Origin of the sequence: Oribacterium sp. FC2011 (assembly GCF_000701645.1) — a bacterium.
In the GTDB taxonomy this organism is placed as follows: domain Bacteria; phylum Bacillota; class Clostridia; order Lachnospirales; family Lachnospiraceae; genus Oribacterium.
In genome coordinates, this window is the sequence record NZ_JNJM01000015.1 from 1 (window position 1) to 57,671 (window position 57,671).

59 protein-coding genes and 1 pseudogene (1 of these 60 running past the window's edge) are annotated in these 57,671 nt (G+C 39.0%); 2 read left to right on the forward strand and 58 right to left on the reverse strand.

Annotated elements, in window-relative coordinates; translation table 11 throughout:
* Window positions 1-131: 131 nt before the first annotated feature.
* The 22 genes from T357_RS20895 to T357_RS21790 form a co-directional block, all read right to left on the reverse strand.
* Entirely contained in the window at window positions 132-1,727 is a 1,596-nt protein-coding gene (locus tag T357_RS20895; RefSeq protein WP_044916073.1) for a transposase, read from the reverse strand.
* An 85-nt stretch (window positions 1,728-1,812) separates the two neighbouring features.
* Window positions 1,813-2,283, reverse strand: coding sequence for a hypothetical protein (locus T357_RS0112560; RefSeq protein ID WP_031553182.1), 471 nt, complete (start codon window positions 2,281-2,283; stop codon window positions 1,813-1,815).
* Between the two features lie 154 nt (window positions 2,284-2,437).
* Window positions 2,438-2,617: a hypothetical protein gene (locus T357_RS21465; protein WP_031553184.1), complete on the reverse strand. Its 180-nt coding sequence runs from the start codon at window positions 2,615-2,617 to the stop codon at window positions 2,438-2,440.
* A gap of 54 nt (window positions 2,618-2,671) precedes the next feature.
* Window positions 2,672-3,043, reverse strand: a complete 372-nt coding sequence (locus tag T357_RS0112570; RefSeq protein WP_044916923.1) for a helix-turn-helix domain-containing protein — start codon at window positions 3,041-3,043, stop codon at window positions 2,672-2,674.
* A gap of 105 nt (window positions 3,044-3,148) precedes the next feature.
* Window positions 3,149-3,337 (reverse strand): hypothetical protein, encoded by a 189-nt coding sequence (locus tag T357_RS0112575; RefSeq protein ID WP_031553188.1) that lies wholly within the window; start codon window positions 3,335-3,337, stop codon window positions 3,149-3,151.
* Window positions 3,338-3,348: 11 nt separating this feature from the next.
* Window positions 3,349-3,969 carry a hypothetical protein gene (locus tag T357_RS0112580; RefSeq protein WP_031553190.1) on the reverse strand — a complete coding sequence of 207 codons (621 nt, stop codon included), beginning with the start codon at window positions 3,967-3,969 and terminating at the stop codon, window positions 3,349-3,351.
* Between the two features lie 641 nt (window positions 3,970-4,610).
* The gene (locus T357_RS0112585) at window positions 4,611-4,913 is read right to left on the reverse strand and encodes a HigA family addiction module antitoxin (protein WP_031553193.1); all 303 of its coding nucleotides are present in this window, start codon (window positions 4,911-4,913) and stop codon (window positions 4,611-4,613) included.
* 13 nt (window positions 4,914-4,926) lie between these two features.
* Window positions 4,927-5,208: a type II toxin-antitoxin system RelE/ParE family toxin gene (locus T357_RS0112590; RefSeq protein WP_029201218.1), complete on the reverse strand. Its 282-nt coding sequence runs from the start codon at window positions 5,206-5,208 to the stop codon at window positions 4,927-4,929.
* Between the two features lie 89 nt (window positions 5,209-5,297).
* Window positions 5,298-5,540 carry a hypothetical protein gene (locus T357_RS0112595; protein WP_031553196.1) on the reverse strand — a complete coding sequence of 81 codons (243 nt, stop codon included), beginning with the start codon at window positions 5,538-5,540 and terminating at the stop codon, window positions 5,298-5,300.
* A 5-nt stretch (window positions 5,541-5,545) separates the two neighbouring features.
* Complete coding sequence (locus T357_RS0112600) at window positions 5,546-7,252, reverse strand: IS1634 family transposase (protein WP_031553199.1); 1,707 nt, start codon at window positions 7,250-7,252, stop codon at window positions 5,546-5,548.
* 144 nt (window positions 7,253-7,396) lie between these two features.
* A complete protein-coding gene (locus T357_RS0112605; protein ID WP_031553202.1) occupies window positions 7,397-7,612 on the reverse strand; it encodes a hypothetical protein in 216 nt (71 codons plus the stop codon).
* Window positions 7,613-7,617: 5 nt separating this feature from the next.
* Window positions 7,618-8,160, reverse strand: coding sequence for a hypothetical protein (locus tag T357_RS0112610; protein ID WP_031553205.1), 543 nt, complete (start codon window positions 8,158-8,160; stop codon window positions 7,618-7,620).
* The gene (locus tag T357_RS0112615; protein WP_031553208.1) at window positions 8,150-8,605 is read right to left on the reverse strand and encodes a hypothetical protein; all 456 of its coding nucleotides are present in this window, start codon (window positions 8,603-8,605) and stop codon (window positions 8,150-8,152) included. The genes T357_RS0112610 and T357_RS0112615 overlap by 11 nt, the downstream gene beginning before the upstream one ends.
* A gap of 334 nt (window positions 8,606-8,939) precedes the next feature.
* On the reverse strand, window positions 8,940-9,677 hold the full coding sequence (locus tag T357_RS0112620; protein WP_155991426.1) for a hypothetical protein: 738 nt from the start codon (window positions 9,675-9,677) through the stop codon (window positions 8,940-8,942).
* 158 nt (window positions 9,678-9,835) lie between these two features.
* Window positions 9,836-10,684: a sugar transferase gene (locus T357_RS0112625; RefSeq protein ID WP_081828164.1), complete on the reverse strand. Its 849-nt coding sequence runs from the start codon at window positions 10,682-10,684 to the stop codon at window positions 9,836-9,838.
* Window positions 10,685-10,742: 58 nt separating this feature from the next.
* Entirely contained in the window at window positions 10,743-11,090 is a 348-nt protein-coding gene (locus tag T357_RS0112630; RefSeq protein ID WP_044916925.1) for a VOC family protein, read from the reverse strand.
* Window positions 11,091-11,438: 348 nt separating this feature from the next.
* Window positions 11,439-12,293, reverse strand: a complete 855-nt coding sequence (locus T357_RS0112635; RefSeq protein WP_031553220.1) for a macro domain-containing protein — start codon at window positions 12,291-12,293, stop codon at window positions 11,439-11,441.
* Complete coding sequence (locus T357_RS0112640) at window positions 12,286-12,897, reverse strand: hypothetical protein (RefSeq protein ID WP_031553223.1); 612 nt, start codon at window positions 12,895-12,897, stop codon at window positions 12,286-12,288. The genes T357_RS0112635 and T357_RS0112640 overlap by 8 nt, the downstream gene beginning before the upstream one ends.
* A gap of 187 nt (window positions 12,898-13,084) precedes the next feature.
* A complete protein-coding gene (locus tag T357_RS0112645) occupies window positions 13,085-14,038 on the reverse strand; it encodes a hypothetical protein (RefSeq protein ID WP_031553226.1) in 954 nt (317 codons plus the stop codon).
* A gap of 1 nt (window position 14,039) precedes the next feature.
* Window positions 14,040-14,591, reverse strand: a complete 552-nt coding sequence (locus T357_RS0112650; RefSeq protein WP_031553228.1) for a hypothetical protein — start codon at window positions 14,589-14,591, stop codon at window positions 14,040-14,042.
* Window positions 14,592-14,998: 407 nt separating this feature from the next.
* Window positions 14,999-15,241, reverse strand: a complete 243-nt coding sequence (locus T357_RS21785) for a reverse transcriptase domain-containing protein (protein WP_242840107.1) — start codon at window positions 15,239-15,241, stop codon at window positions 14,999-15,001.
* Between the two features lie 72 nt (window positions 15,242-15,313).
* On the reverse strand, window positions 15,314-15,487 hold the full coding sequence (locus T357_RS21790) for a hypothetical protein (protein WP_242840108.1): 174 nt from the start codon (window positions 15,485-15,487) through the stop codon (window positions 15,314-15,316).
* Between the two features lie 609 nt (window positions 15,488-16,096).
* Here T357_RS21790 and T357_RS0112660 point away from each other — a divergent pair.
* Entirely contained in the window at window positions 16,097-16,669 is a 573-nt protein-coding gene (locus tag T357_RS0112660) for a transposase family protein (protein WP_031553232.1), read from the forward strand.
* Here T357_RS0112660 and T357_RS0112665 read toward each other — a convergent pair.
* From T357_RS0112665 to T357_RS0112750, 18 genes are all read right to left on the reverse strand, one after another.
* A complete protein-coding gene (locus tag T357_RS0112665; protein WP_049962411.1) occupies window positions 16,644-17,333 on the reverse strand; it encodes a hypothetical protein in 690 nt (229 codons plus the stop codon). The genes T357_RS0112660 and T357_RS0112665 overlap by 26 nt on opposite strands.
* A gap of 35 nt (window positions 17,334-17,368) precedes the next feature.
* Window positions 17,369-18,790 carry a dGTP triphosphohydrolase gene (gene dgt, locus T357_RS0112670; RefSeq protein WP_031553237.1) on the reverse strand — a complete coding sequence of 474 codons (1,422 nt, stop codon included), beginning with the start codon at window positions 18,788-18,790 and terminating at the stop codon, window positions 17,369-17,371.
* A gap of 237 nt (window positions 18,791-19,027) precedes the next feature.
* Entirely contained in the window at window positions 19,028-19,219 is a 192-nt protein-coding gene (locus tag T357_RS21470) for a hypothetical protein (RefSeq protein ID WP_197027348.1), read from the reverse strand.
* A gap of 446 nt (window positions 19,220-19,665) precedes the next feature.
* The gene (locus T357_RS0112680) at window positions 19,666-20,862 is read right to left on the reverse strand and encodes an IS630 family transposase (protein ID WP_031553243.1); all 1,197 of its coding nucleotides are present in this window, start codon (window positions 20,860-20,862) and stop codon (window positions 19,666-19,668) included.
* 247 nt (window positions 20,863-21,109) lie between these two features.
* Complete coding sequence (locus tag T357_RS0112685; RefSeq protein WP_031553245.1) at window positions 21,110-21,847, reverse strand: hypothetical protein; 738 nt, start codon at window positions 21,845-21,847, stop codon at window positions 21,110-21,112.
* Window positions 21,848-21,997: 150 nt separating this feature from the next.
* Window positions 21,998-22,240 (reverse strand): hypothetical protein, encoded by a 243-nt coding sequence (locus tag T357_RS0112690; RefSeq protein ID WP_031553247.1) that lies wholly within the window; start codon window positions 22,238-22,240, stop codon window positions 21,998-22,000.
* Window positions 22,241-22,245: 5 nt separating this feature from the next.
* Window positions 22,246-23,952, reverse strand: coding sequence for an IS1634 family transposase (locus tag T357_RS0112695; protein WP_031553248.1), 1,707 nt, complete (start codon window positions 23,950-23,952; stop codon window positions 22,246-22,248).
* A 367-nt stretch (window positions 23,953-24,319) separates the two neighbouring features.
* Window positions 24,320-25,810 carry a nucleotide sugar dehydrogenase gene (locus T357_RS0112700; RefSeq protein ID WP_031553251.1) on the reverse strand — a complete coding sequence of 497 codons (1,491 nt, stop codon included), beginning with the start codon at window positions 25,808-25,810 and terminating at the stop codon, window positions 24,320-24,322.
* 313 nt (window positions 25,811-26,123) lie between these two features.
* Window positions 26,124-27,308, reverse strand: coding sequence for a type I phosphomannose isomerase catalytic subunit (locus T357_RS0112705; protein ID WP_242840109.1), 1,185 nt, complete (start codon window positions 27,306-27,308; stop codon window positions 26,124-26,126).
* Window positions 27,277-28,599 carry a sugar phosphate nucleotidyltransferase gene (locus tag T357_RS0112710; protein WP_031553257.1) on the reverse strand — a complete coding sequence of 441 codons (1,323 nt, stop codon included), beginning with the start codon at window positions 28,597-28,599 and terminating at the stop codon, window positions 27,277-27,279. The genes T357_RS0112705 and T357_RS0112710 overlap by 32 nt, the downstream gene beginning before the upstream one ends.
* A 689-nt stretch (window positions 28,600-29,288) precedes the next feature.
* Window positions 29,289-30,407, reverse strand: a complete 1,119-nt coding sequence (locus T357_RS0112715) for an IS110 family RNA-guided transposase (protein ID WP_081828166.1) — start codon at window positions 30,405-30,407, stop codon at window positions 29,289-29,291.
* 131 nt (window positions 30,408-30,538) lie between these two features.
* Window positions 30,539-31,480 (reverse strand): GDP-L-fucose synthase family protein, encoded by a 942-nt coding sequence (locus tag T357_RS0112720; RefSeq protein WP_031553262.1) that lies wholly within the window; start codon window positions 31,478-31,480, stop codon window positions 30,539-30,541.
* 63 nt (window positions 31,481-31,543) lie between these two features.
* Window positions 31,544-32,632 carry a GDP-mannose 4,6-dehydratase gene (gene gmd / locus T357_RS0112725; RefSeq protein ID WP_044916929.1) on the reverse strand — a complete coding sequence of 363 codons (1,089 nt, stop codon included), beginning with the start codon at window positions 32,630-32,632 and terminating at the stop codon, window positions 31,544-31,546.
* 215 nt (window positions 32,633-32,847) lie between these two features.
* On the reverse strand, window positions 32,848-33,726 hold the full coding sequence (locus T357_RS0112730) for an AraC family transcriptional regulator (RefSeq protein WP_031553268.1): 879 nt from the start codon (window positions 33,724-33,726) through the stop codon (window positions 32,848-32,850).
* Window positions 33,727-33,731: 5 nt separating this feature from the next.
* Entirely contained in the window at window positions 33,732-34,190 is a 459-nt protein-coding gene (locus T357_RS0112735) for a hypothetical protein (protein WP_049962412.1), read from the reverse strand.
* A gap of 597 nt (window positions 34,191-34,787) precedes the next feature.
* Window positions 34,788-36,806: a glycosyltransferase family 39 protein gene (locus tag T357_RS0112740; protein ID WP_031553273.1), complete on the reverse strand. Its 2,019-nt coding sequence runs from the start codon at window positions 36,804-36,806 to the stop codon at window positions 34,788-34,790.
* A gap of 77 nt (window positions 36,807-36,883) precedes the next feature.
* The gene (locus T357_RS0112745) at window positions 36,884-37,162 is read right to left on the reverse strand and encodes a hypothetical protein (RefSeq protein ID WP_031553276.1); all 279 of its coding nucleotides are present in this window, start codon (window positions 37,160-37,162) and stop codon (window positions 36,884-36,886) included.
* Between the two features lie 17 nt (window positions 37,163-37,179).
* Window positions 37,180-38,742, reverse strand: a complete 1,563-nt coding sequence (locus T357_RS0112750) for an IS3 family transposase (RefSeq protein ID WP_031553279.1) — start codon at window positions 38,740-38,742, stop codon at window positions 37,180-37,182.
* A 40-nt stretch (window positions 38,743-38,782) separates the two neighbouring features.
* Between T357_RS0112750 and T357_RS0112755 the strand changes: the two genes are divergently transcribed.
* Window positions 38,783-39,043: a hypothetical protein gene (locus tag T357_RS0112755; RefSeq protein WP_031553282.1), complete on the forward strand. Its 261-nt coding sequence runs from the start codon at window positions 38,783-38,785 to the stop codon at window positions 39,041-39,043.
* 421 nt (window positions 39,044-39,464) lie between these two features.
* On the opposite strand, the gene T357_RS20390 is transcribed toward T357_RS0112755, so the two are convergent.
* The 18 genes and pseudogenes from T357_RS20390 to T357_RS0112845 form a co-directional block, all read right to left on the reverse strand.
* Window positions 39,465-39,764 (reverse strand): hypothetical protein, encoded by a 300-nt coding sequence (locus T357_RS20390; protein ID WP_049962413.1) that lies wholly within the window; start codon window positions 39,762-39,764, stop codon window positions 39,465-39,467.
* A gap of 160 nt (window positions 39,765-39,924) precedes the next feature.
* Complete coding sequence (locus T357_RS0112765) at window positions 39,925-40,965, reverse strand: tyrosine-type recombinase/integrase (RefSeq protein ID WP_031553287.1); 1,041 nt, start codon at window positions 40,963-40,965, stop codon at window positions 39,925-39,927.
* Window positions 40,962-41,945, reverse strand: a complete 984-nt coding sequence (locus T357_RS0112770) for a tyrosine-type recombinase/integrase (RefSeq protein ID WP_031553290.1) — start codon at window positions 41,943-41,945, stop codon at window positions 40,962-40,964. The genes T357_RS0112765 and T357_RS0112770 overlap by 4 nt, the downstream gene beginning before the upstream one ends.
* Window positions 41,932-43,908, reverse strand: a complete 1,977-nt coding sequence (locus T357_RS0112775; RefSeq protein WP_031553293.1) for a tyrosine-type recombinase/integrase — start codon at window positions 43,906-43,908, stop codon at window positions 41,932-41,934. The genes T357_RS0112770 and T357_RS0112775 overlap by 14 nt, the downstream gene beginning before the upstream one ends.
* Before the next feature lie 70 nt (window positions 43,909-43,978).
* Complete coding sequence (locus T357_RS0112780) at window positions 43,979-45,610, reverse strand: IS66 family transposase (RefSeq protein ID WP_081828168.1); 1,632 nt, start codon at window positions 45,608-45,610, stop codon at window positions 43,979-43,981.
* Window positions 45,585-45,950 (reverse strand): hypothetical protein, encoded by a 366-nt coding sequence (locus tag T357_RS0112785; RefSeq protein ID WP_031553297.1) that lies wholly within the window; start codon window positions 45,948-45,950, stop codon window positions 45,585-45,587. The genes T357_RS0112780 and T357_RS0112785 overlap by 26 nt, the downstream gene beginning before the upstream one ends.
* Before the next feature lie 128 nt (window positions 45,951-46,078).
* Window positions 46,079-46,435, reverse strand: a complete 357-nt coding sequence (gene tnpB, locus T357_RS0112790; protein WP_031553299.1) for an IS66 family insertion sequence element accessory protein TnpB — start codon at window positions 46,433-46,435, stop codon at window positions 46,079-46,081.
* On the reverse strand, window positions 46,428-46,874 hold the full coding sequence (gene tnpA, locus T357_RS19340) for an IS66 family insertion sequence element accessory protein TnpA (RefSeq protein WP_044916931.1): 447 nt from the start codon (window positions 46,872-46,874) through the stop codon (window positions 46,428-46,430). Before tnpA ends, tnpB begins: the two co-directional genes overlap by 8 nt.
* Before the next feature lie 256 nt (window positions 46,875-47,130).
* Complete coding sequence (locus T357_RS21795) at window positions 47,131-48,420, reverse strand: DJ-1 family glyoxalase III (protein ID WP_242840110.1); 1,290 nt, start codon at window positions 48,418-48,420, stop codon at window positions 47,131-47,133.
* Between the two features lie 43 nt (window positions 48,421-48,463).
* Window positions 48,464-50,074 (reverse strand): NTP transferase domain-containing protein, encoded by a 1,611-nt coding sequence (locus T357_RS0112805; protein ID WP_031553313.1) that lies wholly within the window; start codon window positions 50,072-50,074, stop codon window positions 48,464-48,466.
* 7 nt (window positions 50,075-50,081) lie between these two features.
* The gene (locus T357_RS0112810) at window positions 50,082-50,798 is read right to left on the reverse strand and encodes a phosphocholine cytidylyltransferase family protein (protein WP_242840111.1); all 717 of its coding nucleotides are present in this window, start codon (window positions 50,796-50,798) and stop codon (window positions 50,082-50,084) included.
* 1 nt (window position 50,799) lies between these two features.
* A complete protein-coding gene (locus T357_RS0112815) occupies window positions 50,800-51,825 on the reverse strand; it encodes a phosphotransferase (RefSeq protein ID WP_031553320.1) in 1,026 nt (341 codons plus the stop codon).
* Between the two features lie 15 nt (window positions 51,826-51,840).
* On the reverse strand, window positions 51,841-52,755 hold the full coding sequence (locus tag T357_RS0112820) for a LicD family protein (RefSeq protein ID WP_031553321.1): 915 nt from the start codon (window positions 52,753-52,755) through the stop codon (window positions 51,841-51,843).
* Between the two features lie 106 nt (window positions 52,756-52,861).
* Window positions 52,862-53,099 (reverse strand): annotated as a pseudogene (locus tag T357_RS22345) (CatB-related O-acetyltransferase); the annotation flags it as partial.
* A gap of 350 nt (window positions 53,100-53,449) precedes the next feature.
* Window positions 53,450-54,976, reverse strand: coding sequence for an oligosaccharide flippase family protein (locus T357_RS0112830; RefSeq protein ID WP_031553329.1), 1,527 nt, complete (start codon window positions 54,974-54,976; stop codon window positions 53,450-53,452).
* 8 nt (window positions 54,977-54,984) lie between these two features.
* Window positions 54,985-56,028, reverse strand: a complete 1,044-nt coding sequence (locus T357_RS0112835; protein WP_031553333.1) for a hypothetical protein — start codon at window positions 56,026-56,028, stop codon at window positions 54,985-54,987.
* A 12-nt stretch (window positions 56,029-56,040) separates the two neighbouring features.
* Window positions 56,041-56,577, reverse strand: coding sequence for a GNAT family N-acetyltransferase (locus T357_RS0112840; protein ID WP_031553336.1), 537 nt, complete (start codon window positions 56,575-56,577; stop codon window positions 56,041-56,043).
* Window positions 56,578-56,592: 15 nt separating this feature from the next.
* Window positions 56,593-57,671, reverse strand: the 3' portion of a protein-coding gene (locus T357_RS0112845; RefSeq protein WP_031553339.1) for a DegT/DnrJ/EryC1/StrS aminotransferase family protein. Its footprint extends 52 nt past the window's final position; 1,079 of the gene's 1,131 nt are visible here — the last part of the coding sequence; the start codon falls outside the window, past its right edge — the gene reads right to left on this strand; its stop codon occupies window positions 56,593-56,595.

Sequence of the window (57,671 nt, forward strand, 5' to 3'; positions counted from 1 at the left end):
TATGATGTGAGGGTCAAAAGTCCATTTTTGTGAGCAATTGACACTCAGTTATATACATTTGAACCTTGTCAACTGAATAAAACTATGAAAATCCGAGTTATGGGCTTAGGAGTAAGAGAGATTAGCCCCTATCACAGGGCAAATCCTCTGCATAATTCCTTGCCATCCATAAATCTTCTGAGTTTTTGGAAGTTTAAGGCCGCAACTTTAAAGCCGAAGAACAGTTTTGTTCTCAGCTTCCCACGTACTGGCATTGTATCCACAAGATATTTATTTCGAATGACCGATGGAACTGTTTCAACTCCGTTTCTTATCCGGCCTATCATTTTTCGAGTTTCTGGATCAAGTTCGGAGTTACGCTTTTCTGCTCTGATTGTTTTCATGGGCAGAAGCAGACTGGCAACTCTTTTACCGAGACTTGGATTACACTCTTTCTGATGAGGACATCCGTTGCAATGACAACTTGGAAGTGAAATCCTGAGTTGATCCCGGGATTCATAATAAGTGCTGTTTACTTCATGTCCTTCCGGGCATGTGAAGACAGTTTTATAATCCTCACTCATTTCGAACTTGCCAATAATCTTTTTCGGTTTTTGACCCATAAGTCCTGTTGAAAGTACTGATATGTTCTTTGTTTCAGCTAATGTACGGATCTCTTCACTGTTATATGCTCCGTCAACGATTATTGCTTCGTGTTCATTTGTAACAGGTTGTTTCTCAAGGTGCTCCTTGATGAAATCCTGATCACTGTGAATGTTTACGTCATAATCATAATCAGTGACAACAGAGCCATTGGCATTTACAGTTTCAACAATGTTTGCTACGTATCCGCGATGCTCTTTGCCGGCTTTGGAGCGATATGTTGCATCCGGATCTGACGGGTTCTGAAGAACCGAAGATCCCATACCATCGCCCTTGCTTTTAGGAATGGTATTTCCATTTTCATCTTTTTTGCACTGTTCCGAAATAGCACGAACCAGTAGCTGATAATCGGTAGTTTCTCCATAGTCCTCCTCACAAAGAGGAAGGAGTTTTGCTGCATCATCGATAACCTTTTGAAGTCTTTCGCTTTGTGGTATATCCTGTTTATAGTAGACAACCTGATTACGATTGTTAGGGTCGAGGTACTCTTCAAAACCTTTCACAAGATCATGTGCACCGTCTCTGTCGATAGTGCAAACGAGATTTGAAACGCAGGTATATATCAGTTCCAAACGGCTCATATGCTTGATGTTGGATTCAATCATCATGCTGTCCATGCGTTTGATCATCGGACTTATATCCATGAACTTACGGATCTGCTCAGCCAGGTCAGTTATGCAGGTATGGATAAGATCTTCACCGGTTACAAGTTCGTACTCATAGACTCTTTGACGGAATCTGCTGAAGCTTCGATCACTGATTGGCTGGTTTTCAAAACTTGTTGTATGGAGTGCATACTGATATCTGAAATCGCACTCACATTCTTCGAGTATCTCGTCATCTGTAAGACCATTAAGTTCTTTCAGAATCAGGCATCCAACTATTACGTTGATCGGTGCATTTGGACGGGAATTGGAGTTCTGACTGTATAACGGTGCAAAAATCATCTCATCAATTTTTGTGAAGATGTAATCCGAAAAGGGTTTAGCCCATGACTTGTTAAGTATCTGCAGCTTGCGCTGAGAAAGAAATCCAAGGGAATCAAAAAGTGATAACTGCTGACAATCATTTCTAACAAAAGACATAGGAATAACCTCAAATAGATAAAATTTATTTGCTTCTATTTTACAGCATAACCACTGATATACATAGTTTTATTCGTAGCAAAGTTCATTGTGGGAATACTTTTGACACCCACATCTTACTATGATATTCCAAAAGGTATTTTGAATATTCTTCACTGGAATAGTTATTCTTTCTAGCTACATTATCAACTGCTCTTTTCCAAATCCTGTATCTCATTTCGTTCAATTCATTGTTCCTATCTTGTTCGCTGTCTATTCTCTTTATGTCAGCATATATCATAGCAAACAAAATGAAGGTTAGTACTAAATACATAGCCAAAAAATATGTATTATATCGTGGAAAAAATATGCCTAGCTGTGAAACAATTATTATCAACGCTACCAACACTGACAAAATCCATACATAATATCTGTATATGAAATTTTTATTAATTCTATTCAATCGTATTATTTCACTTCTTTTCTTCTTAAAGTTCTCTAATTCGACTGAATAATCCTTTTTATACTGTTTTACAATGTCACAGAACATCTTATTAATTTGTCTTTTTTTACACATCTAAACTACCTGGCCTCCATAATGACATAGAGTTTATTTTCAACACACTGAATAATATATATACAATAGAGTCAGCCTCTCATATATTCACAATATATCATACTGCACCGTTTTCTGCGCGCAAGGGGTATCTACTATATCCCTGTTCTATATGTCACACAGTCACCAGCTCTATCTCTCTCCCATACCTCTCTCCGCTTTCAATCGTGGAACTTGTGCCGCTGTTTCTGCCAACATCTATTATATAGAGCTTAAACAAAACTGTTCTCCTGTTTCCTCTGCTCATCACATGGTAGGATGCCCCCGGATACCATAATCTCTTCTTTCTGCTCATATTTCTCCTACTTTACGGATTATGATTGCAAAAAACTTTGGTTTTATCATCAAATCACTGTTTTCCCTCTTTTTTCTCTTTCATCATCCTTGACATAGCCTGAGCATAACCCAGTATTCTGGCCTGCATTTCGGCATCACACGAATTATAAGTGGAAATTAATTCTCCCGCTTCTGTACGTCTATCGACTGCAATGATCGAAGCCGGATTACTCCTTGTCCCATTCACTTCAATACCACTCAAAAGCCATTCCGGGGTCACATTAAGGACCTTACATATTACAAGGATCTTATCTGATGTCGGGTTTGTCTTTTTCTTCTTCCAGTCACTAACTGTTGTCTCTGGAATACCGGTCTTATTGGCAAAATCCTTCTGGGTCATATTCATCTCAGTAATTTTTTGAAAAATTCTGTCTCTTATATTCATTTTCGTTTTCCAATCTTTACATCATAGCCACTTGACCATTCCTATATATGTCAGACTCCTGCGTTATGTTTTATATTGTCTCATATGACCTCCGTGGAACGTAGCTTATGTTGTCCCGTTAAGTCTTTCAGCTTTCTTTTTAGCAGCTTCATCCAACAATGGCTTAAGTCTCCTTTTGGCATCGTCTCTTACTTTCCTTTGGCGACTTATTCTTTTTCGTTTCTCTGCCACCCATTCAACTGCTACTTCTAAATCCTTAGGGTCATCACTGAGCTTGAATTCCTTTTCACTCATATTTCCGCCTCCTATCGGTCTTCAAAAATGAGTCCGCACTCATGACAGTGAGCCAGAAAATCATCTGTAATCTTTTGTCTATGTTTAAGATCATCTTTTTTCAAGAACTCCCTGCCAGCTTTTTCAAACATTTCTGCTGCCTTGTCCCAATCAAATTTACCAGTTTTTACAACATAGTTTATGCTACCCATATTAGTAACAACAACTATCATTTTAATAGTTTCATATTTTAAAAGATAGGAAATATCCTGCAATGATATCTTTGATAGGTTTGGATGATTATGTATCAAGACCAACACGCAATCTTTCGCCGTTCTCAGCAGATGAAAAATATCTGTATCTGACTCAGGTGAAACGGAATGCTCATCGCCAAAAGCAACTGCCAAGTACTCTCCATCCTTATCCCTTAATTCTATTCCGTCTAAACTGTATGCAAATACTACCTCATTACAATCATTTTCATTTCTAGCTGTTTCAAGAACCATCCTAGCGATTTCTTGTAAAGATTCAAAGTGTTCTGCAGGTATCTCTCTGTATTGAATATATGGTACCTTTGAGATTGCAATGTCTGTTATCTCAATTTTATGATCTCTTTTATTTGCCTCAAGATCATATAGTTCATCACTTCCCATATCTAATTTACTCCTTAATTTGAATCCGGGCAATGTTATCTCGAATCAAGGTTTGGTGTACATCACTTATTGTCATAAAATCACTACGCCAAACCGCATGATAACCAAATGGCTCCACATTCTCATTTATATTTATACTATTTTACGGATTCTATTCCAAAACAAAAAAATGTCAATAGTCAGAACAAAAGTTTATAAAATTTTTATGGTGACAGGCACCAATGGTAATTTGAATCCGGGCAATGTTATCTCGAATCAAGGTTTGGTGTACATCACTTATTGTCATAAAATCACTACGCCAAACCGCATGATAACCAAATGGCTCCACATTCTCATTTATATTTATACTATTTTACGGATTCTATTCCAAAACAAAAAAATGTCAATAGTCAGAACAAAAGTTTATAAAATTTTTATGGTGACAGGCACCAATGGTTTAAACTCTACGTTTTTTTCAGTTGACGATATAATTGCAATATGATGTAAACCTGTGATCATAACACCTAACACATATTTCTTTGAAAAAATCTAAGTTCTGCTCCTTGAATCCCAGATGCTATATTTGTCTATCTTAATGTGCTGTTTTTTGCCGCACAATCGAGGAATAATATCCACCTAAAACAATCAGCAGTTATCGCCATTTATCCTTGCATCAGATTGTAGGGTCTGATTTTGGACATATCAACAATCTTGCCTGATAACTTAAGCATATCTAGATCATACTGATTTTGAATGTTCAGCCAGAACTGCGGTGTTGTTCTAAAGTACATTGCAAATCTCATAGCAGTATCTGCTGTAATTCCTCTCTTTCCAGTTATAATATCACTGATTCTTGACTGAGGAATGTGTATCTCCTTGGCAAGTCTATATGCTGTTACATTCATTGGTCCAAGAAACTCTTCCTGTAATACTTCTCCTGGTGATATAGGCTCTAAATCCATCATATAAGTCACCTCCTTAATGATAATCACCTATTTCTTGAATGATCACATTTCCATTATTCCAATAAAAACATATTCGATATTGATCATTAATTCTAATACTATACTGCCCCTCTCGATCACCTTTTAATTCTTCAAGATGATTGGACGGAGGCACTCTCAAATCATTGATACTTGCAGCCGAATGAACCATTACAAGCTTTCTCCTCGCTATCTTTTGTATGTCTTGAGGCAGTTTTGTAGAGAATTTCATATTCCATATTTTTTCGGCTTCTTTGTCATGCCATTCCGCTATCATTTGCTTCTGCTCTCCATAAGTACTTCTGCTTTGAAGATACACGTTTTAATCCATTTTGTCAATTATCTTCGTGTGAATTTCCTACCCTTTTAACTCTCCTCGTTTTCCCCATCCGTATTTTCCGTCAGGAAGGCCATTATTTCCTCAAAGCTCTTATTACTCTTAGTTATAGCGCTGAGGAGTTTCTTGTTTCGGAGCTCCTCCTGCTTTTTCATCAGATCGTCAAGGATCGCTATGTCCTTGTCCATCTTTTCTTTATCCTTAAGCACGATCAGTTTCTGTTTCTCAACTCGTTCGTCTATCGATGATTCCGGTTTCCTTCCTCGTCTCATTTTCTTTACGCCTTCTCAGAATACTTTAAACGTGCGGTGATCTCTCTGACACCGGATTTGATCTTTGCATCGTTGATTCCAAACGCCTTGAACAGGGTTTTACATGTGGTTGTTACCGCATGGTCAAGCCTATAGTTACCATCAGCCTGCCTTATCATTTCCACCTTGCTGAGTTCTCTGATTGCAGCCGGAACCGAGAAATAATTCTGCTTGCTTTCAGTTTCTATCTTGTAGTCATTCAGCATCCTATAAAGCTTGTTTCTGATGATCAGCGCCACAAACTCTATGAAGATCTTTGCATATATAGATTCCGTAGAGCGTACCCTGAAGCTATTATCCCCCAGGTAGGACTTATCCTGACGAAAAAGCTTCTCAGAAACATCTCTGCCTTTATACAATTCAATTGCTTCTTTTGCGGTCATTTTCTCTGATGTGATAATGACGAAGTATCCGCAAAGGTCTATCACCTTGTTGATCTCTTCATATTTCTCTTTGGCAAACATGAACTTTTCATCCGGTTCCCCCTTCTTGCTGTATATGAGATCAAAGTATTTCTCAAGTTCCTTTCCGAGAGGTATCTTCTCATGCTCATGCTTCTTCAAAAATGCCGCCAGTTTATCGATTTTATCCTCGAAGTTTTCTCTTTCAGCGCTTTTCTTCCGGTCGCTGTAATAAATATGGAAGTATCGGTCTTTTGTATCTGAAGCATAAAGTTTTCTCTTAACCGTGATCCCGCTCACCTGATACTCTCGGATACTGTTTTCCCTTCTGTTTTCAAACAGTCCTTTTCTTGACAGGATCAGTTCGTTTACAAACTTCTTCATTCCCTTGACCATTATCACGAACTCATATCCGCACTTGTCCATGTAATGGATGTTCTCTTCACTGAAGTATCCACGATCAAGAATGAATCCGACATTCTCATAGCCATAGCCCTTTGCCTTTTCGAGCATCACCTGAAGCTGCGCGATATCAGTGATGCTTCCCGGATAATCCTCATAGAAAAGAGGCAATGAATTATCACAGTCATAAGCTACAGCATAATTAACTATCGGCTTACCCTGGTCATCCTTTGCATGACCGAACTCCACAAGGTCAATGTCCCCGGCTTCGCAGTTCTTGTTTGTTGAATCGTAGGATATATAGATCTTCTGCCTGTGATCATGCTGCAGATTCCACTGGCTTAGAAACTCTACAGCCTGTGACTGGCTGATACCATTGATAAAATCACTCACTTTTGAATCGCTGTATATCCTCATCGCTTTGGTAAACAAAGGATGGTCAAATGCATAGTCAGGGTAATACTGATTAGCGTTGTTCTCAGCTATGATGCTATACGCGGCAAGATCCAGAAAAAGGCCGGCATCGCCCCCTATGATATCGGCCAGCATATCGTCGAGGCGATAATCCTCAGCTACCTTCTTTATAGCAAGATATGGTCCGACCTTTAATACACCGCTTCGATCGGATATGTTCTTAGTCTCAGGGATATCTGCATCCGGAAAGTACTTGAGGTAGTTTGTATTGGGATACATCATGTCGCTGTCGCGGCTCTCACATTTACCTATGGATGTCAGACTTCCAACCGTATATTTCTTCTTAGGATCATAGTGTCTCTCGTATGTGTAATAAACGTAAGTTATACCATCGATGGTTTTCTTCGAAATCCCCTTCTCGTCTTTTGGTATCGGAACAAGCTCCTTTAAGAACATATCAGCCCCCTCTATAGAGTGTTATTTAACTCTCTGTAATTCTACCACGGATTCGTCCAAAAATCCGGACTTTTTGGCGTAAATCCGTGGTTTTTTCGATATTTTTTTAGCAGCGAGTTAATTCTTCAGGAAATTCACAATCACCTACTGAGCTGTCTCCATTTCGTTTCTAATATTAGCTATATTATATAACGCAGCTTCGGCATCTTCTTTTTCAGTATATTCGCCATCCAAATAATAGCCTCTAGATATTTTAACTCTGTATCCATCTCCATATTTCTCAACAGACATATCCATATTTAAATCCAATATATCTTTAACTTTTAGCTCTCCATTTTTATTTCTTAACCCTATAAGCATTTCATTCACCCCATTAATACACGCTTATTTCTTTTAGTTTTAAATCTCTTAATCTTTGAATATTTGGTTCTAACCGGTCTGGAATCCCCACCTTCGTTTATTCTATATCTCAAAGGCACTATTAAACCATTTTGGATTTTTTGTGGGACTATAACATTTCTCGCTGTGATTCGTTTCAAATACTCCTCACAGTCGTTTCTAAATGTGTAATCATCTGCCGGAAGTTCATCTTTTGGTATTTTAACACCTTGATATACTTTATACTCAAACGTCATACCATATTTTAGTGCAAGAACAACCTCGTTTTTTTTTCGAAGTAGATCAATCAAAGATTTTTCTTCCAATATGGATTCCATCAATTCCTTCTCATCAACAGGAAAAACCAGCCACGAATTCTCATCTATGGGATTGGTGCAATGACATATATACCTTTTCATCTTAGTATCAAGGCATACAAACGTAATAGGAATACCATCATACTCAAACAAGACATATTCCATTCCTAATGGCCCATATGAATAAAAATCATCTATCCATCTATTTTTCATTTATGGTATACTCCTCGAAGCCTTTTATAGCTTCTTCTATCTGTCCCTTGTATATCCACCAATCAATATGTGTTTTATCTCTGTAGCCTTCTTTATAATCCACAGTATGAACAGCCAATCCATTCTGGGTAAATCCGACCATTATTTTTGGCGAAGGAAACATACATCTAACCTTTGCCCCCATCGATTTTATAAACCTTTCGCAAGAATCGGGAGCATCATAAACTGATGTAGAATAAGTGCCAATATCATCCTCAGGATATCTTTCATCAAACTTTTCCTTAGGATAAACATCGTGAAATTCCTCATAGGTAGATATAAGAAAAGTAGTTTCCTTAGTTCCTTTTTTATCTACTCTATAAACAGGAAAAAACTTATTTTCTGATGCAACATTGTTTATCTGTTCCTTTAACTTCTGCGGTATATAATCTTGTAGTTCTTTCATACCATATCACTTCTATACTTGTTCCTGTCATAAAAAATAGCACCTGTACATAATCATTTATATGCACCTGTCGATTTATATTACCACATGAACATTAGATGAACAATTGTTTATAAAAATTTCATGATATTCAGCACATGACTCGAGGTAATGTCAATAAAACGCTGCTCAATCACTATCCCTGCAACCATGCTGTCTACGCTTCGTTTAGCACGTTACCATACCCCACGCAAGACTCGCTTCCGATGCTGCTGCTTACAACTTATCGGGCGGACGTTTGCAATCCGCTATATGAAGCGCCCTTGGCAGGGCGCACTGACAGAGACACTCACCCCTATTGCTTCTGAATATAAGGTACCACTATAGCAATAGCAATCGGTATTATAATGCACCATATCAACTTGCTTCGCCAATCAAGCCGTTTCCGATACTGTTCAAGTTCATTTCCCCATGCAAATTCCACCGCATGATAAAAATATTTATCTAGGATGTCAATTAACCCCAATGATATTAATCCTGCCACGATAATAAAAACTATTGTCCAGCTCAATTTGAATTCATTTCCAAAAATATCTCTGTAACAATGTATCGCAACCCATGCTGACACTACAGCAGAAATTAATCTCCATATATTGAACTGGCAATGTCCTTCAGTAGCACTCTGCAAAAACTCATTTAATTCCTTTTCAAACAGCACTTGACTATCCTGATTTATAAATGAACTGAAACAATAAAACATCCCAAACCTTGCCGAATTATGAATATTCTTTAGATGTATGGTAATCTCAGTACAAGAGTCCTGTTTAGGATTACTTTCAGTATTCTCTCCCCTAAATATATTTTTAGATCTACCGTATATCTCCAATTCTTGAATACGTTTTTCTCCTGAATTGCAGTATTCTTTCAGTTCCACGAATGAATCAAATGTCACATTTGATTCATCCTTTAATTCAGCTCTATATTCGATGTTCTCACAGTAAGTTCCTACTATACTGTGCAGTTTCCCCAATCTGTCTGCAGTAATAACAAGTTGCTTATGGTACCTAATCGTTTTTTCTATTTTCATATTCAATTGTGAATAACTCACATCTATTATGCCAAACCTACAACACTTTTATTTTTGTTCCGAAAGGTGGAACCTTTCTTTCTAAACCTGAAAACAAAATTTTCATATGGCTATAGTGTTTTATAGTGCACCATTATATATGGTACTTACAAAAATATCATCTATCAACCTTTCCCCCTCTTCTTCATCTCCCCGGTTCCGCCTTCAACAACCCCATCGCTGCGGAGCACGGAGAATATCGTTCCAAAGAAACACTTCACATCAAAAGCAAACGCTCCAAACCCGCCTTTCTTCAGCTTCGCCGCATATTCTCCATCAAGCTTAGCCTTTACGGGGATCTCCAGCTCATCACGTCCGTTGATTTGAGCCCAACCGGTCAGTCCCGGTTTAATGTCGTTTGCACCCCACTTGTCACGCTCTGATGTAAGAACATCCTGATTCCAAAGTGCCGGTCTGGGTCCGATGATAGACATATTGCCAATGAATATGTCCCACACCTGAGGCAACTCATCAAGACTGTGTCGCCTTGCGAAACCGCCAACCTTAGTTATGTACTGCTCCGGGTTTTCAAGCATATGCGTCGGCACATCATGCGGAGTAGCCATCTTCATGGAACGGAATTTATGAAGCTTGAAATACTGTTTATTCTTTCCGACTCTCTTCTGAGTAAAAAATACCGGACCCGGATCATCGATCTTGATAGCAATTGCAATAATCAGATAAACCGGCGATAAAATGACCAGTCCCATAAAAGAAATGACAATATCTATCAATCTCTTAATGAATCCATCATAAAGTCCGGCCTGATAGTCAACATCTCCAACAGCTTCCAAATGTCCCATCACACCGTCAGCGTTTTCTTTGTCATTTTCATCCTCAACAAAACTAACCCTTTTGTTTTCCATAGGATTCTTCTGTTCAGGTTCATTTGCATAAACTGAATCCTTTTTCTTTGATAATAATGCAAATGCTGCAGACAAAATTATGGCTGCAGCAATAAAATATTTTTTCATATAGCTAACCACCTTTCACTATTTAGTTCTTTTGTGGTCAATTATACAATAACTTTCGTCATTCGTGAAATTCAATCGGAAGCCCATCAGGATCTTCTGTATAACAGAAATTCACTCCCAGCCAGTCCTTCTTGATAGGACCACACTTGAATTTCCTGCTCATTTCCTCACAACTATCAACTTTCAGTGCCAGATGCCGTAATCCAATTCGTTCAGGATTCACAGATCGTTCCGGATGATTGGGATCTACAAACATCTCAAGCTGCATACCGTATCCTTCTAGAAGGACGATAGTATCATATTCCCGATTTTTACGAAATATCTCCGTAAAACCAAGACGCTTATAGAACTCTACGCTCTTTTCATTTGACGATATAATCGCAATATGATGTATTCCTATAATCATAACACCTCACGCCCAGTTATTTGTGCCATCAAAGATCCACTTCTTGAATTTCCGTTAATTAATAGTCAGATAGAACTATATGCCAATGTTTCCTTCTGGAACTATCATTAATCCGACCGGCTTTACTCTTCATGAATTTAGAAACTGCGAATCAAGTTTATGCCACAAATAATCCTCCGTATGTCAACCTATAAAAGCAAAAGTTTATAAAAAATTACCGATACACGGTTCATGTTTCACTGGACTGTAGTTCATGTGAAGCTCCTTCCTGTGGTAGCCTTATACTACCACAAAAACTATTTGGCTTCACTGCCATCTAGCCTAACACACGGAGGAAATGAAAACCCTCTATTCTACACCAAATGCATTATTAAGCGAAAAACCTTCCCGCTCCTTACAGACAATGTGAAGCCTATTCGGTATCTTTAATTTCCTGTCATGAAGTCTATACGAGCTTATCATAATATCCAATAATTGCTGTTGTGTCAGATCCTTATCAAAATGGGTAATAAGTGAACCAAGTATAGGAACATAAACATCTTCTGTGCCATGGTAGCGATCTATTTCTCCCCATAACTTATCCAATGTCTTCAGGTACTCTTCGTATGTCATATCTGCCCGACCATTTTTATCCAATTTGGCAAATGCCATAAGTAGATCATCTCCATTTGGAACCAGAATCCCCGATTCATATTTCGTATTGTTATTATACTTTGACTTTCCTTTTAACGGCGTAATCCCTGCTTGCTCTATAAGAGCAGGAACATTTATATCTGGATTCTTTAATAAGTATTGGCCACATACTGAATCTGATTTTATGTCACCGGGAGCTTTACCAACAATAGTTGTAAAGCACTCATCAAAATGAATTACTCTTTTTCCCTCTGTAATTGATGTAATGTCTCCATACTCTACTACTATTTTGTAGTTCAAACCTTTGATTTCAACTTCTGTTCTATTTTTATACCAAATATTAAATAATATTTTTACTACAAGGAATATCCCACAGCAAAGTATAACCCTTCCAATTATTATGAGTGCTATATCTGACCATTCCTTACAAAACGACAAACATTTTATCTGTTTTAAGCATTTGAAGAAGCCTTCCGGTATCACCGCAATAATCAAGGTTATTGTAGCAAAAGCGTATCCACTTTCTTTCCCAAAAACAAAAGCTTTGATTCGCTGTAGTAAACTATTCATAGCCAAGTGCCTGCTTTATATAGTAGTAATCTCCAACTTTATCCCCGTTGTCATTCTGTTTCCAAAATGGGTGAGCATCATTCTCGTACTCGCTCATATACTCCGGCAACCAACTTGGCTGATTATTTAATGAATTATATACGATTATTATCGTCTTATTCTTTTTCTTGGCTTGCTTAAACTCATGCTTAAGATATGAGTATGTATTAATAATGCCCACATCATCATTTGGGCCCGGTTTTGAAGCAATTCCCTTTATCTTACAAGTTCCAGTACCTTTAGTATTTTGCTTATACGGCGTACACTCACAGTTCTCTCCTTCACGCTGACGCTTACATGAACTTCCAGCTATACGAGATGACGTTTTGTCACCAATAATAAAAATGGCCGCTGAAGATGCGTTTATTTGCCTATTAAACTCATCTTTTAAGTCGCAGGAACGACAATCCTCATCTTTTACTACGCTACCGGATACAACCTCTGCGGTATCAATATAATCTACCTTATGTTTATCGTCATTCCCCCATTTGTGTAACTCCTCTACAACATCGCGGTCCCCATCATCTTCAGAATAATCCGCACTAATATAAACTTGTTTGCTCATATGATTCTCTCCTTTTAATCGATTAACTTCTTCACTCGTCTCAAATGAGTCGTAACGATTCACGGTTGCACACCAATATCCGATGACAAGAAATACTTCAAACCGGTTGAACCGTCTAAACCAGTTACATCGGTTATTTCTGATATTTTGTCCTTAAAAGCAACTGTGATAGTTGTCGTAATTATTATTAGATCCTCCCTGATTCTATATCTTCGGGAAACAGTATACTAAATGCATCATCCCCATAAATCCATTTTATTATCCAGTTTTCTTTCACAATAGGTATATGTTCAATCTGATAATCACTGTCTTTATTATCAGAAAACCATCTGCAAAACCAATTGTGATAATAAGCAGACCAGCAATACTTTTCAAGTATATGACCATCCAGCGACTTACTATTTTCTATCTTCTGCTCAATAATCCATTTGTGGTCTCTTACCTTGTCGAAGTCAACATCACGACTATCCCAATCCTTAATAGCAAGATACAGATAGTTAACAAAAACATCGCCTTTTTCATCTACTAATAGTTGTGGAATCACAGGATAATCATCAATTTTCTGGTCGTGAATTGCTTTAAACGGATCAAGATGAAGCTTATCATACATAATTCTTGCGACCATTTCTTTTAGCTCTTTACTTAAGATAATCCTAGGATAGACCGCTGCGTCCTCAAGATGATAGGATTCTATCAATGAATTGCCATAAACAACATCATCATCCATATACAGAAATCCTTTTGATAATCCCCCACGTATAAAGAACCCCTTTTTGTTCATTGTGTACTGATAAAAAATCACAGGTTCTATAATCTCATTAAGATAATCAGCGTACATTTCTGAGACGACATCGCCTGCAGGTCCTTGTGCGTAGCTATTTACCTCATCCTCCAGCATGCCCTGTTCTTCTAATTCATTTATTCTTCTTAGCGGAACTCCAACAATAATGTTGTCTGTAAAGAACTTGATTGAGTATTTTGAGCTATCTGAAAACTTACCTTTTGCAGCATCAAGTGCATCCAGCAACTGCTTCATATGTTCCGTAGTACAAACTGTTTCTAATTCTCTTGTATACCCAAGAATATCTAAGAAAAAGCAGTATGCTTTTAATAACCTTGGCTCTTGAAAGGCTTTTGACATATCACATTCCCCACAACAAATAGTCAATCTTCTTCACAGCACTAATCCTATCTTTATATTCCGGAAGATAAGAATCAAAGATTTCAATATTTCTCTTCATTTCTGCAGTCTCAAAATATTCTGCATACCATCCGCAGATGCGCTTATAAATCGAATTAGCATTATCAATACTATTATCTCCTTTCCAGTCATCTTTATATCCGAGCCTTACAAGTACACGGCTATCCCATATAGGCCTACCCGGATCTATCGTGGCTAACATCTTGCTAGAAAATGAGGGTTCAATTCTACCTTTCAATTTCACATTTAAATCCATAATTATCTTTTCAAAAGATGGTGCCTTATCCTTCACGGATTCAAAATATTCAAAATATGAATCTCTCCAATTGGAATCGCTTCTTACGTTCCAGAAACCATTATACTTCTTTTGAAATCCATCTTTATCAGAAGCAATGTTAATGTTTTGCAAATTATCAATCAGCCAAATATACTTCTCAATCTGGAAATGCTTTGCAACTTGAGTTTTCAGTATTCTTTCTGCATCCAAGTTCATAACATCACACCATATTCTTCATAGCTTCTGCCTAAAGGTACCTGTTGTTCACCATGAAATAATATCGAATTCGATCAAGTACGTGCTGCAAATAATCATCCATCTGTCAACCAGCCAGAACAAAAGTTTACAAAAATTTCCCAGTATACGGTATATCATTATAGAAATTTTCCTGGTCAAGTAGACAGGGGGATTGCTCCCTCTGCCCCTCACAGAATTCCGGACGTGCAGGTTTCCTGCATCCGGCTCTTTACGAGACTCATTCCTCGTATACTTTCACGCGTAGATGCTCACGTATATTCTCGCTTTAGCTAAAGGATGTGTGAAGTTAATCATCTTCAGAAAATCGGCCCATTTATAACTTCTTTTCTGACTACGTCTGTTAAGCCAATAGAACAGGCTCTTCATCACCTCGTAGCCAAACGATTTAATACTCCGTGAGTTATCCGTAATCCCGTAGTAATGATAATAACCAACCAGTATCTCGTTAAATGACAGCTTCTGTTCGGTCTGAAGTCCATCATCTCATCATAAAACATGGGCTCAAATACCGCTTCAAGAATACGTCTTAATGCCTCCTGTACCAACTTATCCTCGTAGCAGTAAATGCTTAAAGGTCTTGTTTTACCATTGTCCTTAGGAATTTCCACACGCATCGCAGGTTTTGGTTTATATGCCTTTCTTTTGAGTCTGTCTACCAAGTCAACCAAATTTTCGTTAAGTTAAAGCCCATATTCCTCTTTGGTTATCCCATCGATTCCAACGGCCTTATCCCCGTCCATTTTCATGTGGCATTCCTTAAGGAAGTTCACGTCTATCAGATGTCCGATTGATGTGAATACTATTTTGGGATTTTGCGAAGATAGTTCCGCTATTCTCTCCAATTTCGTTGCCATTTGTTTACCCTTCTTTCTTCCGTCTCTGTGTACGGAGAAGTCTACCTCTGTGTGTAGCAAATGTTTCCTCTTTGATATTGTCTCGCAGGTCAGAGCTGTGAGGACAGCTCCTCTCGACTTCCCTCCACCGCTTATCATGTTCACGGATTCATAGGTAATATTCGGACCTCCGACTGCCTATGTATCTTCTACCTCGCTCCCTTTTGGGTCACTCGGTATACCGTCTCGACACACTCGAGACGGAACACATAGGCTCTCCCCAGTTAACACTTCACTTTTGTACTGCATGGGCAGATCTCGCCGACACCGCCAGAGCACTGCATATCTCGCCAATAACGACAGACAGTGTATTGACTTCCGCGCGTGTAACCGCGTCGTCCTCCGATTTCAATTGTCTTTCGATGCTGTATATTGCCCCTACAGCCATACTGTTTACGCTTCGCAGTATACGTTACCGCACGCCACGCAAAACTCGCTTCTGATGTCGTGGCTTACGACTTATCAGGTGGGCGTTTCCTGCCCACTATGTGAAGCACCCTTAGCTGGGCGCACTACACGGTAGCAATATCTGAATAAGTCTGCTACAACATTATTCTGCAAGGAGGTATTATGATCAGTATAGCAGACTTATTGGATCTTGAAGATCCAAACATTTCCATCACATCCACCAGGGTCGAGGGCCAAATAAAAATCCTCACGCTGGAGACAAAACCTTCCGCTACCTTTTGTCCTCAGTGCGGTTACCGCATGCATTCCCGAGGCACGAAGGTACGTAACATCAGCCACCCTATTTTCCAAGACGGCTATTCTCTTTCCCTCGAACTAAAGCAACGCAGATGGCGATGCACAAATAAGGATTGTCGGTATGATCTCGCCGAATCCTTCAAATTTGTGGATAAGAATCGCAGAAAGACAAATGCTTCAGACATGATGATCGTTCAAGCATTTCGAGATCTTGATGAGACAGCCGCTTCCATCGCACGACGATTCAATTCTTCAGACACACATGTCCTCGACATTTTTGACCGATATGTCAAACTCGACAGGTTGCCGCTTACTGACATCATTTCTGTCGATGAAGTCCACACTGAGATCGATACATTACCAAAATCCCGAAAATTTCGAATTTCCGTGTCTAGCAATATGTTATATCTCGCTATTTATCATCACTATCAAAAATAGATTGTATTTCTAATTGAACTTGTTCTTTCTTTATTATCTCGCCATTATATCTCTTTTTGATTATATTATATATTTTTTTATAGTACTCCTCATCATTACGCCCATGCTTCTTTATAAACTTTATTAAACTATCTGAATACCTTAAAGAATACTGATTCTTTAAAACTATAGCCCGTGAAATATTTAAATCTATTTCTGGATTATCCTCCAACACTATATCTAACAAATTATGTTCTATGGCTTTTTTATAAACATAATCATAGAAACGTTTTTGAGTTATATCATAAAGAATCGCATCTATATTAAAAAAGACAGTTTTCTTCAGATTAGAAACATAGCAACTCTTATCACATGCTATTTTCTTATTAACATAAGCCCACGTTTTATCAATCTGCCAGATATCTATTTTAGTTTTAGATAGCCTAATCTTATATCCTCCAAACTTGTTTTGTTGATGTCCATTTTCTGCAATAAAGTTTTCCCATTTTTTTTCATTTCTTACATCGATAACAACATCGATATCTCGTGAAAAATCAAAATTTTTATGTCTCTTGAAATCCCGCAAACTACCACCAATCAGATATAGATTTCCAATATCACATAGCTCATCATATAATTCATCTCCAATTACCTTAGAAAGACTCTTTACAACTCCAAAACCCATAATTCGTCCTCTATAAATAACCACAATTAATAACATCAACTAGGTAGCTTAATACCCGTTAATTCTTTGTACATTTTCATAGCATAACTATCAGTCATACCCACTATAAAATCCACTGATAATCTAATCAAAGATTCATCAGATATTTTCTCAATATCAACCAACGACTCCTCGTTAGTTTCATAGTTAAATCTGGAAATATACCTATAATTAGGTGAAATCAATCTATAAATTTTTCCTGTATATGTCCTAGTATCTGCTAATTCTTTTCTGTCTGCTGCTAAAAATGTCCCAATAAAAATATCCAATAATTTGCTTAACACTATGTGGCTCATAGCTTCTAACGCCAACACTTCATGGCAATTATAGCAATAATCTCTAGTGACCTTTTTTATTTCCTTAATGAAATCGTTTTCTCTATCTAATAATTCTCCCTCAAAGGTTCCTGTCATAATCGCGTCATAATTATCAATAAAATTCCCCAATGCCACTTCAAATAAATAGCTTTGTGAATAATTTCTGAAGCTTCTAACTACTCCATCGTCCTTATTTTTTTCTAAATCCAGATTGTGTTTAGATCTCAAGGCATCAATTTTATCAAAAATATGTTTTTTCTTTCCATTATTACATTTATCTTTTATATTTTCATATTCTCGGTTCCAATCAATATAACCTTTCTTAACACCATCTTCTATATCATCCAAAATATAAATTATATCATCTGCAGCCTCTAACAAATATGTAATTGGATTCCTCTGATTTTCCTTTAATCCAATTTTAACCCTAATTTTGTTATATAAATCTGCCTCTGACACAAAATAACCATATTTAGATTTCTCCCTGTTACACAAAGACGATGACCATGGATATTTAATTATTGAAGATAGTGTACCATATGTAAAATTAGCTCCGTATTGATCATTCATCATTTGCAATTTCGTAAGAATTCTGAAATTTTGAACATTCCCATCAAAATATCTATAATCCCTAAGTGTTTCCTTTAATTCTGGTTTATCTAAGTAAACGCCAAACTTTGCATCCAATGAATAAAAATTTCTTTCAAACCATTCCCTAATAACTGATTCTCCATAATGCCCAAAAGGTGGATTTCCCAAATCATGTACAAGTCCCGCAGTTTGCAAAATAGCAGCAAGCTTATCAACCATTTCCAGATTAAATACATCTGGTTTTTCTTTTACCAACCACTCACCAACACCCTTTCCCAATGAACGCGCTAATGCAGACACCTCAATAGAGTGTGTCAATCTTGTACGTGTAAAATCATTCTCCTGAAGAGGATATACCTGAGCCTTGTCTTGTAATCGACGTACAGATGATGAACCCACAATTCTATCATAATCTGCTTCAAATTGGTTACGTACAATTCTACTTCCGGTATTATTTACACTTGATGGCCTTATACGGGTGTCACATAAAATTTCATCCCAACTTAGCATATCTATCCTCCATAATAATTCGATACTCCAATATAAACCGTGTTTCCTTTTTTTAATTATATCAGTTATATTTTAAAATATCATGATGTTGTTGCCACAAGTCCATTTTTTATCACCTCTCATCAATACCATTATCCTATGTTACAATAAGCCATATATCATCCATACTCGTTTTTATCACTCTTTAAGTTTTTTACATTCGTACTAATGACAACAGTACCAAATCTGTCCCTCCACCTATAAATACTCTCTCCTCAATTCATTAATTAATTCAAAAAGAAAACTCTCTGCACATCTATCAGGAATATCCTCAAGTTTTTTAATAAACTCTTTGACAAGCTCAATTGCCTCCACACTATGTTTTCCTCTGTCCGGCATATGTCGAATGTACCAAATCTGATCATAGATTTCCACCTGAGCAACCAGCATGTTCACATCCACCGAAAATTCCGACTCATTTGCCTCATTCGCTTCTCCATTGACGCCAAGATGGCGGAAGGCCGGACTCATTACAATGCCCTTGGACATTGTGCCGGCAAGCTCGTCAGAGTCATCTGGAAAATGATGACATACGACTTGGAATTTAAACTAGACTAAAGGGTCTGTATACCATATCGATAGATTTGTTTAAAAGCGCCCTCTTGGGAGCCTTGTTAAGGTTACCCTTTTTTACCATCGATAGTTAAAAAGAATTTTTTGCTAATTCAGGGTTGAATTTTCATAGTTGGTCTCCTTCGTTAGTAGAGTAAAATAGTCTACTTTATATGACTCGGTAGTGTAGTAAAATAATCTATTATTGTGAATACCTTAGAAAGATATTAGACTATAGTACTCAATATGTCCTTCAATTATTCCGCTAGTACATCGAATAATAATTAACTGACACTTAATGAATCATTGGATTTAATTCCAGCTGACTCTGCCTCAACAACACTGATTTCATCCATTTTGTATGTCCAATGATAAACTACAGGTTCACGATTTACTTCTTCGAAATAGAGGTAGATACGCTGCTCAAGTTCTTCCTTGGATTTTACACGAATACCTCTAAGCATTTGCTTGATCATCTTACTGAAGAAACTTTCTATCATGTTAAGCCATGATCCATGCTTAGGTGTAAACACAAAAACAAAACGACCTTCCGGTCTTGTTGCAAGATAATTTCTTGTCTCTTTTGATTTGTGTGCAGAGTGATTGTCGCAAACAATACGGATGACATCTCCTTCAGGATATCGAGCGTCCAGTTTCTTCAAGAGTTCAATGAAATCAGAACTCTTGTGGGTTTCGCTGACATAGGGTATTGCTTCTCCTGTAAGAAGATCAATTCCGGCAAGGAGCGAAAGTGTTCCAAGGCGCTTATATTCAGCATCTCGCATCACGCAGCCATTTTGTGCTGTAGGACGAAGATCATCACCTGTTGTTGCAATGGCCTGTATTCCCGGCTTTTCATCGCATGATACGGTGTGAACCATGATGCCGCTCTCCGGTATTATGATGTTTCCATCTTCGTTAAACTGCATGCTGACTTGTTTATATGCAAGCAATACATCATGCTTTTTTGCTTCAAAATCAGGATCACGTTTTTCACAATAATACTTGATTTTGAATGGCTTGATATCTGATCGCTTCAGGATTTTCTGAACCATTGGTTTTGTGATTGTTTTCAATCTTGGATATCCTGCAGCTTCAGCGTTGTTCTGTATATGTTGATGTAACTTTTTCAGTGTCCAAAGTTCCTGAGAATAACCAAGATCCGCAGGTCTTTGGCAGGCAACATCGATGATCCATGCAACTGCATCATCGGTAATCTCAACAGGACGACCTTTACGTTGATTATCAAAAAGAGCGCTGTCAGTACCATCGCTAAGATACTTTGATACACAAAGCTGTACTGTTGCAGTACTTATGTCGTAAATTCTTGCGATATCACGGATGGGTACGCTATTAGCTCTGTCCAACAGAATGTGAGCACGAATAACTACTTGAGCCTGTATTGTACGTTGTTTGATTAATGAACGAAGGTATTCGTAATCTCCGTCTCTAAGGATTATTGCAGTTGCTTTTCTTGGCATAATAGCCACCTCGGGTTTACATGATAAAACTATTATACCACAGATTATTTAAAGTATCAGTTATTTATTTTCGTTGTTCTAGAATAAAAGTTTATAAAAAATTCCCGATACACGGTTCCAATGTTTTACTGTCTCATATACCAAAGATAAAACAACCGCTTCCTTAAAAGAAATGACAATGTCTATCATCACATAGTTATAGTATATCTCTTTCCTATATGACATGAGAATTCATGTCAACTACCCCCTATTCTTTCCTCGGCAATGGTCTCTTAATCTTCATTTCTTCCAGCATTTTCTCCGCTTCTATAACCCCAAACCGATACAGCATCGGATAAATATACAACACACCCCTTATATCCCCCAGCGCCTTGGGTCGCGAAACAATCTCACCCCGTAATTCAACTGCCTTTTCAAATGCCCTCATCACAGAGCTCCAAACAATAGTCTTACTCCCACTTCTTCTGTCTATAATCAGTTCCCTATTATAATCCCCATTCCGTCCTTTCTTTAACTCATACGTAAAAGGCAGTCCTGTAATTGTATGGAAAGGATACTTTTGAAATGCCACAACCACATCCCAAAGAGCATATTCGTTCATACGCTCCATCAGATCCCTAACCGCCTGCTGCCTGCTTCGATATACATTAATTCGCTCCGCATTCATCGACAATTCTTCCGCCTTATATATCGACTTCGTATACGGCAGATATCCGTTTACAGATGATTTCTTAAGGCCCGTAAGCTCTTGAATATCCGCTATACTCTTCCCGGCGGCACGCAGATCGTTTACTACCTTTGATATTTCATTGCTATATGCTCCGGATGTAATAAGCAGCTTTCGGATCTTCAAAGGCGACATATCAAATTCAGCTGCCGTCTGTTTCAGCTCCTCGGTTTCATCATATGATTCAGATACCGCATCCAACAGATTCTTCATGATCTTATCCGGATCATAATGTGGTCGTTTCTTAGGTCTGGCCATTTGCTAACACTCCGCCTACTCTCAAAAATGTTCACTATCATTTATATTTCATATTTGCATAAGGTTAATGCCTTATCATAATAACCTTACAAACAATTCAATGCCATTTCAATCCAACTTATCCCTATGAATTGTGAATTTCCTGCCCTTTTAACTCTCCTCTTTTTCCCCATCCGAATTCTCCGTCAAGAAGTCCATTATTTCCTCAAAACTCTTATTACTCTTAGTTATAGCGCCGAGGAGCTTCTTGTTCCGGAGCTCCTCCTGTTTTTTCATGAGATCGTCAAGGATCGCTATGTCCTTGTCCATCTTTTCTTTATCCTTAAGCACGATCAGTTTCTGTTTCTCAACCCGTTCGTCTATCGATGATGCCGGTTTCCTTCCTCGTTTCATTTTCTTTATGCTTCCTCAGAGTATTTTAAACGTGCGGTGATCTCTCTTACACCGGATTTGATCTTTGCATCGTTGATTCCAAACGCCTTGAACAGGGTTTTACATGTGGCTGTTACCGCATGGTCAAGCCTATAGTCACCATCAGCCTGCCTTATCATTTCCACCTTGCTGAGTTCTCTGATTGCAGCCGGAACCGAGAAATAATTCTGCTTGCTTTCAGTTTCTATCTTGTAGTCCTTCAGCATCCTATAAAGCTTGTTTCTGATGATTAGCGCCACAAACTCTATGAAAATCTTTGCATGTATAGATTCCGTAGAGTGTACCCTGAAGCTCTTATCTCCCAGGTAGGACTTATCCTGACAGAAAAGCTTCTCCGAAACATCTCTGCCTTTATACAATTCCAAGGCTCCCTTTGCAGTCATTTTCTCGGATGTGATAATGACGAAGTATCCGCAAAGGTCAATCACTTTGTTTATCTCTTCATATTTCTCTTTGGCGAACATGAACTTTTCATCCGGTTCACCCTTCTTGCTGTATATGAGATCAAAGTATTTCTCCAGTTCCTTTCCGAGAGGTATCTTCTCATGCTCATGCTTCTTCAGGAATGCCGCCAGTTTATCGATTTTATCCTCGAAGTTTTCTCTTTCAGCGCTTTTCTTCCTGTCGCTGTAATAAATATGGAAGTATCGGTCCTTCGTATCTGAAGCATACAGCTTTCTCTTCACTGTTATGCCACTTACCTGATACTCACGGATAATGTTTTCCCTTCTGTTTTCGAACAGACCTTTTCTCGACAGGATCAGTTCGTTTACGAACTTCTTCATCCCTTTGACCATTATCACGAACTCATACCCGCACTTGTCCATGTAGTGGATGTTCTCTTCGCTGAAGTATCCACGGTCAAGAATGAAGCCGACATTCCTGTATCCATATCCCTTTGCCTTTTCGAGCATTACCTGAAGCTGCGCGATATCAGTGATGCTTCCGGGATAATCCTCATAAAATAGAGGTAATGAATTATCGCAGTCATAAGCTACAGCATAATTAACTATAGGCTTACCCTGGTCATCCTTTGCATGGCCGTATTCCACAAGGTCAATGTCCCCGGCATCACAATTCTTGTTTGTTGAATCGTAGGATATATAGATCTTCTGTCTGTGATCATGCTGCAGATTCCACTGGTTCAGAAACTCTACAGCCTGTGACTGACTGATGCCATTGATAAAATCGCTCACTTTTGAATCACTGTATATCCTCATCGCTTTGGTAAACAAAGGATGATCAAATGCATAGTCAGGATAATACTGATTAGCGTTGTTCTCAGCTATTATGCTATACGCGGCAAGATCCAGAAAAAGGCCGGCATCGTCCCCTATGATATCGGCCAGCATATCGTCGAGGTGATAATCATCAGCTACCTTCTTTATAGCAAGATATGGTCCGACCTTTAATACACCGCTTCTATCGGATATGTTCTTAGTCTCAGGGATATCTGCATCCGGAAAGTACTTGAGGTAGTTTGTGTTGGGATACATCATGTCGCTTTCGCGGCTTTCACACTTACCTATGGATGTCAGACTTCCAACAGTATATTTCTTCTTAGGGTCATAGTGTCTCTCGTATGTGTAATAAACGTAAGTTATACCATCGATGGTTTTCTTCGAAATCCCCTTCTCATCTTTTGGTATCGAAACAAGCTTTTTCAGGAACATATCTGCCTCCTTTATAGAGCGTTATTTAACTCTCTGTAATTCTGCCACGGATTCATGCCAAAATCCAGGTTTTTCGGTGTAAATCCGTGGTTTTTTCGATATTTTTTTAGCCGTGAGTTAATCCTTCAGGAAATTCACAATAACAAAAAATCCGCATCTTTTCAACCTCAAAATGCGGATTATTCCAGTATTTTCAAGGGGTTTTGACCGTTTGGTTGTTTACAATCCATCGTTAGTTGCACAAAAGTTTTGGAAGTTCACATTTGATGCGAATCCGTGGTTTTTATAATGTTTACTCCGCGAGTTGATCCTATGGAAAATTCACATTATGGTTTTGTAAAATTGTAATGGGATATGCCCCCTTACTTTAATCCCTCTGGAACAAATCCCTCGTATAAACCTTTTCCTTTACATCATCCAAACATGAATTATATCTATTTGCAATAATAGCATGACTCATGCTCTTAAACTTCTCAAGGTCATTAACCACTTCGCTTCCAAAGAATGTAGACCCATCCGGCAATGTTGGTTCATATATGATAACCTCTGCACCTTTTGCTTTTATTCTCTTCATGATTCCCTGAATCGATGATTGACGGAAATTATCGGAGTTAGATTTCATTGTAAGTCTATATACTCCGATAAATGTATCTTTCTGCTTTTCTTCCTGCGAAGGATCATACTCGTTAGATGAATATGAATAAAATCCTGCGATTTCCAAAACTCGGTCCGCAATGAAATCCTTACGGGTTCTGTTGGACTCAACGATTGCCTCAATCAGATTCTCCGGAACATCCTTATAGTTCGCAAGAAGCTGCTTTGTATCCTTTGGCAGACAGTATCCGCCATAACCGAATGAAGGATTATTGTAATGTGTTCCTATTCGCGGATCCAGACTTACACCATCGATAATGTCTTTGGTATTCAGTCCCTTTGACTCCGCATAGGTATCAAGCTCGTTAAAGTAAGATACACGAAGCGCAAGATAAGTGTTGGCAAAAAGCTTTACAGCCTCAGCTTCCGTTAAACCCATAAAAAGAGTGCTGATGCCCTTTTTAATTGCGCCCTCCTGAAGAAGTGCCGCAAAAGTATGCGCCGCCTCAACAAGTCGTTCATTATCCTTATCAGTTCCAACTATGATTCTTGAAGGATACAAATTATCATAAAGAGCCTTTGACTCACGAAGGAATTCAGGACTGAAGATAATGTTTTCGGTGTTATACTTCTTTCTCACCGACTCTGTATATCCAACCGGAATCGTTGATTTGATTACCATGATGGCCTTAGGATTCACCTTGAGTACAAGTTCAATTACAGCTTCAACAGCGCTTGTATCGAAATAGTTCTTCTTTGCATCATAATTTGTAGGTGCCGCAATGATTACAAAATCTGCATCCTTGTAAGCTACCTCTCCATCAAGAGTCGCCGTAAGATCAAGCTCCTTCTCGGTAAGATACTTCTCTATGTACTCATCCTGGATCGGTGATTTTCTTTTATTTATAAGTTCAACCTTCTCCGGGATAATGTCTACTGCCGTAACATGATTATGCTGGGCAAGTAATGTAGCAATGGAAAGACCAACATAACCGGTACCGGCCACTGCAATATTCATAGGCGATTTCGACTCAAAGGTCATGGTTCCATCATAATCCAAGAATACTTCAGTAGGGTCAAATCCCAAAACAGAAGCAATCTTTTCAAGCTGCTGTATGGAAGGAACATACTCCATAGATTCAATATGACTGAACATGGCACGATTTATACCTGTTGCATCAGCAAGCTGCTGCTGTGTCATCTTCTTCTCTTTACGCTTAGAGCTTACAAGCTCTGCAAGCTTTTCCTGTGATAATGTCTTCATACTGTATATATCCTCTCGCGTTATTCTAAATAACATATATTGTTTTCTGTAAAAGTATAATCAGTTTAATTCATCGTCATGTTTTTTGCAATATATTTCATTGATGCTTGAATAATATTCACTATTTTCAAAAAGACAGGCGGAAAGAATGTTATAATCCATAACATTCTTTCAGCTGTCATACACTAACCAAGACATTACGCGATATTTCATCTATAGCTTCAAGCGGAAACCACTTTACAAATCCATTAGAAATGCCACTTGCCGCATTAATCCTTTAATCAGCTAAACATATATATTTGAAAAAACTATATCAGCAACTGATCCTCAAAAATTCCGCTTTCCCATGAATCTTCAGTTTCTCACTATTCGCCGGAACAAAGATGCAGTCGCCTCTGAATATGTTAATGCTGACATCTTCACCGAACATTACTCCACAACCATCGATACAGAGTAACACTTCAAATGACGTATCACTACTTTGAAACTCCGCCATAGTCTTGATTCGTTCTGTGTTGACCAACATTCTCTCAACCTGGAAATACTTGCAACGGCTCAGAAGTTCATACGCACTACCTGGTTTATACTGCAGCTTTCTCATAGGCTGACGCGGTTCTGCAGATGAGCTATAATTCATCACATCAAGAGCCTTCTCGATATGAAGTTCTCTAAGCCTTCCGTTCTTGTCGATACGGTTATAATCATAAAGTCTGTATGTCAGGTTACTGCTCTCCTGGATTTCAGCGATCAGGATACCTCCACCGATGGCGTGAACCGTTCCGGATTCAATGTAAAACATATCACCTTTGTGAACCGGAACAGTGTGCATGTATTTTTCAATACTTCCGTCAGCTATGCTTGCCCTTACCTGCTCCTTCGTTACCTCATTCTTAAAACCATAAACAAGCTCAGCGCCGGGTTCAGCATCGACCACATACCACATCTCAGTCTTGCCAAGCTGGCCATTCTCGTGTTCTTTGGCATATTCATCCGAAGGGTGAACCTGCACAGACAAGTCATTCTTCGCATCGATAAGCTTTACAAGAATCGGGATTCCTTCGCCTATGACAGATATCGGATGTGTTCCCAAAAACTCGGGATGAGCCTTCAGCACCTCTGCCAAAGTCATTCCTTCATACTCACCAGATGCAACCACACTAGGACCATCAGGATGAGTAGAACACTCCCAAGTCTCTGCCAGAGGAGAAAGATTGATGTTCTTTGCGTACTCATCATTAAGACGCTGTCCACCCCAAAGATAATCTTTACCGGCCGGCGACAACAGGAACGGCTTATTTCCAAAGGCAAAGCTGTCGTATCCCACCATACTTCTCTGATCGATCATACTATCCTTTTTGACCACACTGTCCTGTCTGCTTTCGCCTCTATTCTCGGTCGCACTACCCTGCTTATCCGCACTGCTGTTCTCAAAACCACACCCACATGCAGTAACCTCATCCTTTTCCTCAAATCTCGAGCTTGTACTTCTTCTTGTCATGTACGCTGATCTCCTTTCCAAGCTGGATTTCGATAAGCTGCAGCTCAGAATCAGCGATTATTGTGTGACGGCAGCCTGCCTGCATAGTAACGACATCTCCGGCCTTAACGTTCTGCACCATTCCGTCTACTACAGTTCTACCGTTACCGGAAATAATAGTCCACACCTCATCTCTATTTTGGTGACTATGATAATTCATAGAGTGGCTTTTATGTAAAGTCACCTTGATTGTCATAGATTCCTTTTCAACATCGAGAACCAGATATGATCCCCATGATTTCTCAGCAAACATGATTGGCTGCTCGTACTTATCTACGAAAGGCTTAATGTAAGAACTCTGAGCTTTATCGGATACCAGAATTCCTTCTGGAGAAGCGGATATAACCACATCCTTGAGGCCCATTGCCAAAACAGGTACATCAAGGTCATTTACAATGTGTACGTTTTCACATGTTTCATTCATCTCACCTTTTCCGACAATGTTTTCGCTCATAGCTTCAGTGAGGGTATTCCATGTTCCGAGATCCTTCCAGAGACCATTGAAACGGAGCACCTGAATGTCAGCCTCTTTCTCGACGACAGCGTAGTCGAAACTGATCTTCGTGCACTCATCGTAATGTTGATAAAGATCATAATAATCATCAAATTTAATCAGCTCATGAGCACGTTTGAGAACATAGCCAAGCTTATAAGCAAATATCCCACCATTCCAAAGCGCCCCTTGCTTCAGGTACTCTTTTGCCGTCTCCAGCTCCGGTTTCTCCTTAAAGCTAGCAACCTTTGACACATTATCTTTAGTTTCAGGAATGATATATCCATACTTCTCAGAAGGATATGTCGGCTCCATACCAAGAAGCGTAAGATTAGCCGCTCCTTCCTCTGCAAGTTCAGCCAACTTCTTCAAAGCAGCAAAATAATCATCTTCAACGTAAGGATCCACCGGACAGACAACAACTGCCTCATTCTCACCCACACCTGCTACGTCATGAAGATAAGCTGTTGCCAATGCGATAGCCGGAAACGTATCTCTTCTGCAAGGCTCGATGGACACACCTACATCTTCACCCAACTGATTATGGATTTCTGACACCTGACTCTTGGAGGTTGCTACTGTAACCTTGGCATCTGTATCGATCTTCCTGATAGACCTGTACATTCTCTGGGCCATAGAGACATACTCGCCCTCATTTTTTTCATCCTTGAATATCTTAATAAACTGCTTAGAGCGAACATCATTTGACAGTGGCCACAAACGCTTTCCTGAACCACCAGATAAAAGAACTATATTCATACACATTACCTCTTTTTTTGACCACTCAGTTGCCATGATTCCAGTGAAGAACATTTTGTTGTGATACTTCTGATGACCCCAAATGAAATCCACAAGCACATCCACTGAGCGCCTTTATTAATAAACAAAACGAGCCACTGTAAGTCATCTCTTCCTCACAGCAGCCCATTAACCATTGACTTACGATATTTTTCTTAAATATTTAGAGCTTTCAAAAACCAGGAGCACTATATGTAAGCTATTGCATAATAGTTGCCACTGGTAAACTGATATGTAATGACCTCTTGTCAAGCGAAAAATGACAGGGATCACCACAAACTTATTTAATTGTATCTGAAGGCATCTTGAAAGAGCCTCGGGGTATCAGTTCCCGGCATTGGCCACTCTGATATACGTGGATTGGTTACCGACAGGTCAATGGTCCGCCGTGAGCTCTACCGTCTAATAGCGTGGATCACAGATTGCTCTGTGCCGACATAGTTTACTCGTAGATAGCTCGAACCTTGAAATGGCCGAAGCCCTTTCAAGATGTCTTCAGTTGTTGCTTGTTAATGGGCAGATGTAAATGGCACAAGCCATCTTACATCTGCTTAACCACCCACTATAACAGCAGGGTGAAGATGTCAAGGCTGCGAAGCACCGCCCTCGGCGGCTTGGCCTTGATATCGGAGACATGATGTTATACCAGATCATGCTATTTTATCAGTCATCATGCCCCACATGAAGCAGGCAAGTTCTCTTGCTATTGCAGTTTTAGCGACGTTGTGTTTCTTGCTTTTCCCAAGAACCATTTTGTAGTACTTACGTCTCAGTCTTTCATTAGCTTTATCAGCATATGCAATGACCTGAGGCAGATTGCCAGCCTGACGTGCTTTAAGTGCTTTTGATTTATGACCAATTTGCCCTCTGCTGTATGTCTGTGATGATTCCGTGAGTAATTGCCTCACATGACGATTTCCGGCTTTTGTGATCCCAAGCCTTGTTTTTTCATCACCACTGGAATCTTCGCCTGGTACAAGACCAAGATATGAAGCAAACTTGTCAGCCGTTGCAAAACGTTTGAAATCACCTACTTCAACCAATACAGATAATGCTGTATGAGTTTGAACTCCGATGAAACAGCAAAGTTTTTTCACAGACTCCTTGTACTCGTCTTTGGAAGCGAGTTCTTCTATTCGCCTATCCAAACGGTCAAGCTTGTCACTTAAGGTTGTATAGGTCAGCAGGTATTCATCGAGGATCTCTTTATATAGAGCCTCAGGTCTAAGTGATTTAAGCCATTTTAAATGAGCTATTGTCCAATGACTTTTTCCATCATAGCGATAGTTATGACGAAGGCAAAATGAAAGAATCTGCTGTTTCACTTTTTTGAGCGCAAGCTTATGATCATCCCTCATCCGAAGAAACTCTTTTGTTTCTTCATCTGTAGCAGTGGGGACATGAACAGGACTGTAGTTGTGTTGAGCAAGACATTTACCAATCAGTGCAGCGTCACGCTTATCAGTTTTTATTCTTTTACCACTACGTGTTTCAAGCATAGTGGTTGGAGCAAGTATCACACAGCTAACGTTACGGTCTGTTAGCTGATGATATAACGTATAGCCGAGACATCCGGCTTCATAACCGCATATAAAGTTAGTATCATTTCCGTAGATTGTTCTGAGAAATTCCAGATACTTGAGAATTTCCTTGTAATCAGCCGGTGTACGCCTTATGTAAGCTGCTTTTTCTGTTTCAATCAAGTAAGCGCAGAGAGTAAAACTTTCCTTGTGTACATCCATTCCTACGTAAACTGTGGTATTATTCATTATGTGACCTCCCTTTGTATGCGGTAATCCCTGTTACCATTGTCTTATCAACTTTAGTATACAGGTAAATCCACGTTGCTACAAAGAGGAGGTCATTACATATTGTCTATTAGAGTTACATTACACCGATTTTATCTCTCAGCTCTCATAGGATTATTGAGGAAATCCTCATAGGACAACCTAATGCCTTCATCAAGACTGTATTTAGGTTCCCATCCCATTGCCTTACTCTTGCTTACATCCAGAAGCTTTCTTGGAGTTCCGTTTGGCTTGGTTGTATCCCACTTTATCTCCCCGGTATAACCGATAATCTTTGCCACACGTTCAGTAAGCTCTTTTATAGTCAATTCCTTACCGGTACCTGCATTAACCGTTTCATCACCACTATAGTTATTCATAAGAAATACACAAAGATTAGCAAGATCATCAACATATAGGAATTCACGAAGTGGTGACCCATCTCCCCAGCAGGTTACCTCTGTAAGACCATTTACCTTAGCTTCATGAAAACGACGGATCAAAGCCGGCAGAACATGACTGTGTGTCGGATGATAGTTGTCATTCGGTCCATAAAGATTTGTAGGCATTACAGAAATGTAATCTGTACCATACTGCTTGTTTAGAAACTCGCAATACTTAAGTCCGGAAATCTTGGCAAGAGCATACGCCTCATTAGTCTTCTCAAGTTCAGATGTCAGGAGGCAAGACTCCGGCATAGGCTGAGGCGCCATGCGAGGATAAATGCAGGATGAACCGAGGAACTCCAATTTCTTGCATCCGTTCTGCCATGCTGAATGAACCACGTTCATCTCAAGTATCATGTTTTCATACATAAAATCAGCCAAATGCTCCTGATTTGCGATGATACCGCCAACCTTAGCAGCCGCAAGGAACACGTACTCCGGCTTCTCAGCCTCGAAGAATGCTTCAACCTGATCCTGTCTGGTCAGATCAAGTTCTTTATGCGTTCTTGTAATAATGTTTGTATAACCCTGTCTCTGTAACTCTCTTACGATAGCAGAACCCACCATGCCGCGATGACCTGCGACATAAATCTTTGCATCCTTAGCCATAGGAGCCTGTTTGGCTCTATACTGTTCAGGCATCATAATGATTTTACCTTCTTTCAAATCTATTTACTTAACAACACCCTTCTCAAGGTACTCTGCGAGGTTGGTCCTAATGTGCTCTTCAGCTCTCTCAACAGCAACCTTCTTCATGTCATAGTCGACCATGATCTTAACGAGCTCCTCAAAGCTTGTCTTCGTAGGATTCCAGCCAAGTTCTCTCTTCGCCTTGGAAGGATCACCCCAAAGGTTGACAACATCAGTCGGTCTGTAGAAATCCGGGGATACTTCAACAACTACCTTTCCTGTAGCCTTATCAATGCCCTTCTCGTCCATGCCGGAACCTGTAAACTCAAGCTCGATACCCGCATGATGGAATGCAAGCTGTGTAAACTCACGTACACTGTGCTGTACACCGGTTGCAATTACGAAATCTTCCGGCTTATCATTCTGGAGTATCAGCCACATACACTCAACGTAATCCTTTGCATATCCCCAGTCACGAAGCGAATCAAGGTTTCCAAGATAGAGCTTATCCTGCTTGCCCTGAGCAATACGAGATGCTGCAAGAGTTATCTTTCTGGTTACGAATGTCTCGCCACGTCTCTCGGACTCGTGGTTGAAAAGGATACCGGAACAGCAAAACATGTTATACGCCTCACGATACTCCTTTGTAATCCAGAAACCATACTGCTTAGCGACAGCGTAAGGTGAATATGGATGAAATGGAGTATTCTCATTCTGAGGTACCTCCTCAACCTTACCGTAAAGCTCTGATGTTGAGGCCTGATATATACGACATGTACTTGCCAGTCCTGTGATTCTAACAGCTTCCAGTACTCTCAGCACTCCAGTAGCATCGATATCTGCCGTAAACTCAGGAGAATCAAAGCTTACCTGTACATGACTCTGGGCTGCAAGGTTATAAATCTCATCCGGTCTCACCATTCCGATGACCTTTACTAGAGAACTTGTATCGGAAAGATCTCCGAAATGCAGGTGAAACTGGGGATGTCCTTCCAAATGAGCAATACGCTCTCTGAAGTCCACAGAAGATCTACGAATAATTCCATGGACATCGTAGCCTTTCTCAATCAAAAATTCTGACAGATATGATCCGTCCTGTCCGGTCACTCCGGTTATCAATGCTTTCTTCATGCTATCAATTCCTTCCTGGGACTAATACTCTTTGTAATATATTTACTTAATCCGAGCATAGATAATCTTTGACCATCCATGCTGAGATTCTTTATAATATGCGCATTATAAGCGAAGTCATCATAAATTCGAATTCAAAATCTTGGCTTCCACTTACAAAATCTTGGCTTTTTGTTTTGATGATTTTTATAAAAAATATAATCGAGAGCAGTAGCTCACCACTGCTCTCGATATACACTTGGCGGAACGCCTTCTATTTCCTTAAATTTCGAACTGAAATAATGTGCCTGGCCCAAGCCGCACTCTAACCCAATCTGTTCTATAGGCTTATCAGAAAATCTGAGAAGCTGTTTTGCTTTTGTGATGCGTACGGACAATAAATAGTTGTTCACACTAACTCCGTACTGCTCTTTGAATGATTTTGATAAATAGAATTTGTTAATAAAGAACCGTTCAGCCAAATCATCCAAAGAAATCTTTAGAGCATAGTTGGCATCCAGATACTCCTTGATGGGTAAAAGCACCGACCTCTTCTTGGGCATTTCCTCCTGGTCTTCCGGATGCCAGGACTCAGACATGATAATAGTCAGAAGCGCAGATAAGTGCTGGTTTATCAACATATCCCGCATGTAATCATCTGACTTCACTATATTCATTAAAGCAAGATGTTCTTCAATGATAGCTTTCAACTTATCATCTATAGAGGGCTGAAAAACCGGACGTCCCCCACGTTCACAATACTTCTGATAGATAGATGGCAACGCCGGCCCATAAAAGTGTATCCAACGAAGCGTCCATAACTCATTCTCATCCGTTTGATGTATGTATGATTTTTCACAATCAATAAAGACACAATCCGATGGTTTTAACTCATACTTCTGTCCTTCATAACTCAACACTCCGGAGCCGGAGATAACCGTAAAAAACAGAAAAGATTGTAAGTTGGAACGGGAAGATTGATGCTGATGCAATGCCTTAAGCTCACCGATTTCCTGCAGATGAAACAACGAACTTCTGGCAAAGGGGCTGGCTGTGTATAATACTCGATTAGAATCAACAACCGAGAGCGGATTTGATGCAAAAAGCTCAGTCATTCAAATCACCTCTGATCAAGATACTCCCTAGACAACTCATCTATAGTCTCAAACGGAAAACACTCTGCACAGCCATCCGGAATATCCCTAAGTCTTTCAACGAACTCTTTAACGAGTTCTACCGCCTCTGCACTATGCTTTCCCTCCTCCGGCACATACCGAATACTCCAAATCTGATCATAGATTTCCACCTGTGAAACCAACCTATCCACATCAACCGAAAACTCCGATTCATTATACTCATTGGCTTCACCATACTGCACAATCACCCTGTCAAGTCTTCGCAATATTGCTTCCTTGTTTATATCTAGTGGAACATATACTCGTATGTTATCTTTCTCCTCTTCCGGTTCCGGATGTATCGGAAGTTCCAACAAAGTCTTATCCACTAGCCAGGGTTCATTTATATATATTGCCTGTTTATCCCTTGGCAATGTATATGGGTCAATATCATGATGTTCCATTTATGGTTACCTCCAACATTTTAAATATATAAAGAATACTTAGACATTTAAAATATAAATATTTTATTCAAGTCCTAAATTGTCATCTTAAACGTTTTATTATAGTACTACTTGCATCAAAAGTAATATTGGAAATTGTAATAAAACTTTCAGCCGTCAAATCTCAATCTCCACTCATAAAATTAATGCCCTTTCCAATAACAATTAGAAAATCCTTAATAATAAAAATTCTTTCATGCATCATATTACATTTATAAACCCTTATTTTGTAATCAGAATATCCCACTTTATCGAACTCATCTAAGACAGTTTGCTGTACATCCTTATCTGTTTGTATAGTAACATTTGCTCCTTATAATGAATTTACGTCATTAACACATAATTTCATTATAAGTTCTGTATCGACGGAATCGCGGTTTCCAACTCCAGGATGTCGGTTTCCTATTTTCCGGAATCAGCGGTTTCCTAGTCCGGATTCACGGTGTAAAACCGTCCGGAATATTCAGTAATTGTGCCGCACGATTGGGAAGCGTTATCTGCCTAAAATAAATCAGCAGTTACCGCCTCCCACAATCTGCCGTCGGCCAATGTCACCGTTCAGGCCTGGTATTTAAAAAACAATTTCTGATTATCAGCTTGTGTGTAATCCTCAAGAACAACCTTATCTCCGTTAAACGATAATGCCATTTCACCATTGGTAACGAGATAATTCCATTCACCATCTGTTTCAATTCTCCATTGCTGTTGGGCATCTCCTGTTGGTTCACACAATTCAATATTTATTCCAGGTTCAAATATTGCTCCTGTAACATCTAATGCATTTCCTGATTGTGATGATAAAAAAGAAAAAATGTTGTTATCATTATACAGAACCCATGAATATGTATCTGGCGATAATTGAAGAAAAGTACCGGTATCTTCGTTTGGAGCTGAAACATAATAGCCATCCATGTTTTGTATAGTCAAACTAACTGGTTTAAGATCATAAACCGTAATAATATCCCCAGTTGTCACTTTATTTCCAACTAAATATCTTATAGAATTCTCAATATTCAGAAAAATATTCTTATTTACTACATAATTACTTTTTCCACCTTCTCTATAAATAATCTCATATGTAGATTCAATGGCATTATATATGGCACTCTCATTAACATAAATATCTTTCTCTGCCAAATAACGATCTTTGAAAGAATTACTCATGACAAAATATTTTTTAGAAGCATGCTCTATCTTCACTTTTGCTACGTTATCTGCCAAAAAAAATAAATTCACACAAGAGCCACCACCATATCCCGGTGCCAATGGAGTATATACCTCATATATACTGTTGTCTACTGTAATATCGTTCTCTTTACAATACTTCATTGCTACCCTTCTGATATCCATAAGTGAACTACATATCGTGATACATACACCTGAAAAAATAGCGTTAACTATAAGTAAACCGATAAAGGCAATGACTAAAGTCCTACCTACAAAACTGAACCATTTATTTGCAGTAATACATTCACCCACAAACTCTATCGTGCCAACTCCTCCAAATGAAGCTATGATGATGTAAAAAGGGTACATAGGAATCCCCCATCTAAGCCAATGCAAAGAAAGGGCACTCATACAGATCCAGAATATCAAACCAATCATTAACGACATACAGCTACGTTTTTTATATCCTATAATGCATATAATTCCCAAAACAAACGGAATCATGCTTAATCTTCCCAAATTATCCTTAATGGTATCAAAGTAGAATTTGAAATTACCTCCAAACCCAAGCCCATCTGCCCCAAGATGATTCGGTCTTGCTTCCTCCATAATATTTCTATAAACAGTTACAAAATCCGTAATAAGATTGGGTGCTATAACGAATACCGTCAAAATAATCAAGCCAATGCTTATCGCCGCATATTTTAGAATATCTAAAGGTTTCTTATCAATTAACAGCGCTCGATATATTACCATAAGTGCAAGTGGAATACATAAAAAAGCTGCCGGATACTTTATTGTTATCCCGATTCCAATAATAGTAATATCAAGATAAAGAAACTTTTTACTTCCACTATCAATATAAGTTTGAAAACCGAACGCAAATAGAACCAAAAAAAAAGTCAATACCATATCCGGCGTAGCGTAAGCTGAGTGCTGAACAAAAATCGGAGAAAACGTAATCAATACCATGGCTATAATGCTCACGATTCTATCATTCTGTCCCTTCAAGAATCCGAATATTTTTTGGGAATAAACTCCAACAAGCGAAATCAAAGCAGTTCCGAATATTGTAGTGAATAATCTAGCCAGAATATAAAAATCCATTTTATGCTCATCAAATGCTTCGTATGCAGGCTTCTTATACCTCAACCAAGAATATAATGTAAATATTATTGCATTAAACTTCATCTCAAAATGATCAGGCCTATCATAAAAATGAGCTTCCCAAGAATGTCTCTTAATCATTTCTATAGCCCAGTCTACTATTGCTGGTTCATCCGGATGCAACTGCAAAGGAGCCCCCCAAAAACAGCAAATAACTCTCATAATAAATCCTATTATCGACAAGACTACTGTCGCTATTACTAACCAGTGCTTATGTAAATCATCTTTATATGATATATTCATATTTAATTACCTGCTCTCCAAAATGTTTTTTGCAAGCCCTTGGGGGTGCGGACGAAAACTTGGACCGTCTCACCCCGTTATTCTTCATCACGGTATTCTTTATAAGCCTTTAGTAAACCTTTTTTATCCCAAAAATCATAGGTCGCTAGAAGCTCATCCCTCAGAACAGCCTGAGCTGATCTGAGATGCTTAAGCTCATCTGCTTCAGATTCAAAGGTCCTATCTGGACGCATAAAATCTGCAACAAATTCATCAGTACTCACTTCGTCCGAAAAAGGGTTTTCTAAATCCATGAGTCTATTCATTTCTTTGAATGTTTCTGATTTCTCAAACCAGTTCTCTTTATTTTGTTCCAATGATTTAATCCTCCAAATCATGCAGCTATTATACCTAGACTCATTCTGTACTGAATAGGGCTAAGTCCACCAAGTGAAATCTTGATTCTTTTTTCAGCATACCAATGAATATACTCATCGAGAATTTTTATGGATTGGTCTATCGATACACCGTCCCAGCATTTGCCATAAAAAATTTCATTTTTTAATCGTCCGAAAAAACCTTCGCACGCTGAATTATCAGGAGAGCAACCCTTTTTGGACATGGATCTTGTTAATCCAGCTTTTTTCATTCTATCAATCCACCCTGGCCAACGGTAGTGTGCACCCCTGTCGCTATGCACAATTGGCTTTTCATCATCTTTCAATGTACTGATTGCAGTATCAAGCATAGTATTGACCAAATCAGCATCCGGATGCGTGCCGATTGTCCACGAAACAGGAAGACCATCAAAACAATCAATGATAGGAGAAAGATATACCTTGCCTGCCGGAATGTTAAATTCTGTGATATCAGTCAGCCACTTTTCATTCGGCTTTTCAGCTTTAAAATCTCTATTTATTTCATTCGCTACCGCCGGACTGATTTCACCCATGTATGAATTATACTTCTTTTTTCGAACGCTGATCACAACAAGCTTTTCTTCCTTCATGAGTCGACGAATGACTTTTTCTGAAATAACTGATCCATCCATAGTGATCTCACAATGAATTCGCCTATATCCATATGCGCCTTTAGAATTAGAAAAAGATTTCCGTATTGATTCTCGTGTCTTCTCGTATTTATCAGGTTTTCTCAATGCGTTTGCTTGATAACAATAGATGCTCTTTGCCATACGGAATACTGACAATAATTCCTTAACTGTATACTTTCCTCTGAGGGCATCAATCACTATGGCTTTTTCCTTATTTGTCAGTTTTCTTAGATTGATACCCTGGTCTTTTTTTATTATTTCAGCAGCCTTTTCCAGAACATCTTTTTCTAGCTGAAGTCGGTAGATCTGTTGTTTCAATTCGTCAACCTGAGAATTGAGTTCATTACGCTCGGAAGTTAGCTCCTCAATGCTTTTATTTGTGTCAACAGACTTTCTTTTCTTCGCCATTGAATGTTCGTCTCCTTTGCGGAGAAAACGGCTTTTCCAGTCATATAACGCAGCTCTACTTACTCCGAGTTCATCCGCAATGCTTTGAACCGAAGATGGGCTGCAACACATTTCAAGAACTGCCGCTTCCTTTTCTTTATGGCTACATTTTACCAAAGGCGAACCCTTGCGGCAATTATGTTGTTCCTGAGGAAGATCCTCTATGATCCATTGCGTAAGGAGTGGATGACTGGGGTATCCAAGAATACGACAAGTCCGATAAACATTCTTCCCGTGTTCAAGATAATACTCAACAGCTGTTCTGCGTTGCTCATCTGAGTATTTGAGGGATCCAATTCGCTTTTTATGAAGGTCGTCTTCTTGATTGAACTCCTTTACCCAATTCTTTAAAGAAGTAAGACTGTTCGGAAATCCCAGTTTTACTTGAACTGCCTTCAAACTGTGATCATACTGGAAATATAATTCCACGGCTTTCTTTCGTTGTTCGTATGAGTACATCATACACCTCCTGATATTTCTCTATATCAGGTCCAACTTTATGTCCGCACCCCCCTTTATGCAAAAAGGGCTTGCAAAAAACATCGCAAACTATGTCCTTCACAAGATCGCTCTCACCGGAGCTTCCAGGAAGATTATAGATGCTGCAGCGCTCTCAGCTGTTCATACCTACACGCAGGGCAATCCCCGTCTGATAGATAATCTTATGACAGATGCCATTGCGATCGGTTCCCAGCAGAAAGCCAAGGTCATCAATGCAGATATAATCCACGATGCTGTCGATAATCAGGTTCTTGGTTGATGAAGTTTTCAATGTTCAAGGCTGTGACATCTCTGGTGCCATGGCCTTATTTCAAAATACACTCTGGTTGTCTTTTGAAATAAGGCTGCAACAATCTGCGGTATCACCGCTGATATCGTGCGGTCGATAATTATGCCGCACGATCAGGGAGTGATATCTGCCTAAAATAATCAGCAGTTACCGCCTCCCACAATCTGCCGTCGGACATTTGACGCTTACAATATTCTTAATAATCATCCTCTATCCTTGTTAAAACGTAAGCGTCAAATAGAAGGTGCATGGTGTTTCAACCATCCATCCTTTATAATCAAATCCGGTTAATCCTTGATCTATGGAAAAACCGGATTTTTTATGTAATGACTGAATTACATTTTCTGACATCAAAAAATTCAAAAAATGCTAACATTTTTTGATGTCACAATTATGCCACGAAACGCGGTTTTACAAGAAGTGATTTTCCTGTTATCGGACACTCATCTGATTTGGGCAGGCACTGATCTATATGTGCCTGTATCTGGGCAGTTTCATACTGCTTGTACTTTTCTGACCACGGCATCAATTCCTCCAGCTGCGCATCCATCGAGCCACTCACCTTTTTGGGTGCATTTTCAAGGAGATACTTGAAGTAGTAGAACGTATTCGCTCCATTTTTAAGCGCTGTTTCTGAAATAGTGTACATTTCAGCCATGGCCTCTGCGCCTTCAGGGGAAGTGCAGAACATCCATCCGTGCCTGTGGCTGGCATACCTACGTATAGATCGCTCGCAGCTTTATGCGAATGTTCGGATAAAGCTGCTTATGCGAAGGAATTACTTATGCGCATCATTTTTTAGAAAACGGCATAGATAGTGGTCCTTTTAGAAAAAGATGCGCATAAAAACCTTACCTGATTCCACACAGTCTCGCAAGTTCGGAATCATTTTTCCATAGAGGCACTTCTTCAATCATATCTGGTTCAACATCTGTCCCTAAAGTCATCTGTTTTCTAAGCATCTCTACGGAAGGGCTTGCATACGACTTTCTCGTTGTTTTGGCATCTGCATGCCCAAGGATAACAGCAATTGTCTCAATAGGAACTCCATCTCTATACCATCCACTTGCGCGAGTGCGCCTTAACATATGTGGATAGACTCTATCCGGAATATGAAGCCCCTTCTTGCGAACCATGTCTGCATACTTTTGTACAATACGTTCCACATTTCTTTCCGACATTCGACATTTTATGCCTTTGATTACCGTGTAGATGAACGGAAGTGACTGTTCTTTGGGATTCTTATGATAGAGGTCTATATATTGCCTTAATAAAGGTATCATTTTCTCTGAAAGTGCAACAACCCTTTCCTTATCACCTTTCCCACGAATACGTAGATATGGCTCATCTGCTAAAATGTTCACATCAGAAAGATGAAGCTCAAGAAGTTCGTCCGCTCTGATTGCTGTATCATATAGCATAGTAAGTATCACCTGATCCCTAATACCTTTTTCTGAAGGTCCCGGTGCTGCCAAAAGCCCCTTGATAGAATCCTTTTCCTCAATGATTTCTGGGATTCTTGAAGGAACAGTCATGTATGGGACCTCGGCGATGTTCATGTAGATCTGGCAAAGGTCAATTCTTTTCGTAGCTGCATATTTCATATATGCTGTAATAACGGCTAACCTGTGGTTAACTGTACTGGCTTTGTATCCTTTTTCCGCCAGATACACCCGGTAATCCAGTAAAAAGTCATAGGTCAGATCCCTAAACCGGAACTGTTCCATACTTATTGAACGGACATCAGTCACATATCTTCGGAAGATGGTCAATCCATCTTCATATGCCGAAGCTGTTTTCGGGCTATTCCTGTGCTGGGCAGGAAGGAAAACATTCAGATAATCCCATGTCATTGAGAAAAATAATTCCTCTTTTAATACCTTTCTGTTCATCTGCGCCTCACCTCCGGTATTACGTCCCCGGACATAGTGTCCTTTTGTCGGATGATGCGGAATGCATCCTTAGCCAGATGATAGTAATAAAAGCTTTCATCGGGGTTCTTGTGTCCAAGATACTTGCTCAGATAGATAAACATCACATTGATATCTATTCCTTCCAGTATCCACTTGTTGATTCTGTCTACAACAAAGCTATGGCGCAAAGAGTGGGGCGTAGGATCCTTATCACAATGTTTTGAAGAAGCTGTCATATGCCAGAATTCACGGAATTTTCTGTCGATTGATGTTTTCTGCATATGTTTATTCGGATATCTGCCTGGGAAGAACCAGTAGGGTTCATATCCCAGAGTTCTCTTTAATAATCCGAAGTACATATCCGCAAGTCTGCAAAGGTCATCAGGAAGATAAACCAATCGATCCTTATTGTTTTTTCCGCCGTAAACCGTGATGATCCCTTTCTTCAGGTCTACATCTGAAGTTTTTAATGAACACACCTCGTTATTGCGCATTCCACAGCAGTAATAAAGCCTAAACATAATGGGGTATTCATCAGCCATGCGATAATCCGAAAGGTTGATCGAGTGCGGAACATATGTATCTACTGCATTGAACAGTTCATTGATCTCTGTCTTGTCAAGAAGATGGATCTGTCGCTGATCACTCCCAACGCTTAAAAGAGGTACATGGCACTGAATCCCCAAAGTATTCATGTATATAGCAAGGTCTTTGGCGGCTCCGATTCGACTGGTCTGACTACTCTTGCTTTCTCCGGGTAGTGCACATACCCATTTTTCAAGGCGTTCAGGGGTCAGATGAACATCATCAAAAGCATTTTTGATCCAATACTGGTCAAACCTATATAGCTGATATCCCTTTACGTCGTAGATGAACCCAAGTGACCGCTTCTCAGCGATATATTCTTTTATGTATGGGGCAAGGACGCTCTGATAAGGATAATCTCTATACTTTGCCATAACGTTCTCCTTTCATCAGCAGGCCTGTCTCTTCCAGAGAGAGCGGACACATACGCATCATGGTCTCATCCATCTGAAGATAATGGTTCAAAGACTGGGAATCCTTTTGCCCGAGCAGGTCCGTTATTCCCTGTTTCCCGGTTCCATTACGAAGACGGTCAGTGGCAAACGTCTTCCTTGTGACATGAAATCCTGATCCCGGAACTGCCCGATCAGGAAGTGTCCTTCGTAATGCTGATGCACACGCATGACGAGTGAATCCATCATACGGAACCCTTTTCTTTATAAACAGATACTTGCTTGAGGTTCTTTTGTTTGCTCGGCCTTCCGTGATATAGAGACAGATGGCATTACCCACTTCTGTGGGCATTGGAATCAGGATCTCGTGGTTTGTTTTTTCCTGGATGATTCTTAAAGTTTGTCTGTTCCAGTCAATGTCCTCCAAAGAAATGGTCACGATATCGCTTGCTCTCAATCCCATCTTTGTTCCAAGTAGAATCATGGCTTTGTCTCTTAATTCTGTGAATGAATGACATTTAGAGTGCTTTTCTTTTATCGCCTCCTTTTCTTCCTGAGTTAGCGTTACAACAACATTTTCCTTCGGAGCTGCCCCACAGCATAAAGCTTGGTGCACTCCATAAGGTACTATTTCTTTGCGTTCAAGAAATTTTATAAACTGACGAATTCTAACGTTGTATGCGTTCTTGCCCTCAACTGTCAGGTGCTGATCCCAAAGGTTGAATTCTTTTAAAACTTTACCCGAGATTTTCAAAAAGCTATCATAGCCTGCCTCCGTGAGAAAAATACAAAACCTTGTTACCGAAGCGTGAATCATGCACAGAGTCGAATCCTCCCAGCCTTCCTTCTTTTTAAGTGACATGTATTCTTTTATCATTTCCTGACACCATCCGGGCAACGAGTCGCTTAATAGTGGACGGATTCTGTTTATAGTCTGGGGTATGACATCACCATTTTGGATATACTGATTGAAAAGAAATAGAATACGACGAGATTGTTTCCATGAGTCAGTCTTATGGAATGTTTTTTCATGTTCTAGCCAGATATCTGCAATTTTCGGATGATATCCAAGATCATGCATCTCGATAAATAAAAGCAGGTTGGTTAAAGTATATCTGGCTGCTTTTGTCGGAGATTCACTGTAGCCTAAGGATTCAAATCGCTTAAGAAAATCAGGAATCAGTGCTGCGAATTCCTCTGCCGGGAAATCAATACTTTTCTGCCGTAATTCTTCAACTGCAAGATTATGCTCTGCGCTCATATCACAAAGACGAAAGATGCGGTTATGCATCCAATAATACGGATACCAGCCAAGTCCGTGGATACACATTCCTCTGTCTGCCATGAATAGCAGTAAATCGCCGGTCATATAAATGTAAATCGCTTTATGATTTGCAGATATATGTGCATCCGTTCTGCAGTATTCTTCTAACATTTCAAAACTGATGTCTGATGGAGAACTAATTCCGTTCTGTTGGATCTTATAAAGGAATCTGGAAATACAGTTTCTTACACGTTCTAATGATTTTTCTGTTGGAATGGTCGTCTCCAAAAAATCGTTTAGTATCCCAATCCATGGTTCTTCCAATTTCTTGCTGTAAGGTACAAATTGTGGGAATGCATTTATCGGTTGAATCTCTCCATGGGAGTATAGATCCGCAAGTCGATGAAGATCAGGTAGATATCCACCGGGATATGGACCTGTCATCGTGTACCATTGCATTGCCCTTTCAGGAGTATATGATTCATTTATCCCAATCAAGTACTCCCGGAGCAACTTCAGGCACCTTTGGGCACCATTATACGATGTGGATTTAGCTCCATGATCAATAAGGTAATCTACAAGTTTACAACTATTCTCATGATACTTGATAAGCCACTGACGATCTTCAGGAAGATCAACCAATGGTTCATCATAAAATTGATGGTTTCTTGGTACCGCCATTATTAATGTCACCTCCTTCTTTGAACAATGATGGATTGATGACATTATTATAACTGTTTGGGTCAGGTCATTATGCGCATCTTTTCCTAAAAGAACCACCTTCTATGCCGAATTCTGAAAAATGATGCGCATAAATAATTCCTTCGCATAAGCAGCTTCCGTTATCGATTGGCACATGACCGTCGTTTAGGAATTCGCAAAGGTACTGCTTTTGGTTTAATGAATATGTGATCGCATCCTTTGTGCGTTCGGGAAGCGCCGGGTCGGAAAGGTCAAATGTGGTAAGAAAAGCGAAATACTCGTCAACTTTTGGCTTTACGTATTTCTGACGTCCTTTGAGACGTTTTTCCGGAGTGAGGGTTCTCAGCTTTGCTTCTTCCTGATAAATATCCCGGATCATGAGCAGTGCCTTTGCTTCGGGAAGTTCATTTATCTGTCCCTGGCTGAGACCAGAAACATCCCGAACACGAAGAGCTTCTGCCCAGCGCCTTCTTGAATGCATGCTGCAGCCACAGATAACCACGGTATCCGGATGCTCCTGACCATAAACCTTATATGCGCAATAAGCATCACAGATGATCTTGCCCACGTAGTCATCCCCGTAAAAATCTCTGAGATGGTCTGTCGAACGTGTTGGTTCATAACAGAATACCACAACGGGCTTTTCGTCTGTCAGCTCCGAATTGATGTGCACCCACATAAAGCTTTTGCTTCCGGGTGCCCGGCCGTCACGGATCACCAGCAGGGTTGTTTCGTCGCACTGGGTATACTCTGATTTCTTTATAAGTTTTGACATATATCCATATATCAGTGAAAACTGTTCCTGACTGAAACGGATTACCCAGTTATCCATTGTCTGCCGTGAGATCCTTACGCCGTCCCTTGCAAAGTCCTGTTCTATACGGTAGAGTGGGAGACCCAGGGTGAACTTGTCATTGAGGATCTCCGCCACAAGTTCGGGTGTGACATCGGATCCGGAAAGAAGTTTTTCTTCTTCGGGTTCGATTTTCTCCATGGCAAGGCCGGGACCGACAGATATGACCGGTGTATGGATGACCTCAACATATATGAGGCGGCGTATCAGGCGCTTTTTTGTTGTTGATGTCCACCCGACGATCCTCCACCCTTTATTTCCGTAAACTTCATCCAGTGACTTTTCATCAAACTCGTATGTATGTTTTGTCGGCAGATCCTTTATTTCAGCTTCGTGCCGGCCTATTTTGCGGCCGTTCTTTTTGGTCTGTCTGGCATCATGGACTTCTTTTCCATCAGGTCTGCTTTCTTTTGTTGTCTGTTCAGGATCGGCATCCTCATTGAGGGGATCTTCGGTCCGGCTGTATTCTTCCCCACCCTTGCCGTTCATTAGGCCGTTGAGCTTTTCAGAGCGTCTTCCGAAGAGGGTATTGGCCTTCAGGCTGTTCTGATCTGAAATGTGCGAAAGTTCCTCTTTTAAGGTTCTATTTTCTTCCCGGAGTTCCTCAGCCTCTTTTTCCAGTTTCCTGTACTGGCGGGCAATTTCCGCATCCGTATTTCTTCTTTCTGCTTCCTTTGCCCTGAGCTCCATGTTTTCCTTCTTTAAGGACACGACAAGAAGACGCAGTTCTGCGTCTTCCATCTGGGTTATCTTATTCATGAATACACTGAGCTCAAAGTCCATTACAGCAGCCTCTTTTTGTTCATTCCAGGATTTTTCTGACCGCATCCAGCCTGCTCGTGAGCTTTTTATTGTCTTTTATAAGGCTCTCATTCTCACTGCGGAGTCTTCGGATCAGCTCATCCTTTTCCCGGCTTTCTTCCAGACATTTCAGGTATTTTTGTTCCCACTCATTGGTTCCGGATGGGCTGACAGTAGTGTCTGTTTTGGGTTCTGCTTTTTTGCGGCCGCGCTTACCGGTCGGTACGAGTTCTCCCGTTAAGGGATCTTCTTTTCCAAGAAGCTTACGTTTTGCGCGGGACTGCCCTTTTTCCGGATCCCAGTAGCTGGTGGATTCATACACATATGTTGTATTTGTATCTGCATGGAATTGTTTCACTATAGACATGGCTATCCTCCTCGTTATACATTTATTATAGTACATTATATGTAACTTGTCAATAAATAGTTACATATAAATCGAAATATCTTATGTAACTATGGCTGCTGTACTTATTGAAGAGGATAGCAGTATTCTTATTTTTTGTCAGTCGGTTTTATTTCCTTTATACTCCCTTCCAATGTGAATCCTTCCATCAGGTTTTCGAACTGTTCCCGGATGATTTCCCTGACTTCCTCTGCATTACGGGGCCACTGGAACCTGTTCTCGCCGGACAACCTTTTTATGATCATACATATGCCGTCGCCCTCAAAAACTATCCCTTTGATCCTGTCTGTTTTTCTGCCGCAGAACAGAAACAATGTGCCCTTTTCATACAGATCAAACCCATGCTGGAGCTGTATTAACGATGCAAGACCTGAGATACCTTTCCTCATGTCGGTCCTACCTGTTTTTATCACTATTCTTTTGATTCCGGCCGCTTCCTTAAACATTGAATGCCTTTAGCACTGTCTGCAGTGTCCTTTCCGAAGTGCCTTCTCCTATGAATATCTGACATCCTCTGATCTGTATCATTGCATCAGGTTTCAGACATTCAGTTCTTACAGAACCTGTATCATTGGAATCTGGTTCTCTGTGTTCTGCTACCGGTTCATCACAGGTTAATGGCAATTCCACAAAAGCATCCCTGTTACCCGTATCAGGCTGATTAGACTCGGATTGTGGAACGATTGAAGTAGAAGCGGATCTGTCAGAACATTTCTTTGCCGCATTTATTTCATGCCTTCTGATAACCCCCTGCCAGTAAAAAAACTGTCTTAGTTTCACATTGTTTTCCTGACACCAGGCGGTTTTGGACATGCCACTTTTACACGCCTGCATTATAATGCTTTTCCATTGATTTAACCGGATTTCCTTGACTTCTGCATCCATAGAAAAAGCTCCTCCTTACTATGACTTGAATTAATCATAGTAAAAAGAAGCAATTTTTGATATGCACCACCTATTTGACGCTTACGTTAAAACTGGCGAAGGTGATGTTATCGTCAATAACATCACCTTCGCCAGTTTATTGGGTTTCAAAATCTGCTGAAGGTGTCCCTTTTTGAGAGTCTGGTTTAAGGATTATATTAATTAAAGTCTAGCTAACAGTTACCGCCTCCTAGAATATAATATGCCATCGGACAACTCATCCCCTATAACAAATTGCAGTTCTAATCTGCTTTGCCTTTTCATCACCTTCGAGTTTCTTTACTATTTCAAGCGCAAACGGAATAGCCGCCCCAAGGCCCTGGCCCGTAATAATATTATCATCAACCACAACCGACTTATCCAAAACTTCAACATCACACATTTTTCCAACAAAATCAGGGTGAACAGTTGCTTTCTTCATCAACCCCAATGAAGCCAATATACTTGGTGCTGCACAAACAGCTGCAACTATCTTATTTTTTCCAAAATCGATACACTTTTCCTTCACAAATTCAGAAGCAGCAAGATTTTCTGTGCCGATTCTGCCGCCAGGAAGGACAATCATCTTGGCCACGCTATAATCAACATTCTCTGCCAAGCAATCAGCTTTAACTTCTATATGTCTTGAACTGTCAACTTCAATTCTTCCCATCACTGACGCCATAACGGTTCTAAGTCCGGCACGCCTCAAGATGTCAACCACAAGCAGTCCTTCACACTCTTCAAAACCATCTGCCATGAATACTACAACATCTGCTGCTTCCTTTTTCTCTAACGCCTCTTTCCTATACCTTTCAAGCACATACCCTTCAAACAGTTCCAAATCTTCTTTTCTTGTTATCTTTATATTATTCTGACTACCAAGAGAAAAATATATCTTTTTACCCATAGCATACATCAGTGTTGTAGTATGAGGTTCAACAGTGTTAATAATTCCTGTTTCAATCGCCTCTCTATACAAATCCCTGATAAATTCATACCGGAACGCATGAGGCGTGTTCATAATAGCTATTGTATCGCGATTGATATATTTGTCACTGTAATTCTGTAAGTCTGCTACTGATTTTGTACTCTTCTTTTCTCCACACAATAAATAATAATCCGTTGTGGATATGGCGTTTTCTTTTTCCTTACATACTCTGATACAGTCACTTATTATATCTGCTGTGATAAATGGAGATGCTCCAAAGTGAACAAGAACAGTATCATCAGAATCTATCTTATCCTCTAAAAAATTGATGCCATTTAACACAGATTTTTGGAAAGTATCTCCTCCTTCTGTAACCCAACGAAGCTTCTTAAATCTGTATTTTTCTTTCATCTCTGCCATATAATCAATGTAAGATTTCACGCAAACAACAAGCGTAGCATCTATCTCTGGATGATTTTCAAATGCTTCTATCGTGTAAGCAAGAACAGGCTTACCCAGCACCTCTATAAATTGTTTCGGAATACCGGCACCAACCCTGTTTCCAACACCACCGGCCAGAATTACTGCTATGTTCATTTAATAGTTTTCTCCATATTCATTCACACTCAACAAGTCCATTTTATACACCGTAGCTTTCAAGAGCTTTATCAATAAATCGTACTAAATTTCTATATGCAGGTAGGAAGAAAAAACTATCATCATCTCCTACACTTCCCTTGTACAACCCCCATCCAAACCAATAAAAAGCCGAGATAGGAATGAATCCATAATAGAATCTCTTTTCATCCTTTGTCAGTTCTCGACCTACATAATACCTAAGGTACCTTGCAATCTGTTCATCCGTCCAATCATAGCGACACAAGATGCACCCGATATCATTAACAGCATAATTCAGGCCTGCATATTCCCAATCGATGAGAAACATCTCATCCTTATCGTCATAAAGATAATTCGGTTCATATGTATCGTTGTGGCAAAGAACCAAACCATAACCAAGCCTCTCTGCATCCGCTTTAATTGCAGGATAAAGCCTGTCAATTTTATCAATGAGTGGCTTAAATTCTTTCGCAAGATGTCCTTTCGTAGCGGATGCAATCTCTATAAGTTTTTTTGCCTCAGCAACATCATCAAACACTTTTACATTAGCACTATCCGGCACCTGAACATCATGTAATTGATGTAGCATCTCCATTGCTCTTATCAACTGATTGTCGTTTTTTTCAAAGTCACAGTTTTTTGCATCATGAACATGATATGAAACTTTCCATCCTTCGAGTCTCATATCAATAACGCTTTTATCTATTCCAATATCTCTTGCTGTGAACTGAGCAAATAATTCTGCCTGACGATTAATTAGATTTCCTGCAGTTCCACCGGGATGACGATAAACATACCTTGTATTACCCACATCAAAACCAAACGATACATTTGTCAAACCCGCATTGATTACTGCTATATTGTTTATATCATTCGGATCACAGCGAAGAGTTTTTGTTATATTCTCGATAATTTCACTGTCAACATTAAGCAAAAACTCGGAATCAAATTCTCTTAGGTCATCAATGTTTTCAAATTCGAAAATAGTGCCCCCACTAAATTCTCTGCAGTAAAAAGTCAAATCACGAATATGTCTGCCGTAGAAATCTTCCCAAAACATTGATGCAACACCAAAATCGTTTATTTCTGATTCCATAAGCTCACGAAAACGGGTTGAGAACGATTCATTCATATAAGCACATCCCACCTGTGCCAATGAATCATGACCACCAATAGTCGTATCTGTGATTACTCCGGCATCTGACACCGTTACTGCAAATTCTCGGAATTTTCCTTCTTCATATGAACAAGCCCTCCATGATTTGTTTTCCGAATTAACATAACTAAATGGATTATCTGTAAAATAGTGATCCGCACAGCAGACAAACGTATTATTCAAATACTCCCTTGCCATATAAACGGAGTACAAGTTTCCTTTTTTACCAAACTCATTATTAACAACAAGGTGAAGATTAGGGTACTTTTGTTCAAGGTAGAAAAACTTCTCCTTCATATATCCAACAACTACAATTATCTCATTCACACCAGCTTCAATAAGTTGCTCAATCTGGCGTTCTATTAGAATCTCACCTTTTACTCTGAATAAGCCCTTGGGTTTCTCATAAGTAAATGGAGCAAAACGAGAAGATTTTCCGGCCGCTAAAATCACGGCATTACGAACTATAGGATTCATATTAACCTTATTTACCTCTATGTATCTCTTGAGCTGTCAACAAATCATCGACTGTATCCACTTCTGACCATTTCTTTCCGGCAATGTCCTCGCAAAAAAGCTGAAAGTCATGAAACATAATCATCTGCACAAGACTATCCTCAAAGAACTGATCATACATATTACTATTAATCATTGAGTCAATTTCTCCCTTAAGTAACCGTGATGATACAGGATCTAGTTTAGTCATACAACAATATTTTGCCGTAAAGTTTTCAAGTTTCTTTGACATAACCAATACTTGGTCACCTTGTGTCACCGTGTTATAAGCTCCTGGACGAATGTAAGATGAGTCCACAAGAACATAAGGATGATCTGTAGGTACAGTTAAATAAGCTCTGATTATTTCATCTGAGAACACAACATCTCCATGAACAATCGCAACATTCTCACGTTCTAAATAATCTCTGGCAAACCATACGGAAGAAATAGAATTTGTAACCTCATAAAACGGATTCATGATAAACTTCACATTCTCTCCATCAAGTTCCTTTTTTATCTCCTCTGACTTATAGCCGACAACCACAACAATTTCAGCATTTTTATCAGATTTACGTATAGAACGTACCATCCTCTGAAGAACCGTAGTACTCTCATCAAGCTTGTAACTTGTCTTTGCATATTTAAGTGTTAAAGGCTGTAAATTAATTCCTTTCCCAGCGGCTAAAATAATGTAAGTCATCATCTTACTTCACCTCCTCAAACACGCCTATTTCATGGTTTAAGAAGCTTAAGTCTTCCATAGTACATGTTTTTACAGCTTCTAACGCAGCATCGTATGCTTCATCATCCACTTTCACGCCATAGAGTGGTAATGTTACGAGACTCATGTTCTTAGCGAAATGATACCATTGTTCCTTAAGCGGTCCAACCCCCTGCCCTTTACTAAGCTTCAGCATAGACCAATGCATAAAAAACCAACCGGTAATAGCAATATAAGCATAAAAATGACGGCGTTGAACATCCGTAGGCTTACGTCTGTAATATGTGAAAAGAATCTGATCAATCTCGGCCAGAGTATGTGTTCCACCACAAATGTATGAACCTATATCAAATCCAGGATCACCATATCCACCATACTCCCAATCAATAAGGTGAATCTCTTCTTTATTGATTAAGAAATTCACATCACGTGCGTCACCATGTATGTTGCATTTTTTGATGCCATCATATTCAGTCAATTCAGCAAGCTTATAAATACGAGACCTAATATTTTCAAAATCTGGAAAATGACCATATTTATCTGGCTCTATCTGCTCTTTGATCCCTTCAGCTTTTTTTATTACATCAAAATTCCAACGAACATGGCAAGGAGCAGCATGAAGTCTTCTGAACAACATAACTGCTCTAACCATATCGTTAAGATCCTTATAGTTGAAATCATAATGCTCAATAAAACGCCCAATGCGCCAACCATCATCCACATCCATAGCTACAAGCGTTGTGTCTATTCCTGCATCTTCAACTATCTTCTGCATTATAGTTTCACGACCACGCTCCACAAGAATTTCAGAGCCCAATCCAGGATGACGATAAACATATTTACCACCATTAAGTTTAAAGGAAAGAACCACATTAGTTAATCCAGCCTGAACCGGCACAAGATCGTCAATATCCTTCTCTTCGCAATCAAAAACTTTGCATATGGTGCTTACCACTGCCTTTTTGCTTTCTTCTGTAAACAAACCACCAGTTGTTTGTATAGCATTCATGCATTTGTCTCCATTTTATTTTTTTGTATTTTCATAATATTGCTTATAAGATATATCTGGATCATAAATAATCTTTCCGCCATGCCATGCCGCTCTCTCTTCTTCACTCGGGAATGACATATAATCCCCATATATCCTTTTCAATACCCTGTCATATTCTCTAGGTATAGGCAATTTAATGGATTCAAATGGCACATATATTACATCTTCTAACTCATCCTTATAGACCCAATAATTCCTAAGATAATACCTTCCCAAATCGTATAATCCTAGTCTACTTGTTTTTTTAGAATACATACTTGTAATAGCATAATATTTTTTTATCCAGTAATTATATTCTTGAGATTTGCCTATATACTTACAAAAAGAATTAACAAATCTGTCAATCGGCTTGAAGACACGACCTTCGGAATTATATGTATCACAAATCGTACGAATAATTCTCCATCTAGTATATTGCATTAAAAACAGAAATTTATTCTCTATATACCCATCTAACACATACACATCTATCGCAATCCCATTGTTGTAATCAACACTATCATTCCATGTAATAATACCTGTGGTTTCACTATTTCTAAACCTTCCATGAGGGCAAAAGAACTTAGTATCATTCTCTGCAGTCTGTAAAAAATACGGATATTTAAATTCGCTTGAAGCAACTTCGCATAATTTATTATAATCATCCCTTGTTAAGCAAACATCCATGTCATCATCCCATGGAATAAACCCCTTATGTCGAACAGCTCCAAGAATTGTACCTGCAAAAGCGCAGACATGAATGTCATGTTTATTACAAACTCTTAACAACTCGTTCATTAAGTCCAGCTCAACGGCCCAAATCTTTTTCAGCCGTTCAGAAACTCTACAACCGCACCTTATTTCCTCTTGATAAAATGAATCATCTATTATACTACTTTTCCAAGGCATTTATTCTATCCCCTTTTTTCAATGCTTAACCAATAATTATATAGCTCATCTACAGCACTACTTTCAATCAGATCTTTTGCTTGAATAATCCTATCTGCATCCCAATTCCACCATTGTATTTCTAACAATTTCGCAACACTATCTTTATCAAAGCGATCCTTTATACGCTTTGCCGGAACACCACCTACCAAGGTATATGGCATTACATCTTTGGTTACTATAGATCCTGCCGCTATAGCAGCACCATCACCAATTTTTACGCCAGGTAAAATTATCACTCTTTCCCCTATCCAAACATCATTACCTATTTCAACATCTCCTTTGTACACTAAATCGTCCTTGGTACAACGTGTAGAAAGACCATGAATAATACTCCCAAGGCCATAAGCAGAAATCCAGTCAAGGTGATGGTCACTAACCAACTGTATACTGACATCTCGAGCAATTGCGCAGAATTTCCCTATCGTCAGCTTCGCAATACCCCCCCCAGTTCGAACAAATGGGCATCCATATGTGTAATCTCCAATACTTACATCTGTCCTTTTCCTTAAGCACTCATTGGTTGAATATGCCCATTTTCTTATATCTTCCATGCATAGATCATGACTAATTATTCTCTTATATTTCACATATTTAATTATTTTTTTTATCATGTATATAATTTGCCTCCCCATTCTATGCACAAGCTCATAAATTAAAAACTCTTTTTTCTTCCTACAATCAACTTAAATAGTCCTTTTACATATTCTTTTTCTGTATTATTCATACCAAATAACCATAGAACAATTGCATATACGCAACCAATTAGTGCAGTATTAGCTAATAGGCCACACCAACCAAAGAATGGATTAAATCTATAAATAAAAAAACCGCACACCATTGTTATCAATACGCTCAACCACAAATGTGAAAGTAATTCTCTATAATATATTTTTAGACTAATCCTTAATTTCTTCGAATATAAGATATTTTTTACAATAATCCCACAAAACAACATTGAAAAAGCCGTTCCTATTAGTACCCCCATAATTGGATCCCATTTGATCAAAGAAATTGAAATAATCAAATTCAATGCTATTACTGTTATATTTAAAAATGCCCATTCCTTCAGTTCCTTCTTAGCTGTTAACATATAATCGCCTACCGCTTGCGTCATTGTAAACATCGATATGGTCATTAGTATAACAGATACAGCATAAGCTTTTTGATAATCCTCTCCAACCCACAAAGTAATAAAATCTTTTCCGATAATAATAAATACCATCCACACAAAAGACAATAGCATAAATGCAAAACGCCCAATCCTGATCATCTCCGTACAAAGTTCGTTGGGAGAAGCTTGTTTTTCAACCAATCTTACCACTCCTGGCATCAGCACGTTGTTCATAGCATACCCGACATGTTCAAAATAATATTCCAATTGCAAGCCAGTACTATATACAGCAATAAGCACCGCCGATGATGAAACAAAAGCGCCAAGAAGAACTTGATCTAAATATCTATTAATTTGTGTTGTTACCATCATAATAAAAATCCAACCGGAAAACCCTACTAACTCTTTGGCAAAATGTCTATCAATACTATTCAATATTAGTTTCACCTTTAATTCATACTTCACATATAGAATTAAAATTAACCGTGTTATTATGGTCAATATCAGCTGTACAATTACTATTCCGATACTTCCCATTCCCAGCTTTAATAATATATATATCAGAATTCCACGAACTATGATTTGTGCAATCAGCACAGATTTCTGAAATTTAAAACGTTCGAATGATATTATTGTGTTCGAAAAACCAGTTGTTCCTAATGATATTGCCGCATTGCAAGTTGTAATTGTGAGCAGCTGTCTCATTTGAAATAATTCCTGGTTGGATAACCCTTTGCCAAATAGAAATGGAGACAAAAATATAAGAATCCCTCCTATGACAAGAGTTATTACACCTATAGCTCCATATATAATTGTTGACAATCCCACCGTTTTAGAAATACCGATATTGTCATCATTGGCCCTGTATTTAGAAACATACCTGACTACCGTCTGACCCATGCCAAGATCTAAAAGAAGCAAATATGTAGTAATAGACTCGCAAAGCTTGTATACTCCATATTCTGCATTGCCTAAAGTCCTAATAATATACGGTGTCAAAAGAAAAGTCACTATTACTTCTAACCCTGTATAAAAAAAAGATAAAATAATGCCAGTTCTACGATTCATTTATATATTTAGTCCTTCCGATTTGCTAAGATTTTTTCTGCAAAATCCTTGGAGTAATTAATATCGAGTAGTTGCTCACTAAATATTTGGATAATCTGCCCACCAAAAGTGAATACATTTTTATTCCAAAAATCTATCGGCGTAGTAGGAAGTTGGTATACTGTTGATGGAGCAACTGAATAAACATCTTTTCCGAAAAATGGTGGCAAATAATTATGACTTCTAAAATCTCCCTCGGTAAAAAACAAACAACTAGATGCATACGCCATAAGCACTGACTGTTCTTCCAAACTACTACATTTGTATCTTATACAATTTAAAACATCTTTGAATTGAGATCCACTATCATTATTTCGTCCAGTACTAAATTCTAGTAACACTACTTTCATTTTTTTTGCAATCAAGTTAATAATCTCTTCTGGTTCTGCAAAGTCTTTAGATCTTTGTACAATACTTCGACTTCCCATTTGACAAAGAACATAATCGTCATGCAAACTAAAATTTAGCTGGCTTTGAATAATCTCTACAAGCTCTTCTTTAGCATTTAACTTGATATATTCATTATTTTCAACATTTAATTTATCGTATATGTTACGCTTGTCTCGATGTTTCCTTCCAAATTGTAATCCTCCTAAATATGTGCATTTATCACTGAACACGTATTTTATAGTCTGATTCTTGCCAAATATTTCTTCTATCTTTGGTTCAACGTATGAGATAATTTGTCTTTTTAACGCTTTATTATATGAGTAGTTCTTTATAGAATATGTACCATTGAAAAATCTTTTATTACAATACTTGTCATAATCACTATATAATTTTATATTTGGGCAATTAGATCCGTATCCTGTGGCTATACTGTTCTTAAAATATTCTAATTCTGAAATATCAACGTATAAATCAGCTGTCTCATATAGAATAGATAATCCTTTTCTAGATGCAATAACTACTTTATCATTCCTTTCTATTCCACGGCTAAATTTCCTTACTACACCTTGCCAATTTAGCAATTCATAACCAAATTCACCTAGAAAAGCAAATACATATATCATTGTTTTTCCTTCCTACTGTTGAAGACTATAATCACTCGATAGTATCGCCATTCTCAATACATCTACATATTTTCCTTCATTATTTACTGCTTCTTGTTTAAGTATTGCCTCTTCTATTAGACCAGCTCTCTTCATTAAGTCTATTTCATCCTGATTCTCCTTAAATACAAAGGTATATACTTTATGCATATCATATTCTGTAAATGCTATATCTAGGAGTTGCCTAATAGCTATACTCTGACTCTCTGTATTCCATTCCTGATCATCAGATGTGAAAATACATAACTCACAACGATGATTCTCATGATCTAAGTCTTTTAAATAGATAGTAGCTATAGGATAAGATGCCACACCATAATCTTCGTCTATACGTTCTACTATAAACTGTTTATACTTTTCTGTTTCAATATAATATTTGAAGAAAGCCTTATTGGATTCTATCGTAACTGGAATCTTACTAAAGCAATGTGCCTTAACTTTGTCTGAATTACGCCACTTAACTATATTCGATCCATCTTCCAATTTAATAGGTCGTAAATAGATTCTCATCTGCTGCCCCTTTCTTTAGCAATACATCTTTCCAAACTCTTTAATCTTATCGATTACCACTTGTACTTCCTCCTCAGTCAAACTCTGATGCATAGGCAGACAAAGCGTGTTATCAGCTGCGTAATCTGCATTCGGAAAATCTCCACCAACACCATAATGAGGAACACGATGAAGTGGGAAATAACGATACGTTGTGTAAATGTCCCGCTCACGTAAATACCTTGCGAGATCATCTCTCTTCGCGTTCTTAAGCTGAATATGATAGAAGTAGAAGGATGATCGACTTCCTTCGTCCAAAGGTAACGGAAGATCTAGCCATTCAATATCCTTAAGCCCTTCATTATAAGCATTGTGAACAGCTTCTCTTTTCTTCATGAACATGGGAAGCTTCTTAAACTGCTCAATAGCCATTGCTGCGGTAACATTATTCATAATTGCCCTATGGCCATATGCTGAAATATCAAATTCCCACCACTTTTGAGCAACACTATTCTCATAGCCACTCTTTGCCTCTAAACCGAAATAAAGCCATTTATCAGCCTTTTCACGTACTTCCGGATTCTTGAAATGCAAAATAGAACCATCTCCACAAACAAGAATTTTCATTGCGTCAAATGACCACATAGCCATATCGCCATCCGTACCCAAAGCGTGCCCATTATATTTTGACCAAACGCCAGCAGCACAATCCTCTATAACTTTTAACCCATGTGCTTCAGCCAACGGCATAATCTTATCCATTTCACAAGGGATACCGCCAAAGTGAAGTAAAAGAATCGCTTTAGTCTTTGGTGTAATTACCTTTTCGATATCCTCTGCTCTGGCATTTAGTGTTCTTGGATCTACATCACAAAGCACAAGCTTAGATCCATTTACGCACACAGCATTGCCTGCTCCTACAAAACTCACAGTTGGCACAATAACCTCATCACCTGGTTCTATCCCCATCAAATGCATAGAGCTGAAAAGTCCTTCACTGCAACAATTTGTTGAAAGTACGTGATCTGGTGTTGTTCCAAGGTGCTCTGCGTACATCTTTTCAAAGTCAGAAACAAGCTTTCCTTTTCCAATCCAATTAGATTCAAATACTCCCT

Excerpts from the sequence above, each read along its gene's own strand:
- T357_RS20895 (WP_044916073.1), bottom strand. The coding sequence starts at position 1,727 with ATGTCTTTTGTTAGAAATGATTGTCAGCAGTTATCACTTTTTGATTCC.
- T357_RS0112560 (WP_031553182.1), bottom strand. The coding sequence starts at position 2,283 with ATGTGTAAAAAAAGACAAATTAATAAGATGTTCTGTGACATTGTAAAA.
- T357_RS21465 (WP_031553184.1), bottom strand. The coding sequence starts at position 2,617 with ATGAGCAGAAAGAAGAGATTATGGTATCCGGGGGCATCCTACCATGTG.
- T357_RS0112570 (WP_044916923.1), bottom strand. The coding sequence starts at position 3,043 with ATGAATATAAGAGACAGAATTTTTCAAAAAATTACTGAGATGAATATG.
- T357_RS0112575 (WP_031553188.1), bottom strand. The coding sequence starts at position 3,337 with ATGAGTGAAAAGGAATTCAAGCTCAGTGATGACCCTAAGGATTTAGAA.
- T357_RS0112580 (WP_031553190.1), bottom strand. The coding sequence starts at position 3,969 with ATGGGAAGTGATGAACTATATGATCTTGAGGCAAATAAAAGAGATCAT.
- T357_RS0112585 (WP_031553193.1), bottom strand. The coding sequence starts at position 4,913 with ATGATGGATTTAGAGCCTATATCACCAGGAGAAGTATTACAGGAAGAG.
- T357_RS0112590 (WP_029201218.1), bottom strand. The coding sequence starts at position 5,208 with ATGATAGCGGAATGGCATGACAAAGAAGCCGAAAAAATATGGAATATG.
- T357_RS0112595 (WP_031553196.1), bottom strand. The coding sequence starts at position 5,540 with ATGAGACGAGGAAGGAAACCGGAATCATCGATAGACGAACGAGTTGAG.
- T357_RS0112600 (WP_031553199.1), bottom strand. The coding sequence starts at position 7,252 with ATGTTCTTAAAGGAGCTTGTTCCGATACCAAAAGACGAGAAGGGGATT.
- T357_RS0112605 (WP_031553202.1), bottom strand. The coding sequence starts at position 7,612 with ATGCTTATAGGGTTAAGAAATAAAAATGGAGAGCTAAAAGTTAAAGAT.
- T357_RS0112610 (WP_031553205.1), bottom strand. The coding sequence starts at position 8,160 with ATGAAAAATAGATGGATAGATGATTTTTATTCATATGGGCCATTAGGA.
- T357_RS0112615 (WP_031553208.1), bottom strand. The coding sequence starts at position 8,605 with ATGAAAGAACTACAAGATTATATACCGCAGAAGTTAAAGGAACAGATA.
- T357_RS0112625 (WP_081828164.1), bottom strand. The coding sequence starts at position 10,684 with ATGAAAAAATATTTTATTGCTGCAGCCATAATTTTGTCTGCAGCATTT.
- T357_RS0112630 (WP_044916925.1), bottom strand. The coding sequence starts at position 11,090 with ATGATTATAGGAATACATCATATTGCGATTATATCGTCAAATGAAAAG.
- T357_RS0112635 (WP_031553220.1), bottom strand. The coding sequence starts at position 12,293 with ATGAATAGTTTACTACAGCGAATCAAAGCTTTTGTTTTTGGGAAAGAA.
- T357_RS0112640 (WP_031553223.1), bottom strand. The coding sequence starts at position 12,897 with ATGAGCAAACAAGTTTATATTAGTGCGGATTATTCTGAAGATGATGGG.
- T357_RS0112645 (WP_031553226.1), bottom strand. The coding sequence starts at position 14,038 with ATGTCAAAAGCCTTTCAAGAGCCAAGGTTATTAAAAGCATACTGCTTT.
- T357_RS0112650 (WP_031553228.1), bottom strand. The coding sequence starts at position 14,591 with ATGAACTTGGATGCAGAAAGAATACTGAAAACTCAAGTTGCAAAGCAT.
- T357_RS21790 (WP_242840108.1), bottom strand. The coding sequence starts at position 15,487 with ATGGCAACGAAATTGGAGAGAATAGCGGAACTATCTTCGCAAAATCCC.
- T357_RS0112660 (WP_031553232.1), top strand. The coding sequence starts at position 16,097 with ATGATCAGTATAGCAGACTTATTGGATCTTGAAGATCCAAACATTTCC.
- T357_RS0112665 (WP_049962411.1), bottom strand. The coding sequence starts at position 17,333 with ATGGGTTTTGGAGTTGTAAAGAGTCTTTCTAAGGTAATTGGAGATGAA.
- dgt (WP_031553237.1), bottom strand. The coding sequence starts at position 18,790 with ATGCTAAGTTGGGATGAAATTTTATGTGACACCCGTATAAGGCCATCA.
- T357_RS21470 (WP_197027348.1), bottom strand. The coding sequence starts at position 19,219 with ATGCTGGTTGCTCAGGTGGAAATCTATGATCAGATTTGGTACATTCGA.
- T357_RS0112680 (WP_031553243.1), bottom strand. The coding sequence starts at position 20,862 with ATGCCAAGAAAAGCAACTGCAATAATCCTTAGAGACGGAGATTACGAA.
- T357_RS0112685 (WP_031553245.1), bottom strand. The coding sequence starts at position 21,847 with ATGGCCAGACCTAAGAAACGACCACATTATGATCCGGATAAGATCATG.
- T357_RS0112690 (WP_031553247.1), bottom strand. The coding sequence starts at position 22,240 with ATGAAACGAGGAAGGAAACCGGCATCATCGATAGACGAACGGGTTGAG.
- T357_RS0112695 (WP_031553248.1), bottom strand. The coding sequence starts at position 23,952 with ATGTTCCTGAAAAAGCTTGTTTCGATACCAAAAGATGAGAAGGGGATT.
- T357_RS0112700 (WP_031553251.1), bottom strand. The coding sequence starts at position 25,810 with ATGAAGACATTATCACAGGAAAAGCTTGCAGAGCTTGTAAGCTCTAAG.
- T357_RS0112705 (WP_242840109.1), bottom strand. The coding sequence starts at position 27,308 with ATGACAAGAAGAAGTACAAGCTCGAGATTTGAGGAAAAGGATGAGGTT.
- T357_RS0112710 (WP_031553257.1), bottom strand. The coding sequence starts at position 28,599 with ATGAATATAGTTCTTTTATCTGGTGGTTCAGGAAAGCGTTTGTGGCCA.
- T357_RS0112715 (WP_081828166.1), bottom strand. The coding sequence starts at position 30,407 with ATGAATAATACCACAGTTTACGTAGGAATGGATGTACACAAGGAAAGT.
- T357_RS0112720 (WP_031553262.1), bottom strand. The coding sequence starts at position 31,480 with ATGGCTAAGGATGCAAAGATTTATGTCGCAGGTCATCGCGGCATGGTG.
- gmd (WP_044916929.1), bottom strand. The coding sequence starts at position 32,632 with ATGAAGAAAGCATTGATAACCGGAGTGACCGGACAGGACGGATCATAT.
- T357_RS0112730 (WP_031553268.1), bottom strand. The coding sequence starts at position 33,726 with ATGACTGAGCTTTTTGCATCAAATCCGCTCTCGGTTGTTGATTCTAAT.
- T357_RS0112735 (WP_049962412.1), bottom strand. The coding sequence starts at position 34,190 with ATGGAACATCATGATATTGACCCATATACATTGCCAAGGGATAAACAG.
- T357_RS0112740 (WP_031553273.1), bottom strand. The coding sequence starts at position 36,806 with ATGAATATATCATATAAAGATGATTTACATAAGCACTGGTTAGTAATA.
- T357_RS0112750 (WP_031553279.1), bottom strand. The coding sequence starts at position 38,742 with ATGTACTCATACGAACAACGAAAGAAAGCCGTGGAATTATATTTCCAG.
- T357_RS0112755 (WP_031553282.1), top strand. The coding sequence starts at position 38,783 with ATGTCCGCACCCCCCTTTATGCAAAAAGGGCTTGCAAAAAACATCGCA.
- T357_RS20390 (WP_049962413.1), bottom strand. The coding sequence starts at position 39,764 with ATGTTCTGCACTTCCCCTGAAGGCGCAGAGGCCATGGCTGAAATGTAC.
- T357_RS0112765 (WP_031553287.1), bottom strand. The coding sequence starts at position 40,965 with ATGAACAGAAAGGTATTAAAAGAGGAATTATTTTTCTCAATGACATGG.
- T357_RS0112770 (WP_031553290.1), bottom strand. The coding sequence starts at position 41,945 with ATGGCAAAGTATAGAGATTATCCTTATCAGAGCGTCCTTGCCCCATAC.
- T357_RS0112775 (WP_031553293.1), bottom strand. The coding sequence starts at position 43,908 with ATGGCGGTACCAAGAAACCATCAATTTTATGATGAACCATTGGTTGAT.
- T357_RS0112780 (WP_081828168.1), bottom strand. The coding sequence starts at position 45,610 with ATGCGGTCAGAAAAATCCTGGAATGAACAAAAAGAGGCTGCTGTAATG.
- T357_RS0112785 (WP_031553297.1), bottom strand. The coding sequence starts at position 45,950 with ATGTCTATAGTGAAACAATTCCATGCAGATACAAATACAACATATGTG.
- tnpB (WP_031553299.1), bottom strand. The coding sequence starts at position 46,435 with ATGTTTAAGGAAGCGGCCGGAATCAAAAGAATAGTGATAAAAACAGGT.
- tnpA (WP_044916931.1), bottom strand. The coding sequence starts at position 46,874 with ATGGATGCAGAAGTCAAGGAAATCCGGTTAAATCAATGGAAAAGCATT.
- T357_RS21795 (WP_242840110.1), bottom strand. The coding sequence starts at position 48,420 with ATGAACATAGCAGTAATTCTGGCCGGTGGTGTTGGAAACAGGGTTGGT.
- T357_RS0112805 (WP_031553313.1), bottom strand. The coding sequence starts at position 50,074 with ATGAATCCTATAGTTCGTAATGCCGTGATTTTAGCGGCCGGAAAATCT.
- T357_RS0112810 (WP_242840111.1), bottom strand. The coding sequence starts at position 50,798 with ATGATGACTTACATTATTTTAGCCGCTGGGAAAGGAATTAATTTACAG.
- T357_RS0112815 (WP_031553320.1), bottom strand. The coding sequence starts at position 51,825 with ATGAATGCTATACAAACAACTGGTGGTTTGTTTACAGAAGAAAGCAAA.
- T357_RS0112820 (WP_031553321.1), bottom strand. The coding sequence starts at position 52,755 with ATGCCTTGGAAAAGTAGTATAATAGATGATTCATTTTATCAAGAGGAA.
- T357_RS0112830 (WP_031553329.1), bottom strand. The coding sequence starts at position 54,976 with ATGAATCGTAGAACTGGCATTATTTTATCTTTTTTTTATACAGGGTTA.
- T357_RS0112835 (WP_031553333.1), bottom strand. The coding sequence starts at position 56,028 with ATGATATATGTATTTGCTTTTCTAGGTGAATTTGGTTATGAATTGCTA.
- T357_RS0112840 (WP_031553336.1), bottom strand. The coding sequence starts at position 56,577 with ATGAGAATCTATTTACGACCTATTAAATTGGAAGATGGATCGAATATA.